At 71.7% G+C, this 56,504-nt stretch carries 53 protein-coding genes and 1 pseudogene (1 of these 54 running past the window's edge); 29 read left to right on the top strand and 25 right to left on the bottom strand.

Annotation, left to right across the window (positions count from 1 at the left end; translation table 11 throughout):
* The 3 genes in view from IE212_RS10140 to IE212_RS10130 are tightly spaced (at most 46 nt apart) and all read left to right on the top strand, a layout consistent with a single transcriptional unit that may run on beyond the window.
* A protein-coding gene (locus IE212_RS10140) for an AlkA N-terminal domain-containing protein (RefSeq protein ID WP_190197689.1) crosses the window boundary here: on the top strand, window positions 1-1,142 show its 3' portion. The gene continues 328 nt to the left of window position 1, outside the view; only the last 1,142 of its 1,470 coding nucleotides appear in the window; its start codon lies beyond the left edge, outside the window; it ends in the stop codon at window positions 1,140-1,142.
* A gap of 10 nt (window positions 1,143-1,152) precedes the next feature.
* On the top strand, window positions 1,153-1,635 hold the full coding sequence (locus IE212_RS10135) for a methylated-DNA--[protein]-cysteine S-methyltransferase (protein ID WP_190197418.1): 483 nt from the start codon (window positions 1,153-1,155) through the stop codon (window positions 1,633-1,635).
* Window positions 1,636-1,681: 46 nt separating this feature from the next.
* Window positions 1,682-2,395 carry a VOC family protein gene (locus IE212_RS10130; protein ID WP_190197417.1) on the top strand — a complete coding sequence of 238 codons (714 nt, stop codon included), beginning with the start codon at window positions 1,682-1,684 and terminating at the stop codon, window positions 2,393-2,395.
* Here IE212_RS10130 and IE212_RS10125 read toward each other — a convergent pair.
* The 3 genes from IE212_RS10125 to IE212_RS10115 form a co-directional block, all read right to left on the bottom strand.
* A complete protein-coding gene (locus IE212_RS10125; RefSeq protein ID WP_190197416.1) occupies window positions 2,355-3,110 on the bottom strand; it encodes an SIR2 family NAD-dependent protein deacylase in 756 nt (251 codons plus the stop codon). The two genes, IE212_RS10130 and IE212_RS10125, sit on opposite strands and share 41 nt — an antisense overlap.
* Before the next feature lie 69 nt (window positions 3,111-3,179).
* Window positions 3,180-3,674 (bottom strand): NUDIX domain-containing protein, encoded by a 495-nt coding sequence (locus IE212_RS10120; protein ID WP_190197415.1) that lies wholly within the window; start codon window positions 3,672-3,674, stop codon window positions 3,180-3,182.
* 95 nt (window positions 3,675-3,769) lie between these two features.
* Window positions 3,770-4,837 (bottom strand): ADP-ribosylglycohydrolase family protein, encoded by a 1,068-nt coding sequence (locus IE212_RS10115; protein WP_190197414.1) that lies wholly within the window; start codon window positions 4,835-4,837, stop codon window positions 3,770-3,772.
* A gap of 249 nt (window positions 4,838-5,086) precedes the next feature.
* Here IE212_RS10115 and IE212_RS10110 point away from each other — a divergent pair, with 249 nt between their 5' ends.
* The gene (locus IE212_RS10110; RefSeq protein ID WP_190197688.1) at window positions 5,087-6,205 is read left to right on the top strand and encodes a glycerate kinase; all 1,119 of its coding nucleotides are present in this window, start codon (window positions 5,087-5,089) and stop codon (window positions 6,203-6,205) included.
* A 176-nt stretch (window positions 6,206-6,381) separates the two neighbouring features.
* Here the strand turns inward: IE212_RS10110 and pssA are convergent, their stop codons facing one another.
* The 9 genes from pssA to IE212_RS10065 form a co-directional block, all read right to left on the bottom strand.
* Window positions 6,382-7,200, bottom strand: a complete 819-nt coding sequence (gene pssA, locus IE212_RS10105) for a CDP-diacylglycerol--serine O-phosphatidyltransferase (protein WP_190197687.1) — start codon at window positions 7,198-7,200, stop codon at window positions 6,382-6,384.
* Window positions 7,201-7,222: 22 nt separating this feature from the next.
* On the bottom strand, window positions 7,223-7,879 hold the full coding sequence (locus tag IE212_RS10100) for a phosphatidylserine decarboxylase (RefSeq protein ID WP_003994082.1): 657 nt from the start codon (window positions 7,877-7,879) through the stop codon (window positions 7,223-7,225).
* Window positions 7,880-8,049: 170 nt separating this feature from the next.
* A complete protein-coding gene (locus tag IE212_RS10095; RefSeq protein WP_058922169.1) occupies window positions 8,050-9,255 on the bottom strand; it encodes an acyl-CoA dehydrogenase family protein in 1,206 nt (401 codons plus the stop codon).
* Window positions 9,256-9,257: 2 nt separating this feature from the next.
* Window positions 9,258-9,770, bottom strand: a complete 513-nt coding sequence (locus IE212_RS10090) for a MaoC family dehydratase (RefSeq protein ID WP_016431745.1) — start codon at window positions 9,768-9,770, stop codon at window positions 9,258-9,260.
* Between the two features lie 5 nt (window positions 9,771-9,775).
* Window positions 9,776-10,735 (bottom strand): HpcH/HpaI aldolase/citrate lyase family protein, encoded by a 960-nt coding sequence (locus IE212_RS10085; protein ID WP_190197413.1) that lies wholly within the window; start codon window positions 10,733-10,735, stop codon window positions 9,776-9,778.
* On the bottom strand, window positions 10,732-12,759 hold the full coding sequence (locus IE212_RS10080) for an ethylmalonyl-CoA mutase (protein WP_190197412.1): 2,028 nt from the start codon (window positions 12,757-12,759) through the stop codon (window positions 10,732-10,734). The genes IE212_RS10085 and IE212_RS10080 overlap by 4 nt, the downstream gene beginning before the upstream one ends.
* Window positions 12,760-12,776: 17 nt before the next feature.
* Window positions 12,777-14,120 carry a crotonyl-CoA carboxylase/reductase gene (ccrA, locus tag IE212_RS10075; protein WP_190197411.1) on the bottom strand — a complete coding sequence of 448 codons (1,344 nt, stop codon included), beginning with the start codon at window positions 14,118-14,120 and terminating at the stop codon, window positions 12,777-12,779.
* 382 nt (window positions 14,121-14,502) lie between these two features.
* Complete coding sequence (locus tag IE212_RS10070) at window positions 14,503-15,312, bottom strand: TetR family transcriptional regulator (RefSeq protein WP_229864185.1); 810 nt, start codon at window positions 15,310-15,312, stop codon at window positions 14,503-14,505.
* Window positions 15,313-15,427: 115 nt separating this feature from the next.
* Complete coding sequence (locus IE212_RS10065; RefSeq protein ID WP_190197409.1) at window positions 15,428-17,233, bottom strand: 3-hydroxyacyl-CoA dehydrogenase family protein; 1,806 nt, start codon at window positions 17,231-17,233, stop codon at window positions 15,428-15,430.
* A 448-nt stretch (window positions 17,234-17,681) separates the two neighbouring features.
* Here IE212_RS10065 and IE212_RS10060 point away from each other — a divergent pair, with 448 nt between their 5' ends.
* Entirely contained in the window at window positions 17,682-18,257 is a 576-nt protein-coding gene (locus IE212_RS10060; protein WP_190197408.1) for an adenylosuccinate lyase, read from the top strand.
* Between the two features lies 1 nt (window position 18,258).
* Here IE212_RS10060 and IE212_RS10055 read toward each other — a convergent pair whose 3' ends face one another.
* From IE212_RS10055 to IE212_RS10040, 4 genes are all read right to left on the bottom strand, one after another.
* A complete protein-coding gene (locus IE212_RS10055; RefSeq protein WP_190197407.1) occupies window positions 18,259-18,597 on the bottom strand; it encodes a hypothetical protein in 339 nt (112 codons plus the stop codon).
* Window positions 18,594-18,992 (bottom strand): RidA family protein, encoded by a 399-nt coding sequence (locus IE212_RS10050; protein ID WP_190197406.1) that lies wholly within the window; start codon window positions 18,990-18,992, stop codon window positions 18,594-18,596. The genes IE212_RS10055 and IE212_RS10050 overlap by 4 nt, the downstream gene beginning before the upstream one ends.
* Before the next feature lie 56 nt (window positions 18,993-19,048).
* On the bottom strand, window positions 19,049-20,626 hold the full coding sequence (locus tag IE212_RS10045; protein WP_190197405.1) for an alpha/beta hydrolase: 1,578 nt from the start codon (window positions 20,624-20,626) through the stop codon (window positions 19,049-19,051).
* A gap of 136 nt (window positions 20,627-20,762) precedes the next feature.
* Entirely contained in the window at window positions 20,763-21,803 is a 1,041-nt protein-coding gene (locus IE212_RS10040; protein ID WP_190197404.1) for an Rv2578c family radical SAM protein, read from the bottom strand.
* Window positions 21,804-21,973: 170 nt separating this feature from the next.
* Between IE212_RS10040 and IE212_RS10035 the strand changes: the two genes are divergently transcribed.
* Together IE212_RS10035 and IE212_RS10030 are read left to right on the top strand one after the other, a co-directional pair.
* On the top strand, window positions 21,974-22,417 hold the full coding sequence (locus IE212_RS10035; RefSeq protein WP_190197403.1) for an SRPBCC family protein: 444 nt from the start codon (window positions 21,974-21,976) through the stop codon (window positions 22,415-22,417).
* 155 nt (window positions 22,418-22,572) lie between these two features.
* On the top strand, window positions 22,573-24,957 hold the full coding sequence (locus IE212_RS10030) for an MFS transporter (RefSeq protein WP_190197402.1): 2,385 nt from the start codon (window positions 22,573-22,575) through the stop codon (window positions 24,955-24,957).
* Window positions 24,958-25,008: 51 nt separating this feature from the next.
* Here the strand turns inward: IE212_RS10030 and IE212_RS10025 are convergent, their stop codons facing one another.
* From IE212_RS10025 to IE212_RS10015, 3 genes are read right to left on the bottom strand one after another with little or no spacing between them, the layout of a single operon-like run.
* A complete protein-coding gene (locus IE212_RS10025; protein ID WP_190197401.1) occupies window positions 25,009-25,563 on the bottom strand; it encodes a hypothetical protein in 555 nt (184 codons plus the stop codon).
* Between the two features lie 54 nt (window positions 25,564-25,617).
* Window positions 25,618-30,999, bottom strand: a complete 5,382-nt coding sequence (locus tag IE212_RS10020; RefSeq protein WP_190197400.1) for a tetratricopeptide repeat protein — start codon at window positions 30,997-30,999, stop codon at window positions 25,618-25,620.
* The gene (locus tag IE212_RS10015; protein ID WP_190197399.1) at window positions 30,980-32,473 is read right to left on the bottom strand and encodes an esterase/lipase family protein; all 1,494 of its coding nucleotides are present in this window, start codon (window positions 32,471-32,473) and stop codon (window positions 30,980-30,982) included. Before IE212_RS10015 ends, IE212_RS10020 begins: the two co-directional genes overlap by 20 nt.
* Before the next feature lie 229 nt (window positions 32,474-32,702).
* Here IE212_RS10015 and IE212_RS10010 point away from each other — a divergent pair, with 229 nt between their 5' ends.
* The 7 genes from IE212_RS10010 to IE212_RS09980 all read left to right on the top strand — a co-directional run bounded on the left by IE212_RS10010 (window position 32,703) and on the right by IE212_RS09980 (window position 41,488).
* Window positions 32,703-33,803, top strand: a complete 1,101-nt coding sequence (locus IE212_RS10010; RefSeq protein WP_190197398.1) for an SGNH/GDSL hydrolase family protein — start codon at window positions 32,703-32,705, stop codon at window positions 33,801-33,803.
* 73 nt (window positions 33,804-33,876) lie between these two features.
* A complete protein-coding gene (locus tag IE212_RS10005) occupies window positions 33,877-34,710 on the top strand; it encodes a M55 family metallopeptidase (protein ID WP_190197397.1) in 834 nt (277 codons plus the stop codon).
* On the top strand, window positions 34,703-36,016 hold the full coding sequence (locus IE212_RS10000) for a M20/M25/M40 family metallo-hydrolase (RefSeq protein ID WP_190197396.1): 1,314 nt from the start codon (window positions 34,703-34,705) through the stop codon (window positions 36,014-36,016). The genes IE212_RS10005 and IE212_RS10000 overlap by 8 nt, the downstream gene beginning before the upstream one ends.
* 4 nt (window positions 36,017-36,020) lie before the next feature.
* The gene (locus tag IE212_RS09995) at window positions 36,021-38,039 is read left to right on the top strand and encodes a prolyl oligopeptidase family serine peptidase (RefSeq protein ID WP_190197395.1); all 2,019 of its coding nucleotides are present in this window, start codon (window positions 36,021-36,023) and stop codon (window positions 38,037-38,039) included.
* Window positions 38,036-38,968: a S66 peptidase family protein gene (locus tag IE212_RS09990; RefSeq protein WP_190197394.1), complete on the top strand. Its 933-nt coding sequence runs from the start codon at window positions 38,036-38,038 to the stop codon at window positions 38,966-38,968. The genes IE212_RS09995 and IE212_RS09990 overlap by 4 nt, the downstream gene beginning before the upstream one ends.
* Before the next feature lie 145 nt (window positions 38,969-39,113).
* Window positions 39,114-40,895: a CocE/NonD family hydrolase gene (locus IE212_RS09985; RefSeq protein ID WP_229864220.1), complete on the top strand. Its 1,782-nt coding sequence runs from the start codon at window positions 39,114-39,116 to the stop codon at window positions 40,893-40,895.
* Between the two features lie 32 nt (window positions 40,896-40,927).
* Window positions 40,928-41,488 (top strand): GNAT family N-acetyltransferase, encoded by a 561-nt coding sequence (locus IE212_RS09980; protein WP_190197393.1) that lies wholly within the window; start codon window positions 40,928-40,930, stop codon window positions 41,486-41,488.
* A gap of 20 nt (window positions 41,489-41,508) precedes the next feature.
* On the opposite strand, the gene IE212_RS09975 is transcribed toward IE212_RS09980, so the two are convergent.
* On the bottom strand, window positions 41,509-41,856 hold the full coding sequence (locus IE212_RS09975; protein ID WP_190197392.1) for a VOC family protein: 348 nt from the start codon (window positions 41,854-41,856) through the stop codon (window positions 41,509-41,511).
* 48 nt (window positions 41,857-41,904) lie between these two features.
* Here IE212_RS09975 and IE212_RS09970 point away from each other — a divergent pair, with 48 nt between their 5' ends.
* Both IE212_RS09970 and IE212_RS09965 read left to right on the top strand, forming a co-directional pair.
* Complete coding sequence (locus tag IE212_RS09970; protein ID WP_190197391.1) at window positions 41,905-42,384, top strand: phage holin family protein; 480 nt, start codon at window positions 41,905-41,907, stop codon at window positions 42,382-42,384.
* Between the two features lie 6 nt (window positions 42,385-42,390).
* Window positions 42,391-43,422 (top strand): SDR family oxidoreductase, encoded by a 1,032-nt coding sequence (locus IE212_RS09965; RefSeq protein ID WP_190197390.1) that lies wholly within the window; start codon window positions 42,391-42,393, stop codon window positions 43,420-43,422.
* On the opposite strand, the gene IE212_RS09960 is transcribed toward IE212_RS09965, so the two are convergent.
* Window positions 43,419-43,760 carry a hypothetical protein gene (locus tag IE212_RS09960; protein ID WP_190197685.1) on the bottom strand — a complete coding sequence of 114 codons (342 nt, stop codon included), beginning with the start codon at window positions 43,758-43,760 and terminating at the stop codon, window positions 43,419-43,421. The two genes, IE212_RS09965 and IE212_RS09960, sit on opposite strands and share 4 nt — an antisense overlap.
* A gap of 177 nt (window positions 43,761-43,937) precedes the next feature.
* Complete coding sequence (locus IE212_RS09955) at window positions 43,938-44,900, bottom strand: LLM class F420-dependent oxidoreductase (RefSeq protein WP_190197389.1); 963 nt, start codon at window positions 44,898-44,900, stop codon at window positions 43,938-43,940.
* Between the two features lie 173 nt (window positions 44,901-45,073).
* On the opposite strand from IE212_RS09955, the gene IE212_RS09950 reads away from it, so the two are divergent.
* The 13 genes from IE212_RS09950 (at window position 45,074) to IE212_RS09890 (ending at window position 55,186) form a co-directional block, all read left to right on the top strand.
* The gene (locus tag IE212_RS09950; RefSeq protein ID WP_190197388.1) at window positions 45,074-47,089 is read left to right on the top strand and encodes an FAD-dependent oxidoreductase; all 2,016 of its coding nucleotides are present in this window, start codon (window positions 45,074-45,076) and stop codon (window positions 47,087-47,089) included.
* Window positions 47,086-48,933 carry a transketolase gene (locus tag IE212_RS09945; RefSeq protein ID WP_190197387.1) on the top strand — a complete coding sequence of 616 codons (1,848 nt, stop codon included), beginning with the start codon at window positions 47,086-47,088 and terminating at the stop codon, window positions 48,931-48,933. Before IE212_RS09950 ends, IE212_RS09945 begins: the two co-directional genes overlap by 4 nt.
* On the top strand, window positions 48,930-49,859 hold the full coding sequence (gene ligD / locus IE212_RS09940; protein ID WP_190197386.1) for a non-homologous end-joining DNA ligase: 930 nt from the start codon (window positions 48,930-48,932) through the stop codon (window positions 49,857-49,859). Before IE212_RS09945 ends, ligD begins: the two co-directional genes overlap by 4 nt.
* Window positions 49,860-49,953: 94 nt before the next feature.
* Window positions 49,954-50,325: a gas vesicle protein GvpO gene (locus IE212_RS09935; protein WP_190197385.1), complete on the top strand. Its 372-nt coding sequence runs from the start codon at window positions 49,954-49,956 to the stop codon at window positions 50,323-50,325.
* A 46-nt stretch (window positions 50,326-50,371) separates the two neighbouring features.
* A complete protein-coding gene (locus IE212_RS09930; protein WP_030242502.1) occupies window positions 50,372-50,806 on the top strand; it encodes a gas vesicle structural protein GvpA in 435 nt (144 codons plus the stop codon).
* On the top strand, window positions 50,803-51,576 hold the full coding sequence (locus tag IE212_RS09925; RefSeq protein ID WP_190197384.1) for a GvpL/GvpF family gas vesicle protein: 774 nt from the start codon (window positions 50,803-50,805) through the stop codon (window positions 51,574-51,576). Before IE212_RS09930 ends, IE212_RS09925 begins: the two co-directional genes overlap by 4 nt.
* Window positions 51,577-51,580: 4 nt before the next feature.
* A complete protein-coding gene (locus IE212_RS09920; RefSeq protein WP_190197383.1) occupies window positions 51,581-51,847 on the top strand; it encodes a gas vesicle protein GvpG in 267 nt (88 codons plus the stop codon).
* Entirely contained in the window at window positions 51,844-52,458 is a 615-nt protein-coding gene (locus IE212_RS09915; RefSeq protein ID WP_190197382.1) for a DNA primase, read from the top strand. The genes IE212_RS09920 and IE212_RS09915 overlap by 4 nt, the downstream gene beginning before the upstream one ends.
* A complete protein-coding gene (locus IE212_RS09910) occupies window positions 52,455-53,579 on the top strand; it encodes an SRPBCC family protein (protein WP_190197381.1) in 1,125 nt (374 codons plus the stop codon). Before IE212_RS09915 ends, IE212_RS09910 begins: the two co-directional genes overlap by 4 nt.
* Window positions 53,576-53,914: a gas vesicle protein gene (locus IE212_RS09905; protein WP_190197380.1), complete on the top strand. Its 339-nt coding sequence runs from the start codon at window positions 53,576-53,578 to the stop codon at window positions 53,912-53,914. Before IE212_RS09910 ends, IE212_RS09905 begins: the two co-directional genes overlap by 4 nt.
* Entirely contained in the window at window positions 53,911-54,687 is a 777-nt protein-coding gene (locus IE212_RS09900) for a GvpL/GvpF family gas vesicle protein (RefSeq protein WP_190197379.1), read from the top strand. Before IE212_RS09905 ends, IE212_RS09900 begins: the two co-directional genes overlap by 4 nt.
* Entirely contained in the window at window positions 54,684-54,872 is a 189-nt protein-coding gene (locus IE212_RS09895) for a gas vesicle protein (RefSeq protein WP_030242533.1), read from the top strand. The genes IE212_RS09900 and IE212_RS09895 overlap by 4 nt, the downstream gene beginning before the upstream one ends.
* 44 nt (window positions 54,873-54,916) lie before the next feature.
* Window positions 54,917-55,186: a gas vesicle protein K gene (locus tag IE212_RS09890; protein ID WP_190197684.1), complete on the top strand. Its 270-nt coding sequence runs from the start codon at window positions 54,917-54,919 to the stop codon at window positions 55,184-55,186.
* Between the two features lie 20 nt (window positions 55,187-55,206).
* Here the strand turns inward: IE212_RS09890 and IE212_RS09885 are convergent, their stop codons facing one another.
* The 3 genes and pseudogenes from IE212_RS09885 to aspA all read right to left on the bottom strand — a co-directional run.
* Window positions 55,207-55,377: a hypothetical protein gene (locus tag IE212_RS09885; protein WP_030242537.1), complete on the bottom strand. Its 171-nt coding sequence runs from the start codon at window positions 55,375-55,377 to the stop codon at window positions 55,207-55,209.
* A 42-nt stretch (window positions 55,378-55,419) separates the two neighbouring features.
* Window positions 55,420-56,241 carry a class I SAM-dependent methyltransferase gene (locus tag IE212_RS09880; protein ID WP_190197683.1) on the bottom strand — a complete coding sequence of 274 codons (822 nt, stop codon included), beginning with the start codon at window positions 56,239-56,241 and terminating at the stop codon, window positions 55,420-55,422.
* 99 nt (window positions 56,242-56,340) lie between these two features.
* Window positions 56,341-56,504 (bottom strand): annotated as a pseudogene (aspA, locus tag IE212_RS09875) (aspartate ammonia-lyase); the annotation flags it as partial.

The following is a 56,504-nucleotide window of genomic DNA, read 5'->3' as shown; positions in this document are numbered from 1 at the left end:
TCGGCTACAGCACCCGGCAGGTCGAGCGTCAGCTCCTGGCCGAAGTGGGCGCCGGCCCGCTCGCGCTCGCCCGGGCCCAGCGGGCCCAGACGGCCCGGCTGCTGATCGAGACGACCCCCCTGCCGATGGCGGAGATCGCCTTCGCCGCCGGCTTCGCCTCGATCCGCACCTTCAACGACACGGTCCGCGAGGTCTACGCCCTCGCCCCGAGCGAACTGCGTGCCCGGGCGCCCCGGCGGCAGGGCGCGAGCACGCCCGGCGCCCTGTCCCTGAGGCTGCCGTTCCGCGCCCCGCTCAACCCCGACAACCTCTTCGGCCACCTCACCGCGACGGCCGTGCCCGGGGTGGAGGAGTGGCGGGGCGGCTCCTACCGGCGCACGCTGCGGCTGCCGTACGGCAACGGCATCGTGTCGCTGACTCCCGGCCCCGACCACATCGCCTGCCGCCTCACCCTCAGCGACCTGCGGGATCTGACCGTCGCCATCAGCCGCTGCCGCCGCCTGCTCGACCTGGACGCCGACCCGGTCGCGATCGACGAGGAGCTGCGCTCGGACCCGGTCCTGGCGCCGCTGGTCGACAAGGCGCCCGGCCGGCGCGTCCCGCGCACCGTGGACGAGGCGGAGTTCGCCGTCCGGGCCGTACTGGGCCAGCAGGTCTCCACCGCCGCCGCCCGCACCCACGCGGCCCGCCTGGTCACCGCGCACGGCGAACCGGTCGACGACCCCGAGGGCGGCCTCACCCACCTCTTCCCGGCCCCCGAGGCCCTCGCGGCGCTCGATGGGGAGACGCTGGCGATGCCCCGCACCCGCCGCGCGACCTTCACCACCCTGGTCCGTCACCTCGCCGACGGCGACCTTCACCTGGGAGTGGAGAGCGACTGGCCGCGGACCCGCGCCCAGCTTCTCGCCCTGCCCGGCTTCGGCCCCTGGACGGTGGACGTCATCGCCATGCGCGCCCTCGGCGACCCGGACGCCTTCCTCCCCACCGACCTGGGCGTCCGCCGCGCCGCCCGGGAGCTCGGCCTGCCCTCCACCCCCTCCGCACTCACCGCCCGCGCGGGGGCCTGGCGCCCGTGGCGGGCGTACGCCGTGCAGTACCTCTGGGCGACCGACAGCCACCCGATCAACTTCCTTCCGGTATAGGGACGTTCACATGAAGCAGCACACCGTGACCGACAGCCCCTACGGCCCGCTGACCCTCGTCGCCGACGACGGTGTCCTGTGCGGCCTCTACATGACCGGCCAGCGCCACCGCCCGTCGCAAAAGGCCTTCGGCACCCGCGACGACACCCTGTTCGGGGCGGCGGAGGAGCAATTGAACGCCTACTTCGCGGGAGAGCTCAAGGAGTTCACCCTCGAGCTCCGCCTGACCGGAACCCCGTTCCAGCGGACGGTCTGGGACCAGCTCCGCCGCATCCCCTACGGCGAGACCCGCACCTACGGCGAGCTCGCCACCGCCCTCGGCACCCCCACCGCCTCCCGCGCGGTCGGCCTCGCAGGCGGCCGCAACCCCATCGGCGTCATCGTCCCCTGCCACCGCGTCATCGGCGCGAACGGCGGCCTCACCGGCTACGGCGGCGGCCTGGACCGCAAGCGGCGCCTGCTGGACTTCGAACGCGGAGCGGCCCTCTTCTGACGAATTCCGCGGGACACGGCTGGTCAAATTTGACTAGAATGCGGCCATGCCGGAGAAGACGATCCCGATCCTGCCGTGCCGGACCCTCCAGCCCGTCCTCGACTTCTACACCGCCATCGGCTTCGACGTGACCTACCAGCAGCGCAGCCCCAACCCGTACGCGGTCGTCGAACGCGGCGGTGTCGAGCTGCAGTTCTTCGCGATGAGGCACTACGAGCCGACCGCGTCGTTCAGCACCTGCTATGTCCTGACCGACGACGTCGACGGCCTGTACGCGGCGTTCCGGGCCGGCCTCAGGTCGGCGTACGGCAGGATCCCGACCCGGGGGCTGCCCCGGATCGGGCCGCTCAAGGACATGTCGTACGGGGTGCGGCAGTTCCTCATGACCGACCCGGGCGGCAACTGCGTGCGCGTCGGGCAGCGCACGGGCGAAAACCGGCACCACGGCCCGGCACCCCGGGAGACGTTCGCACGGGCTCTGCACCACGCGTCCCTGCTGGCGGACTCCAAGGGGGACCCGGCGGGAGCCGCGAAGGTCGTCGACCGGGTGCTGCGCCTGGCCGACGAGACGCCGACGAAACCCCAGCTGTTCCAGCTCCTCGTCCTGCGCGGCGACATCGCGATGCGGCTCGGTGACGAGGAGACGGCGCAGACCGCGCTCACCCGGGCCGCCGCGCTCGACCTCACCGACGCCGAGCGGGAACAGGCCCGGGACGCCCTCACACGCCTGGAGGATCTCCGGCAGGCCGACCGGCCGTGAGGCCGCGCAGCAGCCGGGGCAGGGCCGTGCCGATCGGTTCGCGGACGATCTCGTCGGCCCGGTCGTCGTACGGCGTCGGTTCGGCGTTGACGATGATCAGCCGGGCACCGTGGTCGGCGGCGACACCCGCGAGGCCGGCGGCGGGCTGGACCTGCAGGCTCGTGCCGACGGCGACGAACACCTGGCAGGCCTTGCTGATGGCGACCGCCTCGCCGAGGACGACGGGGTCGAGCCGCTCGCCGAACATCACCGTCGCCGACTTCAGGATGCCGCCGCACTCCAGGCACGGCGGGTCGTCCTCACCGGCCTCCACCCGCGCGAGCGCGTCCTCCATCGGGCCACGGGCGTGGCAGCCGGTGCACACGAAGCTCCGCGCGGTGCCGTGCAGTTCGAGGACCTTGCGCCCGGGCAATCCGCCGAGCTGGTGCAGTCCGTCCACGTTCTGCGTGATCACCCGGACCGGCACCCCCGACCGCTCCAGGTCGGCCACGGCCCGGTGGGCGGCGTTGGGCTCGGCCCGGAGCGTCCGGTTCCGGCGCCGCATCTGCCAGGAGCGGCGGCGGATCTCCGGGTCGGACATGTAGTACCCGTACGTCACCAGCTTCTCGGCCTCGGGGTCCCGCCGCCACAGCCCGTTCGGCCCGCGGTAGTCCGGGATTCCCGAGTCCGTGCTGATACCGGCGCCGCTGAGGATGGCGACGAGGGGCTTGGTCATGTCACCGAGGGTAGGACGGGCCCTGCCGGAGCGGCGAGCGGATATCGCGAGCCCGGCAGCCGTCGTGGTTCAGTGCACCCGGTGCCCGTTCTCCAGCTCGGCCGTGCCCGACCCCTGCGTCAGGACGTCGAGGGCGGTCAGAACACGCTGGCTGTGGGCACCCGACAGGTAGTCGGTCAGCTCGTCGCGCGGGACCAGCCGCCAGGACAGCAGTTCCTCCTCCTGGAGCCGGATCGCCTTCAGGTCCTCCTCGCCGAGCACTCCGCCGTCGTACAGGTACGCCACCAGCGGCGGACGCCCGGCGCCGTGCACCCAGTCCACCGTCAGCAGCCGGCCGAGCTCACGGTCCAGACCGATCTCCTCCGCCGTCTCGCGCCGTGCGCCCTGCCGCGGGGTCTCGCCGTCGTCGGACTCGATCGTGCCGCCGGGCAGCGTCCAGCCCTCCCGGTAGTTGGGCTCGACGAGCAGTACCCGGCCCTCGCCGTCCCGGAACAGCGCGGCGGCGCCGGCCAGGACGCGGGGCAGGGACGCGATGTAGGCGGCGAAGTCAGGAGAGGTGGCCATTGCGGCAGGGTAACCGACCCGGTGGTGGGCCCGGCCGCTGCCGAGGACGCGCCGGAGCAGTGGCCGGTCGCGGAGAAACGGCCGGTTCTGTCCGCTCACGCCTTCCGTTCCACCAGCCGCATTGTCCGCTCCGCCAGCTCGCTGATCCGCACCCCGTCGAAACCGAACACCGCGCTGCGGACCGTGTCCTCCAGCGGCGCCTTCCACTGGTCGGGGATGCCCGCGGCGCCGCAGAGGACACCCGCCACCGACCCCGCCGTCGCCCCGTTGGAGTCGGTGTCCAGGCCGCCGCGGACGGTCAGGGTGATGGTGCGGGTGAAGTCGCCGTCACCGTAGAGCAGGCCGGCGGTGAGGACGGCGGCGTTCGGGACGGTGTGGATCCACCCCATCCCCCTGGTCTCCTCGGCGACCGTGGTGAGCGTGTCCTCCCAGGACATCCGGGTGTCGTGCAGCGACACCACCCGGCGCACCGTACGGGCCAGGCGGCTGCTCGCGGGGATCACGGCCAGGGCCTCGTCGACGGCGTGCCGCACGGTTGGGGCCGTGAACGCCGCCGAGATCAGCGCCGCCGCCCACATCGCCCCGTAGACCCCGTTGCCGGTGTGCGACAGCACCGCGTCCCGCCGGGCCAGCGAGGCGGCCCGGCGCGGCACGCCCGGGCAGGTCCAGCCGTAGACGTCGGCGCGGATGAGGGCGCCGATCCACTCCTGGTACGGGTTGTCGTACGTGGCGGTCAGCGGCGGCTTCAGACCGCGCGCGAGGTTGCGGTACGCGGCCCGCTCCGCCGTGAAGGTCTGCAGGTACGGCAGCCGCAGCAGCCACAGGTCGCCGACCTGCTCGGTGCTGAAGCCGAAGCCGTGGGTCTCCAGCAGGTCGAGACCGAGGATGGCGTAGTCGACGTCGTCGTCACGGCAGCTGCCGTGGATCCGTCCGCGCACGCACTGGCGCCACTCGGGGCGCAGCGCGGTTTCGAGGTCGCCAGGGGGCTCCGGCAGGTAGTCGGTCAGCGGGAGGGCGGCGGTCCGCCTGAGGTAGAGGTCGATGCGGGCGCGAGTCCAGACCTCGCCCTGTTCGACCGGCTTGCCGAGCATGTTGCCCGCGATGCGGCCCGTCCAGCCGCCGAGGATGCGACTGGCCAGCGCTGCTTCGGTGTGGGGGGTCATGGTTGAGGTCTACCCGTTCCGGGGGTGGGCTTGCGGTCTGCTCGGGGCTGCGGGCGCGTCGCGGCCGTTCGCGCAGTTCCCCGCGCCCCCAGGGGGTCGGTCCACGGCATGGGCACATGCTGACGACCGGGGTGTCCTCCGGTTAGGGTCACAGCGGCGCGACTGGCCCTGACGTGCGTGAGGGCCCGTAGAGCAAGGGGAGTGCGAGTGGCGGACGCTGCAGTGGGAGACACCCGGAAGGCACGGCGGGTGCTCGTCGCCGCGGACAAGTTCAAGGGGTCGCTGACGGCCGTGGAGGTCGCCGAGCGGGTGACCGCGGGCCTGCGCCGTGTCGTACCGGGCCTCGAGGTCGAGGCGCTGCCCGTGGCCGACGGCGGCGACGGGACCGTGGCCGCGGCGGTCGCGGCCGGGTTCGAACGCCGGGAGGTACGGGTCGCCGGCCCCCTCGGCGACGAGGTGACGGCGGCGTTCGCGCTGCGCGACGGCACCGCGGTGGTGGAGATGGCCGAGGCCAGCGGACTCCAGCGGCTTCCCGCCGGGGTCCTCGCACCGCTCACGGCGTCCACGTACGGCTCCGGCGAGCTGCTGCGGGCCGCCCTGGACGCGGGTGCCCGCACGATCGTCTTCGGGGTCGGCGGCAGCGCCACCACGGACGGCGGCGCGGGCATGCTGTCCGCGCTCGGCGCCCGCTTCCGGGACGCGGACGGCGAGCCGGTGTCCCCCGGCGGTGGCGGCCTCGCCGGTCTGGCGACGGCCGACCTGTCCGCCCTCGACCCGCGGCTCACCTCGATCGAACTCGTCCTCGCGAGCGACGTCGACAACCCGCTGACCGGCCCGAAGGGCGCGCCCGCGGTGTACGGACCGCAGAAGGGCGCGTCACCGGACGACGTGCGGACCCTGGACGCCGCCCTCGCGCACTTCGCGAAGGTGCTGGAGGGAGTGGTGGGTCCGAAGGCCGCCGAATACGCGGCCTCGCCGGGCGCGGGAGCCGCCGGCGGCATCGGTTACGGGGCTCTGCTGCTGGGCGCCCGTTTCCGGCCCGGCATCGAGGTGATGCTCGATGTCCTGGGCTTCGCCCCCGCCCTGGACCGGGCCGACCTGGTGATCACCGGCGAGGGCTCGCTCGACGACCAGACCCTCCACGGCAAGGCCCCGGCGGGGGTCGCCGCGGCGGCCCGTGCGGCCGGCAAGGACGTCGTCGCCGTCTGCGGCCGCCTCGCTCTGCCCCCGGAGACCTTGAGCCGCGCCGGCTTCCTCCGGGCCTACCCCCTGACGGAGGCGGAGCCGGACGTGTCGACGTGCATCGCCCAGGCCGGCCCGATCCTGGAACGGGTCGCGGAGCGGATCGCTGGGGACTTGCTGACCTGAACCGTCAGGGCCCTCCACCTTGCCGTTCTTGAACCACTGCTCTTGAACCACTGCCTCGACATGCGGTGCACGGGTAGTTGACCCGTCAAGGGCAAGGGGGCGAACGCCCTTGAACCCGAAACGGGTGTGGCCCGGGCCTTCGAGGCCCGGGCCACACCCGTCAGTGGGGAGAGAGGTCACGGCAGCTGCGCCGCCCGCGCCTCCCGCCGGTTGTCGCGGAAGTTGTTCACCCGCCGAGCCGTCGCGAACAGCGGGATCACCGCCCCCATGACCAGCTGCAGCGCGCATCCCGTCTGCAGCAGCAGCTGCCCGCTCGGCGCGTCGAAGGCCCAGGCCGCCATCATGCCCATGCCCACCACGATCCACGACAGCATCGCGACCGCGAGTCGACCCCGGGGTTTGGGGTATTCCACACGGGACACCATCAACCATGCGGTCCCCAGGATCGCCAGCAGCGTCGCCACGAAGGGCAGCTCCAGCAACACGATGGACACGACGGTCAGCGCGCCGAACGGCGACGGCATGCCCTGGAAGGTGCCGTCCTTGACCGTGACGCACGAGAACCGGGCAAGCCGCAGCACCACCGCCAGCAACACGACGATCGCGCCGACCGCCGCCACCCGCTGGTGGGCGTCGTCCGCGACCATGCCGTACACGAGCACGAAGTACGCCGGCGCCAGCCCGAAGCTGATCAGGTCGGACAGGTTGTCCAGCTCGGCGCCCATGGGGGAGGAGCGCAGCTTGCGCGCCACCAGCCCGTCGAAGAGGTCGAAGACCGCCGCGCAGAGCATCAGGATGACCGCCGTGGCCGCGCTGTGACGGGCCATGCCGGTTTCCTGGCTGCCCGTGAGGTGCGGGATCAGGATGCCGGTGGTGGTGAAGTACACCGCCATGAAGCCGCACGTGGCGTTGCCGAGCGTCAGGGTGTCCGCTATCGACAGGCGCAGAGAGAGGGGCATCTCCTCTTCTTCGTCGACCTCGTCGGCCTCCGGCACCCAGCCGGCCTTGGTGTCCGGATCAATCACGGTCAATGCGAGTCACCCCTGCCACGGTCTTCTGTCCCACCTCGACGGCGACCTCCACACCCTCGGGCAGGTAGAGGTCGACCCGCGAACCGAAGCGGATCAGGCCGATCCGCTCGCCCTGCTCGACCTTGGTGCCCTGGGGCACGTAGGGGACGATGCGGCGGGCGACCGCGCCGGCGATCTGGATCATCTCGATGTCGCCGAGCTCGGTGTCGAAGTGCCACACGACGCGCTCGTTGTTCTCGCTCTCCTTGTTGAAGGCGGGAACGAAGCCACCGGGGATGTGCTCGACCGACGTCACGGTGCCGGCCAGCGGGGCGCGGTTCACGTGGACGTTGAGCGGGCTCATGAAGATCGCGACGCGGGTGCGGCCGTCCTTCCACGGCATGATGCTCTGCACCACACCGTCGGCGGGGGAGATGACCCGGCCCTGGGTGATCTCGCGCTCGGGGTCGCGGAAGAACCACAGCATTCCCGCCGCGAGCGCGGTGGCGGGAACAGCGACGGCCTTGGCGGCGCCGGAACGGCGGGCCCGGGCCAGGCTGAGGGCTGCGGTGGCGACGGTCGGAAGGAGCCACGGCGATGCTCCGCGCGCGAGGCGTACGCCGGCCCGGCTGTCGCGAGGTGCAGAGGTTTGGCTGTGGGGCATGGATGACCTTCGTAGCGGATGATGCCGCACTCTGACGGGGGACGGCGGCTTTCCGGCGATCGTAGCGGCTCGGAGCCCTAACTGGGTAAGCCAGGCAGCCGAGTCGGCGGCCGAAGAGTGCTGACGGGGTGTGATCTTCTTCTCCAAGAAAACACCCCGTATCCGGACATCTAGCCCTGGAATCGATACTCTTCGAGCAGCCGCCTGCCGATGATCATTTTCTGGATCTCGGCGGTCCCTTCACCGATGAGCAGCATCGGCGCCTCGCGGTAGAGGCGCTCGATCTCGTACTCCTTGGAGAAGCCGTAGCCGCCGTGGATCCGGAAGGCGTCTTCGACGACCTCCTTGCAGTACTCGGAGGCGAGGTACTTCGCCATCCCGGCCTCGAGGTCGTTTCGCTCCCCGGAGTCCTTTTTGCGCGCTGCGTTCACCATCATCGCATGCGCGGCCTCGACCTTGGTAGCCATCTCGGCCAGCTTGAACTGGATCGCCTGGTGCTGGGCGATCGGTTTGCCGAAGGTGTGGCGCTGCTGGGCGTACTGCACACCCAGTTCGAAAGCACGCTGAGCGACGCCGCAGCCACGCGCCGCGACGTTGACCCGGCCGACCTCGACGCCGTCCATCATCTGGTAGAAACCGCGGCCGGTGACCCCGCCGAGCACGCGATCCGCGGGAATCCGCAGGCCATCCATGATGAGCTCGGTGGTGTCGACCCCCTTGTAGCCCATCTTGTCGATCTTCCCGGGGATCGTGAGGCCCGGGCGGACCTCCCCGAAGCCGGGCTCCTTCTCGACGAGGAAGGTCGTCATCGACTTGTGCGGCGCGGTGCCCTCGGGGTGACCTTCGTCACTTCGGACCAGAACGGCCACCAGAGACGACGTTCCGCCGTTCGTCAGCCACATCTTCTGGCCGTTCAGGACGTACTCGTCGCCGTCCTTCACCGCCTTCGACGTGATCGCCGACACGTCCGAGCCCAGACCCGGCTCCGACATCGAGAACGCGCCCCGGATGTCGCCCGCCGCCATCCTCGGCAGGAAATGGTCCTTCTGTTCCTGCGTGCCGTGCTGCTTGAGCATGTACGCCACGATGAAGTGCGTGTTGATGATGCCGGACACCGACATCCACCCACGGGCGATCTCCTCCACGCACAGCGCGTACGTCAGGAGCGACTCGCCCAGGCCCCCGTACTCCTCGGGGATCATCAGGCCGAACAGGCCCAACTCCTTCAGCCCGTCGACGATCGCTTGCGGGTACTCGTCGCGGTGCTCCAGCTCGGTGGCGACCGGGATGATCTCCTTGTCCACGAAGTCCCGGACGGTGGAGAGGATCTCCTGCTGGATGTCCGTCAGACCGGCGGTCTGGGCGAGTCGCGCCATGGCTACTTCTCCTGCTCCTTGAGCTCCGGGCGGCCGGGCTGCTCGCCGCCGCGCTCCTTGATGTAGGTCTCGGTCGGCACCATCACCTTGCGGCGGAACACGCACACCAGCGTGCCGTCCTGCTTGTAGCCCTTGGTCTCGACGTGCACGATCCCGCGGTCGTTCTTCGACTTCGACGGCCACTTGTCGAGCACGGTCGTCTGTCCGTAGATCGTGTCGCCGTGGAAGGTCGGCGCCACGTGCTTGAGCGACTCGATCTCCAGGTTGGCGATGGCCTTGCCGGAGATGTCCGGCACGGACATGCCGAGCAGCAGCGAGTAGATGTAGTTGCCCACGACGACGTTCTTGCCGAAGTCGGTCGTCTTCTCCGCGTAGTTCGTGTCCATGTGGAGCGGGTGGTGGTTCATGGTGAGGAGACAGAACAGGTGGTCGTCGTACTCCGTGACCGTCTTGCCCGGCCAGTGCTTGTACGTCGCCCCGACCTCGAACTCCTCGTAGGTGCGTCCGAACTGCATCGCCGTCACGCCTCCGGGATCTCGAACTTGCTGGTGCGCTGCATGCCGGCGGCACGTCCCTTGCCGGAGATGACGAGCGCCATCTTGCGGCTGGCCTCGTCGATCATCTCGTCCCCGAGCATCGCCGAGCCCTTCTTGCCGCCCGCCTCGGACGTGTAGTAGTCGTACGCGTCCAGGATCAGCTCGGCGTGGTCGTAGTCCTCCTGGGACGGCGAGAAGATCTCGTTGGACGCCTCGACCTGACCCGGGTGCAGCACCCACTTGCCGTCGAAGCCGAGCGCGGCGGCGCGCTGGGCGACCTCGCGGTAGCCGTCGATGTTGCGGATCTGCAGGTAGGGGCCGTCGATCGCCTGGAGGTTGTTGGCGCGCGCGGCCATCAGGATCTTCATCAGGATGTAGTGGTAGGCGTCCGCCGGGTAGCCGGGCGGCTGCTCGCCCACGACCAGCGACTTCATGTTGATGGAGGCCATGAAGTCGGCCGGGCCGAAGATGATGGTCTCGACGCGCGGGGAGGCCTGCGCGATCTCGTTGACGTTGTTCAGGCCCTGTGCGTTCTCGATCTGCGCCTCGATGCCGATCCGGCCGACCTCGAAGCCCATCGTCTTCTCGATCTGGGTCAGGAGGAGGTCGAGCGCCACGACCTGCTGGGCGTCCTGGACCTTCGGCAGCATGATGCAGTCGAGGTTCGGGCCCGCGCCCTCGACGACCGTCACGACGTCGCGGTACGTCCACTCGGTCGTCCAGTCGTTGACGCGCACGACCCGCGTCTTGCCCGTCCAGTCGCCCTCGTTGAGGAACTTCACGATGGTGTGCCGCGCCTCTGGCTTGGCCAGCGGGGCGCACGCGTCCTCCAGGTCCAGGAAGACCTGGTCCGCCGGGAGGCCCTGCGCCTTCTCCAGGAAGCGGGGGTTGCTGCCCGGTACGGCCAGGCAGGAACGCCGCGGGCGGAGACGGTTGACGGTCATGCGGGGACCTCCAGGGGGTCGAGCTTGTTCGCTTTCCGGATCTCGTCGACGATGCGGCCGATGATTCCGGTGATGTCGAAGTCCTTCGGGGTGAAGACGGCGGCCACTCCGGCGGCCCTGAGCTGCTCGGCGTCACCATTCGGGATGATGCCACCGGCGATCACCGGTATATCTGTGGCACCGGCCACACGGAGCCGTTCGAGGACGTCCGGCACCAGCTGGGCGTGCGAGCCGGAGAGGATCGACAGGCCGACGGCGTGCACGTCCTCGGCCAGGGCGGCGTCCACGATCTGTTCCGGCGTCAGCCGGATGCCCTGGTAGACCACCTCGAAGCCGGCGTCGCGGGCGCGGACGGCGATCTGCTCGGCGCCGTTGGAGTGTCCGTCCAGGCCGGGCTTGCCGACCAGGAAGCGCAGCTTGCCGACGCCCAGGTCCTTGGCCGTCAGATCCACCTTGCGGCGGACCAGGGCCAGGGTGCTGCCCTCCTCGACGGGGACGGCCACCGGCGCCGACGACACGCCGGTCGGGGCGCGGAACTCCCCGAACACCTCGCGCAGGGCCCCGGCCCACTCGCCGGTCGTCGCCCCGGCGCGGGCGCACTCCAGGGTGGCCTCCATGAGGTTCTCGGTGCCGCGGGCGGCCTCCTTCAGCCGCTCCAGGGCCTTGCAGGGCCGGGGATGGTTGAACGGCGGCTGGTAGCGGCTGTCGCGCCACTGCTGGAGCGCGGCGATGACCCGGGCCTCGACCTCCGGGTCCACCGTCTGGATCGCGGTGTCCAGATCGGCGGTCAGCGGGCTCGGCTCGGTGCCCTCGAAGGCGTTGACACCGATGATCTTCTCCTGGCCGGACTCGATCCGGCCCCGGCGTTCCGCGTGCGAGGCGACGAGCTGCGACTTGAGGTAGCCGGACTCGACGGCAGCCATGGCGCCGCCCATCTCCTGGATGCGGTCGATCTCGGCGAGCGCCTCCTCGACCAGCTCGCCCACCTTGGCCTCGATGACCTTCGAGCCCTCGAAGATGTCCTCGTACTCCAGCAGGTCGCTCTCGTAGGCGAGCACCTGCTGGATGCGCAGCGACCACTGCTGGTCCCAGGGGCGGGGCAGGCCGAGCGCCTCGTTCCAGGCCGGCAGCTGCACGGCACGCGCGCGTGCGTCCTTGGAGAGCGTCACGGCCAGCATCTCCAGGACGATCCGCTGGACGTTGTTCTCCGGCTGGGCCTCGGTCAGGCCCAGGGAGTTGACCTGGACGCCGTAGCGGAAGCGGCGGTGCTTGGGGTCCTCGATGCCGTACCGCTCACGTGTGATCTTGTCCCAGATGCGGCCGAACGCCCGCATCTTGCACATCTCCTCGATGAAGCGGACGCCCGCGTTCACGAAGAAGGAGATGCGGCCGACGACGTCGCCCATGCGCTCCTGGGGCACCTGCCCGGAGTCGCGCACGGCGTCGAGGACGGCTATCGCGGTGGACATCGCGTACGCGATCTCCTGGACCGGCGTGGCGCCCGCCTCCTGCAGGTGGTAGCTGCAGATGTTGATCGGGTTCCACTTCGGGATGTGGGAGACCGTGTACGCGATCATGTCCGTCGTCAGCCGGAGCGACGGCCCCGGCGGGAACACGTGCGTGCCGCGGGACAGGTACTCCTTGACGATGTCGTTCTGGGTCGTGCCCTGGAGCTTGGTGATGTCCGCGCCCTGCTCCTCGGCGACGACCTGGTAGAGCGCCAGCAGCCACATGGCCGTGGCGTTGATGGTCATCGAGGTGTTCATCTGCTCCAGGGGGATGTCCTGGAACAGCCGGCGCATGTCACCGACGTGCGCGATCGGCACGCCGACCCGGCCGACCTCGCCGCGGGCGAGGATGTGGTCGGAGTCGTAGCCGGTCTGCGTCGGCAGGTCGAACGCCACCGACAGACCTGTCTGGCCCTTGGCGAGGTTGCGCCGGTACAGCTCGTTGGACGCCTCGGCCGTGGAGTGACCGGCGTACGTGCGCATGAGCCACGGCCGGTCCTTCTGACGCTCAGTCATCTTGGCCTCCGCTGCCTTCAGATGTTCCGGAAGCGGTTGATCGCGTCGATGTGCTGCGCGCGCTTGGCCTCGTCGCGCACGCCCAGGCCTTCTTCGGGGGCCATGCACAGCACGCCGACCTTGCCCTGGTGGAGGTTGCGGTGGACGTCGTAGGCGGCCTGACCGGTGTCCTGGAGCGAGTACACCTTCGACAGCGTCGGGTGGATCTTGCCCTTCGCGATGAGCCGGTTGGCCTCCCAGGCCTCGCGGTAGTTGGCGAAGTGCGAGCCGATGATCCGCTTCAGGGACATCCACAGGTAGCGGTTGTCGTACTCGTGCATGTAGCCCGAGGTCGACGCGCAGGTGGTGATGGTGCCGCCCTTGCGGGTGACGAAGACGCTCGCGCCGAAGGTCTCACGGCCGGGGTGCTCGAAGACGATGTCGATGTCCTCGCCGCCGGTGAGCTCGCGGATGCGCTTGCCGAAGCGCTTCCACTCCTTGGGGTCCTGGGTGTTCTCGTCCTTCCAGAACTTGTAGCCCTCGGCGTTGCGGTCGATGATCGCCTCGGCGCCCATCGACCGGCAGATCTCCGCCTTCTGCGGGGAGGAGACCACGCAGATCGGGTTGGCGCCGCCGGCCAGGGCGAACTGGGTGGCGTAACTGCCGAGACCGCCGCTCGCGCCCCAGATCAGGACGTTGTCGCCCTGCTTCATGCCGGCGCCGTTGCGGGAGACCAGCTGACGGTAGGCGGTGGAGTTGACCAGACCGGGGGCGGCGGCCTCCTCCCAGCTCAGGTGGTCGGGCTTCGGCATCAGCTGGTTGGACTTCACCAGCGCGATCTCGGCCAGGCCGCCGAAGTTGGTCTCGAAGCCCCAGATGCGCTGCTCCGGGTCGAGCATCGTGTCGTTGTGGCCGTCGGACGACTCCAGCTCGACGGAGAGGCAGTGCGCGACGACCTCGTCACCGGGGTGCCAGGCGTTGACGCCCGGGCCGGTGCGCAGGACGACGCCCGCGAGGTCGGACCCGATGATGTGGTACGGCAGGTCGTGGCGCTTGGCCAGCTCGCTGGTGCGGCCGTAGCGCTCCAGGAAGCCGAAGGTCGACAGCGGCTCGAAGATCGACGTCCACACCGAGTTGTAGTTGACCGAGGAGGCCATGACGGCCACCAGGGCCTCGCCGGGGCCGAGCTCGGGCAGCGGCACCTCGTCCAGGTGGATCGACTTGCGGGGGTCCTTGTCGCGCGTGGCGAGCCCGGCGAACATCTCCGTCTCGTCCTTGTGCACGGTGATCGCGCGGTACGACTCGGGGAGCGGGAGGGCGGCGAAGTCCTCCGACGTGGAGTCGGGCGACTGGATCGCGGCCAGGATGTCCTTCACGGTCACGGTGTTGCCTCCGGCGGTGAGCGCCCTGAGGGAGGGGCGCCGATGGTTACGTCGGTGCTGCTGAGGGATGAGGGTGTGCCGTCGGTTCGGCGGTGGTGCTGTTCGGCAGCGCTTGGTGGGCGGGAGGTTGCCTGTGACGCAGGCGTCCGGACGGGCAGGCCGGGTGGGCCCGCCGGGACATCGCCCGGACCTCTTCAACGTATGACACCGCGTGTCACCCCGCAAGGCACTGAGTGCCAGAACTTGCTCTCAGATGAAATCTTTACGTAACAAATGAGCGATGATCGATCGAATCGCTCTGCCGGGGCAGGTCAAAACCTTCTCTGACATGGCAAAACGGCCACCCCGTGGGGTGGCCGTCATCACAGGGGTGAAGGGGGACTCAGCGTTCCTTGAGTGCCTGCTCGATCGTCCGCATGACCTCGTCCAGCGGGGCGTCGGTGCGGGCGACGGTCACCAGCACCTCGCCCTGCGCCGAGGCCGCCGCCACGGCCGGCTGCGGGCTCGTGGAGCGCCCGGCGCCGATCCCCGTGCCGAAGGTCTTGCGCACGATGGCGAAGGCGTGGTCCAGCTGCGCCTCCACGTCCCCCTGGCCGCCGGCCCGCAGCCAGCGCCGCAGCACGTGGTTGTGGGCGGTGACCACGGCGGAGGCGGCGACCTCCGCCAGCAGCGGGTCGTCGTTGGCGTCGTCGGCGTGCGCCCGCTCGTCGAAGTGGCCGAGGAGATAGCGCGTGAACAGGCGCTCGTAGCGGGCCACCGAAGCGATCTCCGCCTCGCGCAGCGTCGGCACCTCACGGGTCAGCTTGTAGCGGGCGACCGAGATCTCCGGCCGGGCCGCGTACATCCTCATGACTTCCTTGATGCCGCGGCACACCGTGTCGAGCGGATGCTCGTGCGCCGGGGCGGCGTTGAGCACCGCCTCGGCGCGGATCAGGGTGTCGTCGTGGTCGGGGAAGATCGCCTCTTCCTTGGAGCGGAAGTGGCGGAAGAACGTGCGGCGGGCGACCCCGGCCTGAGCCGCGATCTCGTCGACGGTGGTCGCCTCGTACCCCTTGGTCGCGAACAGCTCCATCGCGGCGGCCGCCAGTTCCCGGCGCATCTTGAGCCGCTGGGCGGCGGCGCGCGAGCCTGCGGCGCTCTCCGGCGCGTCGGCCGTGGCTGGTGTACGTGAGGACTTGGCGGGCTGGGACATGCCCCGAACGTACTGCATGTGCGCAGCTCGCCGCGCAGGGCCTGGTTCGTGGAACCGGTCCGGGCCGAGCAGGCCGCCCCACTCCGCGCCGGACCGGAACCAGTCGCCGGGACCCTCAGCGCTTGGCATATTCGCGGAAGCCCCGGCCGGTCTTGCGGCCGAGGCAGCCCGCGGCCACCAGGTGCTCCAGGAGCGGTGCCGGGGCGAGCCCGGGGTCACGGAACTCGCGGTGCAGGACCTTCTCGATGGCGAGCGAGACATCGAGCCCGACGACGTCCAGCAGCTCGAACGGGCCCATCGGGTACCCGCCGCCCAGCTTCATCGCCGCGTCGATGTCGTCGAGGGAGGCGTAGTGCTCCTGCACCATCTTGATCGCGTTGTTGAGGTACGGGAACAGCAGCGCGTTCACGATGAAGCCCGCACGGTCACCGCAGTCGACCGCGTGCTTCCTGATCCGTCCGCAGACCTCGCGCACCGTCGCGTGGACGTCGTCGGCGGTCAGCACCGTCCGGACGACCTCGACCAGCTTCATGGCCGGCGCCGGGTTGAAGAAGTGCATGCCGATCACGTCCTGCGGCCGCGAGGTGGCGCGGGCGCAGGCGACCACGGGCAGGGACGAGGTGGTGGTGGCCAGGACCGCGCCCGGCTTGCAGACCTTGTCCAGCGCGGCGAACAGCTGCCGCTTGACCTCCAGGTCCTCGGCGACCGCCTCCACGGCGAGGTCGACATCGGCGAAGTCGTCGTACGTGCCCGTGGCCGTGATGCGCTCCAGGGTCTGAGCGGCGGCCTCGTCGGTCATCCGGCCCTTGTCGACCGAGCGGGCCAGCGACTTGCCGATCCGGGCCTTCGCGGCCTGGGCCTTCTCCTCGCTGCGGGCGGCGAGAACCACCTCGTACCCGGCCTTGGCGAAGACCTCGGCGATACCGGAGGCCATGGTGCCCGAGCCCGCCACGCCGACCGAGCGGACCTCCCGGCCCGCGGCCGGGCTGCCGTCCTCCAGCGGGGTCAGCGCGTCCGGCACGACCGTGCCGCTGCCCGGCGCCTCGTACGTGTAGAAACCGCGCCCCGCCTTGCGGCCCGTCAGGCCCGCCTCGCTCAGCTGCTTGAGGATCGGCGCCGGGGCGTGCAGCCGGTCGCGGGACGCGGCGTACATCGCCTCCAGGACGGTGCGGGCGGTGTCCACGCCGATCAGGTCGAGCAGCGCCAGCGGGCCCATGGGCAGCCCGCAGCCCAGCCGCATCGCGGCGTCGATGTCCTCGCGGGAGGCGTACTTCGCCTCGTACATCGCGGCGGCCTGGTTCAGGTAGCCGAACAGCAGGCCGTCGGCGACGAAGCCGGGCCGGTCGCCGACCGCGACGGGCTCCTTGCCCAGGTCGAGCGCCAGGTCGGTGACGGCCGTGACGGCCGCCGGCGCGGTCAGCACCGAGGAGACGACCTCGACCAGCCGCATCGCCGGGGCCGGGTTGAAGAAGTGCAGGCCCAGCACCCGCTCGGGACGCGCCGAGTCGGCGGCCAGCCGCGTGACGGACAGGGCGTTGGTGCCCGTCGCCAGGATCGTCTCCGGACGCACGATCCCGTCCAGCTCCCGGAAGATCTGCTGCTTGACCTCGTACGACTCCGGCGCCACCTCGATGACCAGGTCGGCGTCGGCCGCGGCCCGCAGGTCGGCGGAGGTGCGGAAGCGGGCCAGGATCTCCGCGCGGTCCTGCTCGGTCAGCCGCCCGCGTTCGACGCCGCGGGCGGTGGAGGACTCCAGGGCGGCGACGCACTTCGCGGCCTGCGTCTCGCTGATGTCGATGCCGACGACCTCGCGGCCGGCCTTGGCGAGGACCTCGGCGATGCCGGTGCCCATCGTGCCGAGGCCGACGACGGCGACGGTCCGGAGAGGGGACGGGGACGGGTCGGAAAGGGGAGTGGCCATCGCGGGACTCCAGGGATGAGGGTGACGACGGGGAACACGACCGGGTGCGCCGGGTACGGCCCGGCGGGAGCCGGACCACGGGCGCACCGGGTGCGTGAGAAGTGCGGGTGTTGCCGGGCTGCGAGCGCACACGCCCGGTGAAAGGGAGGAGGACCGGCCCTGTCCCGGGGCCGAGTCGCACCGCGGTACCTGAGTACCGAACCGACTGCTCTCGCGACAGCCGCGTCACCAGACCGCCGCGAGGAAACGCGAGTGGATAACCCGCTCGTCTGAGCTTAACCGGCGGGTAACGAGCACGCCAGCCCCCTGTGTTTGTGATGTACGTCCCGCGAGGCTCGTGACGCCCGCAGGGCCCGTCGTTCGGATCACGCCGCGGACGCGGGGCCTGGCACGCACATCTGCCGCGTTGTCGTCGGTCGCCGAAACGACAGGCCGTAATCTCTCAGTCATGGACGAAGAGTTGCGATCACTCACGGAGCGCTTACGGCAGGAGTCGGGGGCCTCGCCCGCCTTCGAGCGGCTCGTGGCGACCGACGACCTCGACGCCCTGGCCGGGGTGCTCACCGAACCCGGACAGCCGCTCTGGGCGAGAGAACTCGCCGCGTTCCGGCTGGGGCTCGCCCGGGACCGGCGGGCCTTCGAGTCCCTGGTCCTGCTGCTCAACCACCGAGATCCACCGCGCTGTGCCTCCGCCGCCCACGCCCTGGCGCGCCTCGGCGACCCGCGCACCGCTCGCGCGGCCGCGGCCCTCGCCACCAACGAACTGCGCGTCGCCTACGCCCTGCACCCGGTGCGGCTACTGGTCGAGTTGCGCGCCCCGGAGGCGGTGCCGGCGCTGATCACCACGCTCCAGAGGCGGCTGCGCCCGCAGGATCCGTACCGCCGTGTGGCTCTCGCCTGTGTGGACGGGCTCGGTGCGCTGGGCGACGCCCGGGCCAGGCCCGTGCTGAACGAGGCCCTCGCGCACCCGTCGCTGGCCGAAGCGGCGGTCCGGGCGCTGGGCCGCATCCCGAAACCGAGGTGACTCAGCGGCGGAGCGCGCGCGTGTACCGCACCTCGGGGACCGTCGCCCCCTCCACCTCGAACAGCTCCTCGGCGCCGTCCGCGCGCAGGCCGGCCCGTTCGTAGAAGCGGCGGGCCCGGCTGTTCTCCTGGACGACCCACCGCAGGAGCCGGTCGTGCACACCGCCGTCGGACCGCGTGAGGTGCGTACGACGCCGCTCGGCGTCCTCGACGACGCTGAGCCGGTCGAGGTAGGGCTGCGGTACCAGGCCCCGGTACGCGCTCTGCCGGCTGCGGACCCGGATCTCCGCGACGCGGCCGCAGTCGGTGAGTGTCGTCTCCCGTACGCGACGGCCCGTCACGTGGCCAGCACCGCGAAGGCCTCGATCTCCATCAGGAACTCGGGTCGGACCAGCGCGGCGACCTGCACTGCCGACGCCGCCGGCAGCCGGTCGTCGGGTATGTGCTCGGCGCGGGCCGCGCGGATGGCGGGCAGGTGGGCCATGTCCGTGACGAAGTAGGTGAGTTTGACGACGTCGTCGAAGGCCGCTCCGGCGGCGGTCAGGCAGCGCCGGAGGTTCTCGAAGACCTGGCGGGCCTGGGCCGCCGGATCGCCTTCGCCGACCAGCCGCCCGGACTCGTCGAGCGCGAGCTGACCGGAGACCGCCACGAAGCGGCCGGTGCCCATGACGACGTGACTGTACTGGACGGCGGGGGCGATTCCCTCGGGGGCGGGGATCCTGGTCAGTTCGCTCATGGCTCCATGGTGGACCAGGGCACTGACAGTGCCCGCCCCGACGGCCCGTCAGCAGGTCAGCCGCGGAAACCCAGCAGGCTGTGCAGCATCGAGCCGTTCGCCGAGGCCGGTGCCGCTTTGGTGGCGGCCGGCTTCGGCTCGGGCAGGGCCGGGCACACCGCGTCGGCCACACCCTGCGCGCGGGGCACGGTGCCGTCGGACAGGTACCGGGCCAGGTGCCCGTCCAGGCAGGCGTTCCCGCTCAGGGTGATGCCGTGGTTGCCGCTGCCCTCCTCGACCACCAGGCTGGAGCGCGCCAGCAGATGGTGGACCGAGACGCCGCCCACGTACGGGGTGGCCGCGTCACCCGTCGCCTGGAACAGCAGCGCGGGCGGCAGCTCGCCGTTGGCGATGCTCACCCGGCGCGGCGCAGCCGTCGGCCAGAACACGCACGGCGCGTTGTACCAGGCGTTGTTCCATGTGATGAACGGCGCCTTCTCGTAGGCCGCCCAGTTGTCCTGCTGCCACTGCGGCCAGTCCCGCGGCCAGGCGGCGTCCCCGCACTCCACCGCCGTGTAGATGCTGTAGCCGTTGTCCCCGGAGGCGTCGACCGCGCCGAAGTTCTCGTACGCCTTGACGACGGGGGTGGCGTTCTTGTCGATCACGAACGCCGCGAACGCCTCCGCCAGGACCGGCCAGTAGCCGTTGTAGTAGCCGCCGGGGAGGTAGGTGTCCTCCAGCTCCGCGGGCCCCACCACGCCGCCGGCCGGCTTCTTGGCCAGAGCCGCCCGCATCGCGTACCACTTGACTTCGACCCGCTCCGGATCGGTGCCGAGGCCGTACGTCTCGTCATGCCGGGCGACCCAGGCCATGAAGGCGCGATGGCGGTCGTTGAAGGCGAGGTTCTGGTACTGGTTGGCGTCGTACCAGACGTCGGTGGGGTCGACCACGGAGTCCAGGACCAGGCGCCTGACCCGCTCCGGGAACAGCCTGGCGTAGACCGCGCCCAGGTAGGTGCCGTAGGAGTAGCCGAAGTAGTTGAGCCGGCTGGCGCCCAGGGCCTGCCGGATCGCGTCCATGTCGCGCGCGGCGCTGATCGTGTCGATGTACGGCAGGAGGTGCGCGTACTTCTTGCGGCAGGAGTCGGCGAAGGACCTGGCGCGGGCGAGGTTGGCCTTCTCGACGTCGGGTGTGGCCGGCACGGAGTCCGGTCGCACCGGGGCGAAGTGGCCGGGCGCGCAGTCCAGCACCGGACGGCTCGCTCCCACCCCGCGCGGGTCGAAGCCGATGACGTCGTACTGGGCGGCGACCTCCTTGGGCAGCGAGGACGCGACGAACCCGGCGAGCGCCAGACCGCTGCCGCCCGGGCCGCCGGGGTTGACCAGCAGCGGGCCCTGGTAGGTACTGGCGGTGTGGGGCACGCGGGACAGGGCGAGGGTGATCTGCCGCCCCTGCGGCCTGCTGTGATCGAGCGGCACCTCGAGGGTCGCGCACTCGAGCACCGGGTAGTCCTTGGTGGCGCAGTTCTGCCAGGCGAGTCTCGTGGCGTGCAGGGCGTCCGCGGCGCGCGGAGCGCTCGCCTCGGCCGAGACGGCCGTGCAGGTCCCGGCCATGACGACGGCGGCACCGCACAGCGCGACTGCGCGTTTTCTCATGGAGTCCTCCCAGGACGGCGTGATGACGGACCGCGAGGAACACCGTCCTCGCCGCATCGTCCCGGCAAGCCGTCCTAAAAGAACTCAATATGTCAATTCATAACCCAATTGGATCTTCGGAAGCGCCCGAACGCTCCTATAGGAGCGAGAGTTGAGTCGGCCCGGGTTCCGCGGGCCGCGCCGGGGCGTCCGGGGGCCGGATCCGCCGCGGCGTCCCCGCGCGCGTGGGCCCGACGCCGTACTCCTCGGCCAGCTCGTGCACCTGACGGGTGACCCGGCGCTGGTACCACTTCGGGGCGTAGGAGCCCTCCGCGTACAGACGCCGGTAACGAGGCACCAGGTGCGGGTGGTGCTGTTCCAGCCAGCTCATGAACCACTCGCGGGCGCCCGGGCGAAGGTGCAGCACCAGCGGGGTGACGGAGGTGGCGCCGGAGGCCGCGATCGCCCGTACCGTGGCCCGCAGTTGGTCCGGGCGGTCGCTCAGGAACGGGATCACCGGCGCCATCAGCACCCCGCAGCCGATGCCGTGCTCGCCGAAGGCCCGCACGACCTCCAGGCGTCGCTCCGGGGCGGGCGTGCCCGGCTCGACGGTCCGCCACAGCTCCGGCTCGGTGAAACCGACCGAGACGGATATGCCGACGTCGGCCACCTCCGCCGCCTGCCTGATCAGGTCCAGGTCGCGCAGGATCAGGGTGCCCTTGGTCAGGATCGAGAAGGGGTTCGCGTGGTCGCGCAGGGCCGAGATGATGCCCGGCATCAGGCGGTAGCGGCCCTCGGCGCGCTGGTAGCAGTCGACGTTGGTGCCCATCGCGATGTGCTCGCCCTGCCAGCGGCGTGAGCCCAGCTGCTGACGCAGCAGCTCGGGCGCGTTGGTCTTGACCACGATCTGGGAGTCGAAGCCGAGGCCCGTGTCGAGGTCGAGATAGCTGTGCGTCTTGCGCGCGAAGCAGTACACGCACGCGTGGGAACACCCCCGGTAGGGGTTCACCGTCCATTCGAAGGGCATGCGCGAGGCCCCCGGCACCCGGTTGATGATCGACCGGGCCCGGACCTCGTGGAAGGTGATCCCGCGGAACTCCGGCGTGTCGAACGTGCGGGTCGTCACCGCGTCCGCGCCGAACAGCGCCGCGTCGGCCCGGCCGTGTTCGGAGTCCCGTGTGAGGTTCTCCCAGCGCATGACGCCTCCTCGGTAGCACTGCCCCCAGAATAGAACACATGTTCCCTTGATCGTGCGAGGGTGTTTTCCGAGCGCCTTCGACCGGTTCGGCCACCCCGATTTGGGGGGCCGGGCGGCGGGGTGGTTGGCTTGCTCCGACCCCCGAGCAACCCAGGTCCTGGAGGAGAGCGATGGCGCAGGTCGAGGCCACTACGGAGCGGATCGTCGCGGCGGACGCGGAGACGGTGTTCGACGCCCTCGCCGACTACAGTGGCACGCGCGCGAAGCTGCTGCCCGAGCAGTTCAGCGAGTACGAGGTCCGGGAGGGCGGTGACGGCGAGGGCACCCTCGTCCACTGGAAGCTCCAGGCCACCAGCAAGCGCGTACGCGACTGCCTCCTGGAGGTCAGCGAGCCCACCGACGGCGAACTGGTGGAGAAGGACCGCAACTCCTCCATGGTCACCACCTGGCGGGTGACCCCGGCCGGCGAGGGCAGGTCCCGGGTCGTCGTGACCACCACCTGGGCGGGGGCCGGCGGCATCGGCGGCTTCTTCGAGAGGACCTTCGCGCCCAAGGGGCTCGGCCGCATCTACGACGCGATGCTCACCAAGCTCGCCGCCGAGGTCGAGAAGTAGCCTCCCCAAGACACCGGCTTCCAGGGGCTGTTGCGTCCCTCACCGGTTCGGGTGATCTCCGTTCTGCTCGGCTTTGTGCCGTAACTCGTCGCGTCTGCTCGTAGTTGTCGCGTTTGCGCGGAAATCGTGCGGCAGCGCGACGAGGGGAGCGGTTGGTGGGCGGGATCACTCTGGCGCAGGACGAACCGGCAGTGGTGCATGCCCACGCCCCCGCCCCACGGCCCGCCCCGGACGCCGGACCGAGCCCCCGCCGGGTGCGGTGGGTCTTCCTCGCCCTCCTGCCGGTCCTGCTCCTGGCCGCCCTCGAGCAGATGATCGTCGCCACCGCGCTTCCGAGGATCGTCGGCGAGCTGCACGGCCTGGACCGCATGTCCTGGGCGATCACCGCCTACCTGCTCACCGCCACCGTCGGGCTGCCGGTCTACGGCAAGCTCGGTGACCTGCTCGGCCGCAAGGGCGTCTTCCAGTTCGCGATCGTCGTCTTCGTCGCCGGCTCCGCGCTCGCGGGCCGGGCACAGACCATGGACCAGCTGATCGCCTTCCGTGCCCTGCAGGGCGCCGGCGCGGGCGGCCTCATGACCGGTGTGCAGGCGATCATCGCGGACACCGTGCCGCCCCGGCGGCGGGGCCGTCACATGGGTCTGATCGGTGCCGCCTTCGGTCTCGCCTCCGTGGCCGGCCCGCTGCTCGGCGGCTACTTCACCGACCACCTCTCCTGGCGCTGGTGCTTCTACGTCAACGTTCCCTTCGGACTGCTCACGCTCGTCGTCGTCACCGTCGCGCTGAAGCTGCCGAAGCCGCCCGGCAAGGCCCGGCTGGACCTCCTCGGCGCGCTGCTGCTGACCGCCGCCTCCACCTGTCTGGTCCTGCTGACCAGCTGGGGCGGCACCGAGTACGCCTGGGACTCCCGCGTGATCCTCGGCCTCGCGGCCGGAGCGGCGGCAGCGACCGTCCTGTTCCTCGTCGCCGAGCGCTTCGCCGCCGAACCCCTCATCCCGCTGCGGCTGTTCCGGGACTCCGTCTTCAACGTCACCGGGCTCATCGGCCTGGTCGTCGGCGTCGGGCTGTTCGGCGCCGCCGGCTATCTGCCGACGTATTTGCAGATGGCCGACGGGGCCACCGCCACCGAGTCCGGCCTGCTCATGCTGCCGATGACGGCCGGCATCGTCGGCGCCTCGGTCATCGCCGGGCAGCTCATCAGCCACACCGGCCGCTACAAGGCCTACCCGATCCTCGGCGGGGCCCTCTCCGCCGTCGGGATGTGGCTGCTGTCCCGCCTCGGCACGGACACGCCCCGGCTGCACTACGGCATCTGGACGGCCGTCCTCGGGGCCGGCATCGGCATGGTGATGCCGGTCCTCGTCCTCGCCGTGCAGAACTCGGCGCGCCCCGCCGACCTCGGCACGGCCACCAGCGCCGGCAACTACTTCCGGCAGATCGGCGGCTGCGTCGGAACCGCCCTCTTCGGGACCCTCCTCACCCACCGGCTCGCCGATGCCCTGACCCGGCACCTCCCCGCACAGGCGGGCACCCGGATCCCCGCCCCGGAGTCCGTCACCCCGCAGCTCGTGCACACCCTGCCCCCGGCCCTGCGTGACGGCTACGTCCGGGCGTACGCCGACGCCATGCCGCGGATCTTCCTCTACCTGGTGCCGGTGCTGGTCCTCGGACTGGTCATCGCCCTCTTCCTGAAGGAGAAACCACTGGTGTCCCACCACGCCCCCGTCACAGACCCGGACACGGGGAACGCCTCGATCCCGCAGGCCCGGGCTCCCCACGCCGGCGGCGTCCCCGTCTGCGGCTCGGTGCAGCACCACGACGGGACCGTCGTACCCCGTGCGGCGCTGACCCTCATCGACATCACCGGACAGCAGACCGGCCGCGGCGCGAGCGGCGAGGACGGCCGCTACGCCCTGTCCACCCCGGGCCCCGGCGCCTATGTGCTGATCGCCGCCGCGGGCGGCCACCAGCCGCAGGCGGTCTCCGTGACCGTCGGCGAACGCCCCGTCGAACTGGACATCGTCCTGGGCGGCGCAGGCAACCTCGTGGGCAGCGTGGTCACCGCCGACGGCACACCCGTACGGGACGCCACCGTGACGCTCACCAACGTGCACGGCGAGGTCGTGGCCACCACCCGCAGCGGCCGGGAGGGCGGCTACGTCATCACCGATCTGGTGGCCGGCGAGTACACCCTCGCCGCCGGCGCGCCCGCCTTCCGCCCGGCCGCGCTCCCCGTCACCGTCCAGGCCGCCCGTGAGACCCGCCGGGACATCGAGCTGGCCGGCGGCGCCGTCCTGCGCGGCACCGTCCGGGCCGGTGGCGGCCGGCCCGTGGAGGACGCGCGCGTGACCCTGCTGGACGTGGCGGGCAACGTCGTCGACACCCTCACCACCGGCCCCGACGGCGTCTTCCGGTTCGTCGACCTGTCCTCCGGCGAGTACACCGTCATCGCCGCCGGATACCCGCCCGTCGCGACCGTCCTGCAGGTGGCCGGAGGCGGACGCACGGAGCGGGACCTCCAGCTGGGGCACGAGGACTGAACCGCGGTCCTCGGTCAGGCCTCGTGTCGAGCCCGGCCGGCGGACGCGGGTTCAGAAGTCGAGGCTCCTGATGCAGTCACGCCAGGCCGCCACGACGAACACCAGCATCACGGCGTAGCAGACGGAGGGGACGGCGATCCAGGCGGCCATGTGGTCGGCGGCCTTGGCGAGGAGCAGGGCCGTGCAGGCCGGGTAGATGAGGCAGACGCCTCCGTAGGACAGCAGGATCACGGCCCGCTGGGGTGCCGGGGCGGTGTGGAGATTGGAAGCTCGTTCACTGGCTGTGACACCGATCGTGTCACGGTCCAGTGTGCTGCCGACCGGCTCGACCGCGTCGAGAAGCGCCTTTTCGAGCGTGAGGATGGACCGGGCACGGACGGCGGCGAGGTTGAGCAGGTGGGCCTGGAAGGCGGCGACGGAGAAGAGGGGGAGAGGCAGCAGACTCACGGTCCAGCCCAGGAGGTCGAGCTTGTCGTAGAACGCGATGATGCCGATGAGGTAGGTGACGGCGGCCGCCATGGTGGCGAGGCTCACCGTGAGAGCGGTGGAGCGGTCGGATCGGTCCGACTGGTATATGGCGGTGAGAACGTGCAGGCGGTCGGACAACTCCACTCCTCTTGCGGATGGCCCGTCAGGGCACCGTGGTGGCCGTGCGTGAGCTCATTCCCGGTCGGCCGGGTCGTTCAGTGCGGCGGCAAGAGCCTCGATGGCTGCCAGGTCGTCCGGTTCCGCGTGCCTCGCCCAGCGGCCCAGGTTCACGGCCCGGGCCCGACGCTGCATCACGGTGGCCGTGGCAGCCCCGGACCGCATCACTCGCAGGGCCTGTTCGGCGTTCCCTCGTTCCAGGTCCAGAACTGCCCTCAGCACGAAGCCGGCACCTGGTTCGTCCAAGGCGGCCGGGTTGGCTTCGGTGAGCGTCCTCATCCGCCCCGGGTCCGCTTGCTCCAGCGCCTCCAGAGCGTGGTCCGCGGCTGTCGCCGCATGGGTGACGACGTCGGCCACCGCCTCCAGGGGCATCGTCTCGAGCAACGTGAGTACCGCCGCGTGTTCCCGTGCGGACGGATCGTCGGAAGCGGCGAGCAGTTCGGCCGCCTCGTCGGTGCACAGTTGCTCCCGGTGCGCTGTGAGGTGGGCCAGCCACCCCGTCCGGGTGGGCTGGGTCATCCAGGCGCGCACGAGTTGCCCGATCTCGTACCTCCGGCGCTCTTCCGCGAGTACGGCTTCGAGGCCCCGGTCCCCGATGGACGCCACCAGCTGCCGCAGCTGCCGCAGGCTCTCGTCGTCCGGGCGCAGCACAAGGTGAAGATCCACGCTCGCGGCGAGGGTGGGACCCGAGAGCACATCGGCCCGGGCGCGCAGCACGGCCTCGGCACCCGGCCAGTCCCGGGTGGTCGTCCATGAGCGGACGAGGTCCAGATCGGCCTCGGGCACTGTCACCACCGCCCATCCGGGCAGTGTGGGCGGCGGGGGATCGAACGACAGCGCGACAGCCCGGATCTGCTCGCGGACCCGGCGGGTCAGGTACCCGGGTGAGCGGACGTCGTCCACGTGGGCCAGCTCCGCGGCACGGCCCAGGATCTCGGCCGCTGCGCGCTGCTCGCCCTGGCCGATGTACCAGTCGGCGGTGCCCGCCAGGACTTCCGCTCGCCCATGGCCCTCGGGCACGGCCAGCGCCGAGGCGTCCCAGGACGCGGTCGCCTCGGCCGGCGACCGGATCATGAGCAGGTCTGCCAAGGCCCAGGTGGCGACGGCCAGTTCCGAAGCGAACGAAGCCGGATCGTCACCCGCGAGGCCCTGGAGGAGCTCCACCCCCTCCCGTCCGGCCGCCAGGGCTCCTTCGAAGTCCCGCGTGGCGTACAGCGCGGAGGCGTGGGTGTTCAGGGTGCGGGCCAGATCGAAGGTGAACGCGGGCTCCGTACGGACCAGTGCGCGCAGCAGCTCCGCCGCCTCCCCGACCGCTTCCAGCGCCCCGCCGGGGTCCCGCAGGGCCAGCCGGGCGGAGGCGGCGTTGTTCAGCGCCTTGCTCAGGTCCAGGACGACGGACGTCGGATGCGCTGCCATGATCGTCCGGTACAGCCGCACGGCTTCCTCAGCCGCGTCCAGCGCCGCTCGGTGGTCCGCCGTGTCCGACAGGACCGCCGAGAGGTTGTTCAACGCCCTGGCGAGGTCGGCGGTGAACGCGCCTCCCTTCTCCGCCACGGCCTCCCGGTACAGGCCGACCGCCTCCCGCGCCGCGGAGACCGCCGCCGTGAGGTCGTCCGACTCGTATCGGCAGCGGGAGAGGTTGTTCACGGCCATCGCGAGGTCGGGCAGGAACGTCGCACGGTTGGCTCCGGCCAGTTCGCGGTAGAGGGCGACACTCGCTTCGGCGGCTTCCGATGCCGCGTCGTGGTCGCCGGCTTCGGTCAGCTTCACGGACTGGTTGTTGAGCGCGCCGGCGAGACCTGGATTCCAGGCGTCCCCGCTGATCGCGGCCAGCTCACCGAAGAGGCCGATCGCCTCCTCACCGAGGACCAGGGCACGCTCGCGATCGCCCACGTCGTCCGCGAGCACCGAGAGGTTGTTCACCGCGGCGGCCAGATCCGGAAGCATGGCCGCCCTGTTGGCCGACGCCAGGCGGCGGTACAGCGCGAGGGCCTCCTCTCCGGCCTCCGCGGCTTCCGTCCGGTCTCCCACCAGCCAGAGGCGATGGGACAGGTTGTTCAGGGAGATGGCCAGCTCGCGGGTGAAAGCGCCGGGTTCGGCGGACGCCAGCTGCCGGCGTACGGCCACCGCTTCCCGGGCGACGGTGAGCGCACCGGCCTGATCGCCGGCATCCGAGCGCCGGAGTGACAGCGTGTTCAGTGCCCGTGCCACTTCGGGGGCGTACGCGCCGCCTTTGGTGTCCGAGGCGTACCGGCTCAGCCGGGCGGCTTCCTCCGCCGCCTCCAGCGCCCCTTGGACGTCTCCGCCCGCCGCTCTGCCGGCGGACAGGTTGCCGAGGGCCGCCGCGAGATCGAGGGCGAACACGTCCTGGTCCTCGTCGAACAGCCTCCGGTACAGGTCCACCGCTTCAGTGGCCGCCGCCACGGATCCCTCGCGGTCGCCGGTCTCGGCGCGCCGGTTCCCCAGGGTGTTCAGCGACATCGCGAGGTCGGCGGCGAACACATCCTCGTCGTCCGCGGCCAGGCCGCGGTACAGCGCCGTGGCCTCCTCGGCCTCGGCCAGGGCGGCCTCGAAGTCGCCGGTGCGCGAGCGGCACACCGACAGGTTGTTCAGTGACGCCGCCAGATCAGGGGTGAAGAACGCGGGGTTGACGTCCACGAGCCGACGGTAGGAACTGGTCGCCTCGTCGGCCGCCGACAGGGCGGCGGCGTCGTCACCGGCGTTCGACCGATGCCCGCTCACGTTGCTCAGTGCGTGTGCCAGGTCGGCGACGGTGTCGTCGGTCTGTCCCGACAGCAACCGGCGCCGTAGTTCCACCGCCTCCTCTCCCGCGGCGAGGGCTCCCTGACGGTCCTCCATCGACGCGCGGCAGTGGGCGAGGTTGCTCAAGGACGCGGCGAGGTCGGACTCGTACGCGTCACGCAGGTGAGTGGAGGAGGCTGTCCGTGCGAGGCTCCGGTAGAGCCGCACCGCCTCGTCGGCGGCGGACAGCGCGCCGGCCCGGTCGTCGGTCGCGGCCCTGCACGTCGCCAGCGTGTTCAGCGACCTCGCCAGGGCCTCCTCGTGTTCCCGTCCGAGTTCGTCCACCAGCTTCCGCTGCAGCCGTGCGGCGCTCTCCGCCGCGTCCACGGCACCGTACCGGTCGCCCGTTGCACCCCGGTGGGTGGCCAGGTCGTTGAACGCTGCCGCCAGGTTGGGCAGGTGTCCTTCCGGGTCGGCGAGAGCGAGGTCGCTGTAGAGGGGGACGGCTTCCTCGATCGCCGCCAGTGCGCCGGAACGGTCCCCGGCGTCGTCACGGCGTCTGCTGACCAGGAACAGCAGTTCCCCGAGTTCATCCGGCTCCGCGTCGCCGGCCCGGATGTCCTCCAGCCTGCGTTCGTCGACGATCAGCGCCAGCTTCCACAGGCTGGCGGCCCCGAACGGAAGGGTCGCGGAGATGTCGTCCAGCGGGAGCGGGGTGTCAGGGGCTGCGGCGAGTTCCTCGAGCACGTTTCGCGCGGCGCCTCCCATGGCCGCGGCCACGGCGGCGGCCAGCGGCCAGCGCCCCGGCTCGGACCGCAGGAGCGCTTCGATGTGGGCGGCGGCAGCCGGTTCGTCGTCGCGTCCGGCACGGGTCAGCACAGTGAGTGCGCTGCCCAGCCCCTCGCCGAGGTCGTCCTCGTCCATCAGCGAGCCGGCACGCAGGCAGCGCTCCAGCAGCTCGGGATGGCGTTCCAGGGTGGTGAGCAGGTGATGGTCGCCCACGGGATCGGGCCGGATGGCGACGTGTTCGCCAGGCCCGGGGTCCAGGCAGGTGACGAGGGTGTCCGCGATTCTCTGCCGGAGGTCGTGAGCCTCGGCCAGCCCGGCCACCGCGGTCAGGGCCTCGACGACCCGGTGCGGGGCGGGCGTGAGCAGGGTCAGGCACGCCGCGGCCTCGGCGAAGAGACCGGTGTACCGCACGGGCGTGCCGGTGCGGTGCTCGAAGGTGGTGTTCCAGTAGCGGCGTTCGTGGCGCAGTACCTCGTCGTACAGTTCGGACGGGGTGATCGGCAGCGGGTCCCGGCCGCGTGCGGCGAGCCAGCCGAGCAGCACCAGGTCCAGAGTGGTCCACCGCGTCCCCTTGTCCGCACGGGGCAGGCGGGGCGGGCTGTCCCAGGGGCGTGGCCGGACCGCCGTGCAGGTGCGCAGGAAGAGGTCGTCGGGCCGGGGATGAGCATCCGGCAGTTCGATGCTCTCCAGCCGGTGGGGATGGGCGTCGGACTCCAGTGCGTCGGTGATCCGGGTGAGCCATTCTCCCTCGCGTTCTCGTGCGGTGAGCACGACGACGGCCGGGCGTGGGCGGCGCGCCACCACGCGCAGCAGGTCGATCGTGGAGGCGGCCCGGGCATCGGCGTAGTCGACGAGTACGAGCAGCGGTGCGGTGACCTCGGCCAGCCACTCCCACGATCGGTCGGCACGCTCTCGCAGGACGCCGGTGTACCAGCCGGCTCGGGCCATGCGGTCGACCAGTTCCAGCCCGAGCCGGGTCTTCCCGGAGCCGCCGCGACCGGTGATGACAGCGATCGTGGTGCGCGATCCGAGGACGGTCTCCTCGCACAACCCCGACAGTACGGTCATCTCGTCCCGGCTCTGGAACGGCGTGACCTGGTATTCGGCTCTCAGCAGTCGCAGTGCCGACTCGGCCGTGCCCGGTTCACGGTAGGGGTCTCTCAGGGGCAGCACCGCCGGCATGGCCGCGGGCGTGTAGGGCTCCACGCCCGGGTCGGCGGGCACTGCGACACGCCATCGGTACATGTCGGAGGTGAGCTGGGCGTAGCCCGCCGCGACGGCTGTGGCGAGGTCGGTGTCGGTGTCGGCGTCCGCTGGGCCCAGGGGGTGGGATATTCCGTTCGGGTTCAGGAACAGCAGGCTGCGCGGCGGGCCGTCCAGCCCGGCCTGCACATGGTCCGGCAGCCGCGGTGGCGGGGCGGACCATACGCCGTCGCCGGGCAGACCTTCGGGCCAGGTGCGGGTCAGCGCGACCGCGACCAGGGCATGTCCGGGCCGCCCGGGTTCGACCGAGTCGAGGAGCACGACCGCGGCGAGCAGTCCCGTGTGCCGGAAGGCGCCGGCGAGCAGGACGGCGAGGTCGAGGCACGTGCCGTTGCGGGGAGCCCTGAGCACCTCGGCCGGGGGCCTGATCCATTGACCGCCCGGCCCGCTGTCGAGCGGCTCGTGCGCGTACCCGATGCCGGCCTGCCTCAGCCGGTCCCAGACCACGCGCACGCGCCGCAGGGCGGGAGCGTCCGAAGGGCCCGGGATCTGCGCATGCATGCGTACGGCGTGGGGCACGACGTAACGGGCCAGGTCGGCGGGTGCCGCGTCGGCCGACCACGGCGGCCACGCGGTCCGGAGGTCATTCGAGGCCGGTGTCATCGAGCACCTGCACCGTCTGAACGGCGGCCGAGTCGGTCAGGTCAGGTGCGACGGCACTCACCTTCATCAGGCCGGGCGGCAGTCCTGGCAACCGGCCGTGGAAGGCACGCTGTCCGGCGTCCCACTCCAGCCGGACGTCGATCCGGGGCCAAGGCCTCTGCGGGTTGTCCGGTGCCGGCTCCGCACTGGCCCATACCGTCGCGTGAGCGGCGTCGACGCGCTCTCCGGCACGGGTGCAAGGGGTGACGGCGATGTCCACCGGCCGGTCGCGCAGCTGCAGTTCGTCCAGGTCCATGCCGAGGACGACCGGGCTCTCCTGCCGGTCCCGGTACGCCGAAAGAGCGGCGAAGCCGCGGAAGGCGTCGAGCAGTTCGGCGGTTTCCCGCAGTTCCGCGATCGGCCCGTGACGTCGGTGTACGTGCAGGTGGGTTCGCGGATAGTTGTCCATCTCCACGGGCAGACCGCAGAACGCGGGGACGGTGCCGTCGCCGAGTCCGTCGGCCCAGCCTCTGAGATCGGGTCCCGTGGGGACCGCCTTGGTGACGGTGACCTCGCGGCCGTCAAAGGAGCAGGCTCGCAGGGTGGCGTGGCCGAACCCGATGCGGGGCATGACCGCCGGCGCTACGGGCAGTCTCCGCCAGCCCTGTTCGATCTCCTGGTGCATCCGGTGAGCGCGTTCGGCCGGTCCCCGCAGCCAGGGCAGGGGCAGTTCGTGCGGCCGGAGCAGGCGAGCGTGGTCCGGTGCGGGGCCGCCTTCGGGCGGGTGCACCCCTTCAGCGGCGCTTGTGTCGTGGACGGCCGGGTACCGCGGCAGCAGGTCCGCCATTCCCTGCCAGTCGCGCACCACCTTCAGGGGGCGCGTGATGTGGAAGGGCCCGACGGGCAGCCCCCGCGTCAGCACCGCGAGGGCTTTCGGCGCCCCGCGGTGGGGTGTGCCGAGCGTGATGATGCCGCGGCACCAGCGAGCACCGCCGAGTACGGCGGCCCAGTAACGGGCCACCAGGCCGCCCATCGAGTGGGCGACGATGACGACGCGGGCCTCGCGGTCCTCTTCGTCGGGCCAGAGGTGCTCCAGCCGTGGCCGCAGCTGGGCGTCCAGAGTCCGCGCGGCGTCCGCGACGCCCAGGCGGAAGTCGTACCCGACGGCGACGATGCCGGCGTCGAGGTCGGGCTCCGGTGCCGACCCGTCGTCGACGACGGCTCCGGTCCGCTTGCCCAGCCTGGCGAGGAGGCGGTCATAGCCGGGGACCACCGTCCACAGACCGAACGCCCTGGTGGTCGCCACGAGTCCCGCGGGGGCCAGCCGCGGGTGCCTTCCCGTGCTCAGCCTCTCGGGCTCCCTCAGCAGGTCGAGATCTTCGGCGACCGTGCCCCAGACCACCTCCCCACCAGGACGCCCGCGCCGATCGGGGACGGCGAGAACCGTCCCCCCGAGCCCCGGCAGGACCACGACCAAGTGATCGAGAACCCCCAACTCACACTCCCCCCTGGCCTGGCCCGGCACCCCCTCCAGGCCGCACCAATGGTAACCAGTTCGTCGCCCACCGTGCTGCTCCCGATCGCCGGTCGGCCGCACGCCGCGCAGCGGCGGCGCGATGAAGGCCTCCGCAGCTGACCTGACGCGGTCTGGTAGGTGCGATTTTGTCGGTGTACGTTCATTCTCCCCGGTCTGTGCACCCGCCTCGCCCCCCCGGAGGCCACTCATGCCGTTGCCCTGGTCACGGACGCTGCTCGCGTCGGCGGTGGCGCTGGCGCTGGCCGGCACGTCAGCCGTCGCCACCGCCGCCACCTCAGGCGAGGACGGGGTGCGGACGAGCGTGCACACCGCGGGACGGGTCAAGGACGGCGGAGACGTCCTCCGGTACAGCTGGCCCGGTGTGTACTTCGAGGGCCGGATCCGGGGCACCGGCGTGGGTGTCGTGCTCGACGATCCGGCCGCCGACTACGACGACGTCCAGGTCGACGGAGCCACCGTCGCCACCCTCGTCACGCCGGGAAAGACCACCCACTGGGTCGAGGGCCTGCGCGACGGCGTGCACACCGTCCGGCTCGTCAAGCGCAACGACACCCCCTGGAGCACCAGTGCGTTCGGCGGCTTCGTCGCCGCGCCGGGCGGCGCCGTGCTGGCCCGGCCGGCCGCCCGCGGCCGTCAGATCGAGTTCATCGGCGACTCCCTCACCGCCGGCTACGGCAACCTCTCGACGTCCCGCGACTGCGACGGTGAGCAGGTCAAACGCACCACCGACGCCGACGCCGGCTACGGCGCCCTCACCGCCCGGCGGTTGCGCGCCGACTACCAGATCAACGCCTACTCGGGCCTGGGCATGGTGCGCAACTACAACGGCGGCACACCCGAGGTCACCTACCGCGCCTTCTACGACCGTGCGCTGCTCAACGTCCCCGGCGACGTCTGGCGCAACCCGGGCACCTGGCGGCCGGGGCTCGTGGTGGTCCACCTCGGCACCAACGACTTCTCGACCCCCCTGAACCCGGGCGAGCCCTGGACGGACGAGACCCTCGCCGCCGCCTACCGCGGCGCCTACGGCGCCTTCGTCCAGAAGCTGCGCACCCGGTACGGGCCCCGGACCACCATCCTGGCCGTCGGCGCCGGCCCGTTCGCCGGACATGTCGCGCAGGTCGTCCAGGAGCGCACCGACGCCGGTGACCGCCGGGTCCGCTACTGGCGCCTCGACGACACCGGTATGGACTACACCGGCTGCCACTGGCACTACTCGGCCCGCGACCACCGTCTCCTCGCCGACCGGCTCACCTCGTTCGTCGCCGACCTGCCGATCCGCTGGTGACCTCTCGTAGCCGGTTCCGCGCGCACCGCGTAACGTGACGAACCATGAAGATCTCCACCCTGGACGGCTCGTCATGAGAATCCTCATCAGCGCCGACATGGAGGGCGCCACCGGCGTCACCTGGACCGAAGACGTGCTGCCGGGCGCCTCGCAGTGGGAGCGCTGCCGCTCGCTGTTCACCTCGGACGTCAACGCCGCCGTACTCGGCTTCCACGACGGCGGCGCCGACGAGGTCGTCATCAACGAGGCGCACTGGACGATGCGCAACCTGCTGCTGGAGCAGCTCGACGACCGGGCGCAGCTGCTCACCGGCCGGCACAAGGCGCTGTCCATGGTGGAGGGCGTGCAGCACGGTGACGTCGACGGCATCGCGTTCGTCGGCTACCACGCGGGCGCCGGCATGGAGGGCGTCCTCGCCCACACCTACCTCGCCAACTCCATCACGGGCGTGTGGCTGAACGACGTACGGGCCAGCGAGGGGCTGCTCAACGCCCATGTGGCCGCCGAGTTCGGGGTGCCGGTGGTGCTGGTCACCGGGGACGACGTCGCCTGCGAGGACGCGCTCGGATACGCGCCCGAGGCACTGAAGGTCGCGGTGAAGGACCATGTCTCGCGGTACGCGGCCGTGTGCCGCACCCCCGCCCGGACCGCCGCCGACATCCGGGCCGCGGCCAAGGAAGCCGCCTCACTGGCGGTGCGTCACGAACCCGTGCGCGGTGGTCCGTTCACCGTCGCCGTGGAGTTCGACGCCGAGCACCTGGCCATGGCCGCCACCGTGGTGCCGGGCGTGGACCGGATCGGGGAGCGGAAGGTGGCGTACACGAGCGGGACCATGTACGAGGGCATCCGCGCGTTCAAGGCGGTCACCACGATCGTCGCGGCCGCGGTGGAGGAGCAGTATGGCTGAGCAGGTGGACGAGCAGGCGCTGGAGGAGGTCGTGACGTTCACGTCCGACCTCATCCGCATCGACACCACCAACCGCGGCGGCGGTGACTGCCGGGAGCGGCCCGCGGCCGAGTACGCCGCCGCGCGGCTCGCCGAGGCAGGATTCGAGCCGACGCTCCTGGAACGCAGCCGGGGCCGCACCAACGTCGTCGCCCGCGTCGAGGGCACCGACCCGTCGGCGGACGCGCTGCTGCTGCACGGCCACCTGGACGTCGTACCGGCCGAGGCCGCCGACTGGAGCGTGCACCCGTTCTCCGGGGAGGTCCGCGACGGGGTCGTCTGGGGGCGCGGCGCCGTCGACATGAAGAACATGGACGCGATGATCCTCTCCGTCGTGCGCGGCTGGACCCGCCAGGACGTCCGGCCCCGGCGGGACATCGTCATCGCGTTCACCGCCGACGAGGAGGCCAGCGCCGAGGACGGCTCGGGGTTCCTCGCCGACGAGCACGCCGGGCTGTTCGAGGGCTGCACCGAGGGCATCGGCGAGTCGGGCGCCTTCACCTTCCACGACGGCACCGGGCGGGAGATCTACCCCCTGTCGGCCGGTGAACGGGGCACCGCCTGGCTGAAGCTCACCGCACGCGGCCGGGCCGGGCACGGCTCCAAGGTGAACCGCGACAACGCGGTGACCCGGCTCGCGGCCGCGATCGCGCGGATCGGCGAGCACGAGTGGCCGCTGCGGCTGACCCCGACCGTGCGCGCCGCGCTCACCGAACTCGCGGCGGTGTACGGCGTCGAGCCCGACCTGACCGACGTCGACGCGCTGCTCGACAAGCTGGGCCCGGCCGCGCAGCTCGTGGAGGCGACCGTCCGCGGCAGCGCCAACCCCACCATGCTCGACGCCGGCTACAAGATCAACGTGATTCCCGGGGAGGCCGTGGCGTACGTGGACGGCCGGTGTCTCCCCGGCGGCGAGGACGAGTTCCGCGAGACCCTCGACCTGCTCACCGGACCCGACGTGGAGTGGGAGTTCCAGCACCGGACGGTGGCTCTCCAGGCGCCGGTGGGCTCGGCGACGTTCGCCCGGATGCGGGCCGCCGTCCAGGAGTTCGCCCCCGAGGGGCACGTGGTGCCGTACTGCATGTCCGGCGGCACCGACGCCAAGCAGTTCTCGCGTCTCGGCGTCACCGGCTACGGCTTCACACCACTGAAGCTGCCGGAGGGCTACGACTACGGGGCCATGTTCCACGGTGTCGACGAGCGGGTCCCCGTCGAGGCGCTGCACTTCGGGGTCCGGGTGCTCGACCGGTTCCTGCGGTCGGTCTAGGCGAGTGGGGCAGACGGTGCGGACGCTGGCGTACGGGGCGTGGCCGTCGCCCATCGACGCGGCCCTGGCCGCCGCGCACGACGGGCACCCGGAGTGGGTCGGCCTCGTCGGCGACGAGGTGTGGTGGACCGAGCCACGCCCCGAAGAGGGCGGCCGGCGCACCCTGGTGCGGCGGCACCATCAGGAGGTGGGGCGCCAAGCGCCTCGTTGGAGGGGTGGCGGCGGGCGACGGCCGGGCGGGACGGAGGAGTCGCTGCTGCCCGCACCGTGGGACGTGCGCAGCCGGGTCATCGAGTACGGCGGACGCCCCTGGGCAGCCCTCGCCCGCGAGGACGGCCCGCTGGTGGTGTTCGTGAACTTCGCCGACCAGCGGCTCTACCGCTACCGGCCCGGCGGGACGCCACGCCCGCTCACGCCCGTGTCCCCGGTGGGCGCGGGCCTGCGCTGGGCGGAGCCGCTGCTGCGGCCCGAACGCGACGAAGTGTGGTGCGTGCTGGAGGAGTTCACCGGCGACGGACCCAGCGACGTGCGCCGGGTCCTGGCCGCCGTGCCGCTGGACGGCTCAGCGGCCCGGGATCGCGGCGCCGTGCGCGAACTGACCGACGGCCGGCACCGGTTCCTGACGGGTGCGAAGCTCTCTCCCGACGGGCGGCGGGCCGCCTGGCTCGCCTGGGACCATCCGCGCATGCCCTGGGACGGCACCGAACTGATCCTCGCCGACGCCGGCTCCGACGGCACCCTGCGCGACCCCCGCACCGTGGCCGGCGGGCCCGGCGAGTCCGTCGCCCAGGCCGACTGGACCCACGACGGCCGCCTGCTGCACTCGAGCGACCGCAGCGGCTGGTGGAACCTCTACCTCGACGGTGAGCCGGTGTGCCCACGCGAGGAGGAGTTCGGCGGGGCCCTGTGGAAGCTCGGCATGCGATGGTTCACGCCGCTCGACAGCGGTCTGATCGCCGTCGTGCACGGCCGGGGCGCCACCGCCCTCGGGGTGCTCGACCCCGAGACCGGCGAGGTCGTCGACGCGGCCGGACCCTGGACCGAGTTCGCCCCCGACCTCGCGGCCCACGGTGAGCGGGTCGTCGCCGTCGCAGCCAGCCCCCGCAGCGCCTACGAGGTCGTCGAGCTGGATGCCGGCACCGGCCACGCCCGCGTCGTGGGCGCCGGACACGACGACGCCGTGGACCCCGCGTACTACCCCGAGCCGCAGATCCGCGTCTTCACCGGCCCGGACGGCCGCGACATCCACGCCCACGTCTACCCGCCGCACCACCCCGGCTGCGTCGCGCCCGGCGACGAACTGCCGCCGTACGTCGTCTGGGCGCACGGCGGCCCGACCGCCCGTGCCCCGCTCGTGCTCGACCTGGAGATCGCCTATTTCACCTCGCGCGGCATCGGCGTCGCCGAGGTCAACTACGGCGGTTCCACCGGCTACGGCCGTTCGTACCGCGAGCGGCTGCGGGAACAGTGGGGTGTGGTGGACGTCGAGGACTGCGCCGCCGTCGCGCGGGCCCTCGCCGACGAGGGGACGGCCGACCGCGACCGGCTCGCCGTCCGGGGCGGCAGCGCGGGCGGCTGGACCGCCGCCGCCTCGCTCACCACGACCGACGTCTTCTCCTGCGGCACGATCAAGTACCCGATCCTGGACCTCGAAGGCTGGGGTGCGGGGGAGACCCACGACTTCGAGTCGCGGTATCTGGACAGCCTGATCGGGCCGCTCGACGAGGTGCCCGCCCGGTACGCGGAGCGCTCGCCCGCCGCCCACGCCGACCGCCTCGCCGTGCCGTTCCTGCTGCTGCAGGGGCTGGACGACGTCATCTGCCCGCCCGTGCAGTGCGAGCGGTTCCTGGCCCGGCTGGGCGAACGGCCGGTGCCGCACGCCTACCTCGCCTTCGAGGGGGAGGGGCACGGTTTCCGGCGGGCGGAGACCATGGTGCGCGCCCTGGAAGCCGAACTCTCCCTGTACGCCCGGGTGTTCGGCCTGAACCCGCCTGATGTCCCGACCCTGGAGCTCACCCGGTGAGACAGTGCACGCGACCGCCCCGACTCACCCCCGGCGCCCGGGTGGCCGTGGTCGCGCCCAGCGGGCCCGTGCCCGAGGAGCGCCTCCAGGCCGGACTCGACCTCCTGCGCGGCTGGGACCTCGATCCCGTGGTGATGCCTCATGTACTCGGCCGTCACCGCGAGTTCGGTTACCTGTCCGGCACGGACGCCCAGCGGGCCGCCGACCTCCAGCGCGCCTGGTGCGACCCGGCCGTCGCCGCGGTGCTGTGCGCCCGGGGCGGGTACGGGGCGCAGCGCATGGTCGATCTGCTCGACTGGGACGCGATGCGGGCGGCGGGCCCCAAGGTGTTCGCCGGGTTCAGCGACATCACCGTCCTGCACCAGGCGTTCGCCACCCGCCTGGGCCTGGTCACCCTGTACGGCCCGGCGGTGGCCGGCGTCGACTTCCTCAAGAGCGTCCGGGCCCAGCGGCACTTCCGGGCCACCCTGTTCGAGCCCGAGTCGGCGCAAACCGTCACAGCCGCGTCCCCGGGCGGCGGTGTCCTGGTGCCTGGCCGGGCCCGGGGCGTCACGCTGGGCGGCTGTCTGAGCCTGCTCGCGAGCGACCTCGGCACACCGCACGCGCACACCGGGGCCCGGGGCGGGCTGCTGCTGCTCGAGGACGTGGGGGAGAGCCCGTACCGCCTGGACCGGTACCTGACCCAACTCCTGCGCACCGGCTGGCTGGACGGGGTCGGCGGGATCGTGCTCGGATCGTGGGAGTCGTGCGGGCCGTACGAGGAAGTGCGGGGGGTGCTCGCCGACCGGCTCGGCGGCCTCGGCGTCCCGGTCCTGGAGCAGTTCGGGTTCGGGCACTGCGACGGCGCGCTGACCATGGCGTTCGGTGCCCTGGCGGAGCTGGACACCGCGGCGGCCTCGGTGACCTTCGACGAACCGGTCCTGAGCTGACGGCGCCCCGCCGGAAACCCCGTCAAAACGCTCGTTTCGGTGATTGACGTCTCATGGCACATATCACACCATGACTTCCGGCCAGTACCTACTGGTCGGTATCCGGGTGGTCCGGGTTGCCGTCGTCCTCGTCCTGGAGGTCCGTGTGTCCCGAGGTGTGCCCAGATCCCGCGCACGGCTCGCTCTCGTTCTGGGTGCCGCCCTGGCCGCGCCCCTCACGCTCACCCCACCGACGGCGGCGGGGGCCGCGTACACCGTCACCCCGGTGAAACTCACCGTCCGGGCCGGGGGCCGCCCCTGCACGGTCGACGCCGACCTCTACCGGCCGGCCGGCGTGGACCGCGCCCACCCGGCGCCCGCCGTGCTCGGCACGAACGGCTTCGGCGGCAGCAAGACGGACGGTTCGACGGAGGCCGTCGGCAAGGCCTTCGCCCAGCGCGGTTACGTCTCCCTGATCTACTCCGGGCTCGGCTTCGGCCGCAGCGGCTGCCTCATCTCCCTGAACGACCCGGACATCGACGGCGCCGCCGCCTCGCAGCTGGTCGACTTCCTGGGCGGCAAACGCGCCGCGGACGACGGCACCGGCGTCGACTTCGTCACTCTCGACGCCCCCGGAGACCCACGCGTCGGCATGATCGGCGGCTCCTACGGCGGCGCGGTCCAGCTGGCGGCGGCCGCCGTCGACCACCGGCTCGACGCCATCGTTCCCATGATCACCTGGCACGACCTGGCCCACTCGCTGAACCCCAACAGCGCCGTCGGCGGAAAGGACGTGCCCGGCGTCTTCAAGTGGCAGTGGGCCAACGGCTTCTACCTCGTCGGCGAGGGCCGGCCACTGACCCGGCCCGGCCTCGACCCGTCCAGCATCAACTCCATGACGTGCCTGCACTTCGTCGGCGAAGCCTGCCGGACCTTCCGCACACTCAACTCCGGGAGCTACCCCGCCGGCCGGATGGCGGAGCTGCTGGCCTTCACCCGGAGCGTCTCCCCGGTGTCGTACCTGAACCGCGTCAAGACTCCCACCCTGCTGATCCAGGGGCAGTCCGACACCCTCTTCGGCCTCAACGAGGCGACGGCGACGTACCGCGCCCTCTCGGCACAGGGCACCCCCGTGAAGATGATCTGGCAGTCCTCGGGCCACAGCACCGGCCCCACCGCCCCGGCCGCCGGCGAACTGGACCTCGCGAAGGGCAACCTGGAGACCAGCTACGTCGGCCGGCGGGTCCTCGCCTGGTTCGACCGCCATCTGCGGAGGCGGACGCACGTCGACACGGGACCGGCCTTCGCCTATCACCGGGACTGGGCCGCCGACCCGGGCCGCGCCTACGCCACCGCCGGCCGGCTCCCCGCGCGGGGCCGCACCTTCTACCTCTCCGGGGACGGCAAGCTCGTCGACAACCGCGGCAAGGTGACCGGCGGCAGCCGCACCTACACCAACCGGCTCACCCCCACGAGCCATTCGGACAGCTCACTGAACACCCTCACCGGGCGGCCCGCCGCCCCACCGCGCGACGCCGAAGGCACTTACCTCGACTGGACCAGCGCACCCCTGACACGACCTCTCGACGTGGTGGGCGCGCCCCGGGCCACGCTCAGGGTGCACTCCCCGAGAGCCGAGCGCACCCAGGACTCCGGCGACGCGGCGGACAAGCTCGTCCTGTTCGCCAAGCTCTACGACGTCGCCCCCGACGGCACCCGCACACTGGTCCGCCGTCTGGTCGCGCCGGTCCGTGTACCGGACGTGACCAGGAGCTTCACCGTCACGCTGCCGGGCATCGTGCACCGGTACGCGCAGGGGCACCGGCTGCGCTTCGTCATCGCCGCGAGCGACGACGCCTACTTCGGCAACCGGGGCGTCAAGCCGGTGACCGTCACCAGCGGTCCCCGCGACCCCGGCGTGCTCCGGCTGCCTGTCGCAGGCTCCTGAACGGACACGGGCGGCGCGGTTACCGTGGCGGGGTGCCGCACAACGCATCCCGCTACCTCGCCGAAGGCCCCCGGGTGGGCATACGCCACTTCACCTACGAGGACGGCGCCGAGTTCACCGCCCGCACCCGGGAGAGCAGGGACCTGCACCGCCCGTGGCTCTTCCCGCCGGACACCGTCCAGGCCTACACCGCCTACGCCGGCCGGCTGATCGAGGACCCCTCCAAGGCCGGCTTCCTGGTGTGCGAGAAGGGCGACGGGGCCATCGCCGGGTTCATCAACATCAACAACATCGTCCAGGGCGGCTTCCAGTCCGGGACGCTGGGCTACGGCGCCTTCGCGCACGCTGCCGGGCGCGGGCTGATGCGCGAAGGGCTGGACCTCGTCGTGCGGTACGCCTTCGGCCCGATGCGGCTGCACCGGCTGGAGATCAACGTCCAGCCCCGGAACGCCGCGTCGATCGCCCTGGCCCGCGGCTGCGGGTTCCGCCTGGAGGGTTTCTCGCCGAAGATGCTCTTCGTCGACGGGGCCTGGCGCGACCACGAACGCTGGGCGCTCACGGTCGAGATGATCACCCCGGCGCGGCGGCACTGAGTCCCGGCGGCGGCGCTCGCCTACGCGTGGCGGTCCACGTACTCGTAGACCGATCCGTCCGGATGCAGGGCGATCAGGTTGCGGCCCGCCGGTGAGGCGATGGGACCGGCGACGATGTGGGCGCCCAGCTCGGTCAGCACCTTGTGGGTCTCCTCGACGTCCGTCACGGCGATCGTCGCCGCGACCTTGCGCAGCAGCTCCAGTTCGGCCGGGGGACCGCTCATCAGCAGGAAGCAGCCGATCGCCGCCACCTGGACGCCACCTCGCTCGAAGCGCTGGGCTCTGCCGCCCGCCAGCCGCTCGTAGAAGGGGATCGAGGTCTCAAGGTCGTCGACGCAGACGCGCAGCGTGGCACCCAGAATCTCCATGCCCACGAGCCTAGTTACCCAGTAGAGGGTGAGGGTACCCGGCCGGGCATGAAGCCGTTGGATCACCTGGAGCATCTGGACAAGCACCTGGTCGACGAGCTGGCGCAGGTGGCGCGCGAGACCGTACGGGACGAACTGCGTGAGCAGACGCGCAAGCAGCGCCGCACGGCGGCACTGTACGCCGCGTCCGGTGCCCTCGCCCTGTACGCGGGTGCGGCCCTGGCGCTCGCCGTGGGGCTGGCACTCGCCCTCGGCCTGCCGGACTGGGCCGCCGCGCTCGTCACCGCCGTGATCCTGGGTGTCGCGGCGTACGCGCTGCGCGGCATGGCCCGGCCGTCCCGCCCGGGTCCCGGGCACGCGGCCGGTACGGCACCGGGGCACGAGGGCGCGGGCCAGGTCGCCGCGGCGGCGGGTGGTCTGCCCTACCCGCCCGTACCGCCGGCCCCGCCCGGCGGGGCCGCGTCCGCCCCGGGGGCCGTGCCCCCGCGGCCGGCCGACGCCCCTGACGTACCCCGCCGCGGGGCGTGATGCCGGGTGCGCGGGACAGACACGTCGCACCAGGGCGGCCGCGTGGTCGTGGTGACCGGGGCCAGCGGCGGCGTCGGACGGGCCACGGCCCGGGCCTTCGCCGCCCGGGGCGACAAGGTCGCCCTGCTCGCACGCGGGCGTGAAGGACTCGCCGCCGCGGCCGAGGAGGTGCGGCGGGCCGGAGGCGAAGCGCTCGTGGTGGGCGTGGACGTCTCCGACGCCCAGGCGGTGGACGACGCCGCCCAGCAGGTCGTCGACGCCTTCGGGCACATCGACGTCTGGGTCAACAACGCCTTCACCGGGGTCTTCGCGCCGTTCACCGAAATCGGGCCGGACGAGTTCCGCCGCGTCACCGAAGTGACGTACCTGGGCTTCGTGTTCGGTACCCGGGCCGCCCTGCGCCACATGCTGCCGCGCGACCGCGGCACGATCGTGCAGGTCGGTTCCGCGCTGGCCTACCGGGGCATTCCGCTGCAGTCGGCGTACTGCGGGGCCAAGCACGCCATCCAGGGGTTCAACGAGTCGCTGCGCTGCGAACTGCTGCACGCGCGCAGCGGGGTGCGGACCACGATGGTGCAACTGCCGGGCCTCAACACCCCCCAGTTCGACTGGGTGCTGAACCGCATGGAGGGACGCGCCCGGCCGGTGGCGCCCGTGTACCAGCCGGAGGTCGCGGCCAAGGCGATCGTGCACGCGGCGTCGCACGCGCGGCGCCGGGAGTACTGGGTGGGTGGCTCCACGGCCGCCACACTCCTCGCCAACGCCGTCGCCCCAGGGCTGCTGGACCGCTACCTGGCGCGCACGAACGTCGACGCGCAGCAGCAGACGGGCCGGCACGACGGGCCGGCGAACCTGTGGGAGCCCGCGGACGGCCCGCACGGCCAGGACTTCGGCGCACACGGGCGCTTCGACGACGAGGCCGTCGGCAACAGCCCGCAGCAGTGGGTGTCGCGGAACCGCGGGTGGATGGGCGCGGCCGTCACCGTGGGGGCGGGCATCCTGGCCGCACGGAAACTGGCCGGGCAGGTCCGCCGCTAGGACCTGTCGTTCTCCGTACCCGCGTCGCTTTCGCCGTCGAGGAACCGGAGCAGTACGGCCGCCTCCGCGCGGAGCCGACCGGCCCGGTCGGCGTGCGCGGGGGCGCTCAACTCCGCTGCCGCCGCGAGCCGTTCGGCGGCCTCGGCTCGCACGATCTGCACGACATCACACTCGCTGAGCTCACGTCGCACCGCCTCGGTGGCCCCGGCCCCGGCGGGCGACGCCTCCAGTGCCGCGGCGCGGTGCACCGCTTCGTCCACGGGCACCGCCTCGGCGTTGTCCAGCGCGGCCAGCGTGCCGCGCAGGGCGCTCACCGCGGCCTTGTCGCGGGCACGCATCGCTTCCGGCAGGGCGTCACGCATGCGCAGGCGTACAGACATGCCCGTGACACTAGGCGCCCCGGTACTCCCGCGCCTCCTGTTTTCCCGGGTCGGCCACATGCACGCGGCGACCACGCGGGAACTCCCAGAGCCGCACGAGCGGCGTCGCAGACTGGTTGAGACGGTCTGCCTGATTCAGACGGTCTGCTGGAGCTGCGGCAGCACCTTCGTGCGGTAGAAGTCGAAGAAGCCGCGCATGTCGGGGCCGATCTGGTTGACGTAGACCCGGTCGAAGCCCGCGTCGGCGAACTGCTTCAGCTCCGCCACGTGTTCGTCCACGTCGTCGCCGCACACCCGGTTCTCACGCACCATGTCCTCGGTGACGAGCTGCTGCGCCTGCTCGAAGTGGGCCGGGGAAGGCAGGACCTGGCCCAGCTCGCCGGGCAGCTGCTCGTTGGCCCACAGCCGGTGGACGGTCCTCACGGCCGCGTCCTTGTCGGTGTCGTAGCAGACCTTGGTGCCACCGCTGACCAGCTTTCCGCCGCCTCCGCCCTTGCGGTACTGCTCCACCATCGCCGCGTCCGGCATGACCGAGATGTAGCCGTCGCCGACGCGGGACGCGAGCTGGGTCGCCGCCGGGCCAAAACCGGAGATGTCGATCGGGATCGGCTCGTCCGGGACCGTGTACAGGCGGGCGTTCTCCACCGTGTAGTGCGGCCCGTGGTGATTGACCTCCTCGCCGGAGAACAGCCGGCGCATCACCTGGATGGCCTCCTCCAGCATGTCCAGACGGACATGGGCCGGCGGCCAGTGGTCGCCCAGAATGTGCTCGTTGAGCGCTTCGCCGGAGCCCACGCCGAGCCGGAAGCGGTTGTTCGTCATCACCGCGCTGGTCGCCGCGGCCTGCGCCACCACCGCCGGGTGCATGCGCACGGTCGGGCAGGTCACCGCCGTCTCGATCGGCAGCGACACCGCCTCGGAGAGGGCGCCGATCACCGACCACACGAACGGGCTCTGGCCCTGCTCGTCGTTCCACGGGTGGTAGTGGTCCGAGATCCACAGTGCCTGGAAACCGGCCTGCTCGGCCATCCGGGCCTGCTCGATCAGCTCGGCCGGTCCGTACTGCTCGCACGAGAGGAAGTAACCGTACTCGGGCATGGGGGAGTGCCTCCGCGACGTCGGCGGTCCGTAACCCGCACCGAGTACCCGGGCGCGGGTCCGGAAACCGGTGCGGTCCGGGCCGACGGGGGCACCCGTGGACGTTTGGGTGCCCTGGCCAGGGGGACGCGGAAGTCTCCCGAGGTACGCGACAGCGCCGGAGGCGAGCGACCGTGAGTCGACCCCGCATCGTGATCGTCGGTGCCGGTTTCGCCGGATACCGCACGGCCCGCACCTTGTCCCGGATCACCCGGGGCCGGGCCCACATCACCCTGCTGAACCCGACCGACTACTTCCTGTATCTGCCCCTCTTGCCCCAGGTCGCCGCCGGTGTCCTCGAGCCGCGCCGGGTGACGGTCTCCCTCTCGGACTCGCTGCCGAACGTACGGCTGGTACTGGGTGAGGCCGACCGCATCGATCTCGACGAGCGCACCCTGCACCACACCGGCCCGGAGGGCGCGGGCGGCACACTCGCCTACGACCGGCTGGTGATCGCCGCCGGCAGCGTCAACAAGCTGCTGCCGATCCCCGGCGTCGCCGAGCACGCGCACGGCTTCCGGGGGCTGCCGGAGGCGCTCTACCTGCGCGACCACGTGACCCGGCAGGTGGAGCTGGCGGCCGCCGCCGACGACCCCGGGACGTGCGCCGCCCGGTGCACCTTCGTCGTGGTCGGCGCGGGATACACCGGCACCGAGGTCGCCGCGCACGGGCAGATGTTCACCGACGCGCAGGTCCGCAGGCATCCGCTGCGGCAGGGCATGCGGCCGCGGTGGATGCTGCTGGACGTGGCGCCGCGGGTGCTGCCCGAGATGGACGAGAAGCTGTCCGCCACCGCCGACCGGGTGCTGCGGGAGCGGGGCGTGGACGTGCGGATGGGGACCTCCGTGCAGGAGGCCACGCACGAGGGGGTCGTGCTGACCGACGGCGAGTTCGTCGAGACCCGGACCCTGGTGTGGTGCGTGGGCGTGCGGCCCGACCCGCTGGTCGAGTCGCTCGGGCTGCCGATGGAGAAGGGGCGGCTGCTCGTCGACCCGCACCTGCAGGTGCCGGGCCGGCCCGAGCTGTTCGCGTGCGGTGACGTGGCCGCGGTACCCGATCTCGAGAAGCCGGGGAGCTACACGCCGATGACCGCGCAGCACGCCTGGCGGCACGGCAAGGTCGCGGCCGAGAACGTCGCCGCCTCGCTCGGCCTCGGCGGCTCGCGCAAGCCCTACCGCCACCGCGACCTGGGTTTCGTCGTCGATCTGGGCGGTGCGAAGGCTGCCGCGAACCCGCTCGGCGTGGCCCTGTCCGGGGTACCCGCCGGTGCGGTGACGCGGGGCTACCACCTGGCCGCGATGCCCGGCAACCGCGTCCGGGTCGCCGCCGACTGGCTGCTCGACGCGGTACTGCCGCGGCAGGCCGTGCAGTTGGGGCTGGTCCGGTCGTGGTCCGTCCCCCTGGACACGTCGTCGCCGGAGCTGGCACGGGTCCCGGGCGGGCCGGGCCGGCGGCAGGAGGCCGACGCCCGGTCAGGGCCGGGAGCCGCGCTCGAGGCCGACACCCATGACGGGGTGAGCGGCGGCGGGGAGCCCGACCAGGGCCTGACCGCAGAAGAGCCCGCGAAGGGGCAGCCCGGGCCCGGGCCGACGCAGGTACGACCCGGACCCGGGCCCGCGCAGCGGCGTTCGGAGGCCGAGACGGCGAAGGGGCGGCCCGCGGTTGATCCGGGCGCGGCCGAGGCCGGTTCGCGGTTCGTGGAGCGGCGTTCGGAGGTCGAGACGGCGAAGGGGCAGCCCGTCGGTGAGCCGGCCAAGAACAAGCCGGGCGGCGAGCCCGCCAGGAGCCAGCCCGGTGGCGAACCTGCGAGGAGCCAGCCGGGCGGCGAGCCCGCCAGGAACCAGCCGGGCGGCGAACCTGCGAGGAGCCAGCCGGGCGGCGAGCCCGCCAGGAGCCAGCCGGGCGGCGAACCTGCGAGGAGCCAGCCGGGCGGCGAGCCCGCCAGGAACCAGCCCGGTGGTGAGCCCGCCAGGAGCCAGCCCGGTGGCGAACCTGCGAGGAGCCAGCCGGGCGGGGAGCCCGCCAGGAGCCGGCCCCCGTCGGCCAGCCCCGAACCGCCGCCGGGCCAACCGCCCCCGGGGCCCGGCACCGCCCCCGGTCCCGTCAAGCGTTCCGACGTCCCGGACGACTCCGCGAAAGGAGACTCATGAACACCGGTGAACTCACCGACCTCGGCAGGCAGCTGCGCGTGGACAGTGTCCGCGCCGCCGCCGCCGCGGGCTCCGGGCATCCGACGTCCTCGATGTCCGCGGCCGACCTGATGGCCGTGCTGCTCGCCCACCACTTCCGCTACGACTTCGAGCGCCCCGCCCACCCCGGCAACGACCGCTTCGTCCTCTCCAAGGGACACGCCTCCCCACTGCTGTACTCCGCGTACAAGGCGGCCGGTGCCATCGACGACGAGGAACTGCTCACCTTCCGCAAGCTGGGCAGCCGCCTCGAAGGGCACCCCACCCCGCAGCGCCTGCCCTGGGTCGAGACGGCCACCGGCTCGCTCGGGCAGGGCCTGCCGGTCGGCGTCGGCATCGCGCTCGCCGGCAAGCGGCTCGACCGCACCGGCAACCGCGTGTGGGTGCTGTGCGGCGACAGCGAACTGGCCGAGGGTTCCGTGTGGGAGGCCGCCGAGCACGCCGGGTACGAGCACCTGGACAACCTCACCGTGATCGTCGACGTCAACCGGCTCGGCCAGCGCGGACCGACCCGGCACGGACACGACCTGGACGCCTACGCCCGCCGCTTCCAGGCCTTCGACTGGCACACCATCGAGGTCGACGGGCACGACGTGGACGCCATCGACCGCGCCTACGGAGAGGCCGCGTCCACCAAGGGCCAGCCCACCGCGATCCTGGCCCGCACCCTCAAGGGCAAGGGCGTCGAGGGCGTTCAGGACCGGGAGGGCCTGCACGGCAAGCCGCTGCCGGAGGCCGAGGACGCGATCGCCGAGCTCGGCGGCTCCCGTGACATCCGCGTGGCGGTGCAGGAGCCGCCCGCCGCCCGCATGCTGCACTCGGTGCACACCGGTGACTTCGAGCTCCCCAGGTGGGACAAGGGCGAAGAGGTCGCCACCCGCAACGCCTTCGGACAGGCACTGGCCGCGCTCGGCACCGGCCGCGGCGACATCGTCGCCCTGGACGGCGAGGTCGGCGACTCCACGCGCGCCGAGTTCTTCGCCAAGGAGCACCCCGACCGCTACTTCGAGTGCTACATCGCCGAACAGCAACTGGTCGCCTCCGCGGTCGGACTGGCGTCCCGCGGCTGGGTGCCGTACGCCGCCACCTTCGCGGCGTTCCTGACCCGGGCCTACGACTTCATCCGGATGGCCTCCATCAGCGGCTCCGGCATCAACCTCGTCGGCTCGCACGCCGGTGTCGCCATCGGCCAGGACGGGCCGAGCCAGATGGGCCTGGAGGACCTGGCGATGATGCGGGCGGTGCACGGCTCGACCGTGCTGTACCCCTGCGACGCCAACCAGACCGCGCGGCTCGTCGGCGCGATGGCGGGCCTGGAGGGCGTGCGCTACCTGCGCACCTCGCGCGGCGAGAGCGAGGTGATCTACGGCCCGGACGAGGAGTTCCCGGTCGGCGGCAGCAAGGTGCTGCGCTCCTCCGAGCGGGACCGGCTGACCCTCGTCGCGGCGGGCGTCACCGTGCACGAGGCGCTGGCCGCCGCCGACGCCCTGGAGCAGGAGGGCATCAACGCGCGGGTGATCGACCTGTACTCCGTGAAGCCCGTCGACCGGGACACCCTGCGCCGGGCCGCCGAGGAGACCGGCTGCCTGGTGACCGTGGAGGACCACCACCCGGAGGGCGGCATCGGCGACGCGGTCCTCGACGCCTTCACCGACGGCCGGCCCGTGCCGCGGCTGGTGCGGCTGGGGGTGCGGACCATGCCGGGATCGGCGTCCCCGGAGGAACAGCTGCACGCCGCGGGCATCGACGCCGAGTCGATCGCGGCGGCGGGGCGGCTGCTGGTGGAGGAGGCGGTCGTGCGGTGAGCGGCACCGACGGCACGCGCACGGTGCGGGCGGGCCGCCGCACCGTGGAGGTCCACCGGCCGGACAAGGTGCTCTTCCCCGGCGGCCCGGACGCCAAGGAGTACACCAAGGGAGACCTGGTGGAGTACCACCGGGCCGTGGCGCCCTTCATGCTGCCGCACCTGCGCGGCCGTCCGCTGATGCTTCAGCGGCACCCGGACGGCATCGACGGCCCCCGCTTCATGCAGAAGAACACCCCGGACCACTACCCGGAGTGGATCAACCGCGTCGAGCTGTCCAAGGAGGGCGGCACCGTCTGCCACACCGTGTGCGACGACACCGCCACCCTCCTCTACCTGGCCGACCAGGCGAGCATCACCCTGCATCGCTGGCTGTCCCGCGCCGATGACGCCGACCGCCCCGACCGGCTGGTCTTCGACCTCGACCCGACGGGGGACGACTTCGAGGCCGTCCGTGAGGCCGCCCGGCTGCTGAAGGAGCTCCTGGACGAGCTGGAGCTGCCCGCGGCGCTGATGACCACCGGCTCGCGTGGCCTGCACGTGATCGTGCCGCTGAACGGCCGGCACCACTTCGACGAGGTACGCGCCTTCGCCCAGGACGTCGCCGGCACCCTCGCCGAAGCCCACCCCGACCGCCTCACCACCGCCGCCCGCAAGAAGGACCGCGGTGCGCGGCTCTACCTGGACGTGCAGCGCAACGCCTACGCCCAGACTGCCGTCGCCCCCTTCACCGTCCGGTCCCGCCCGGGCGCGCCGGTGGCGACCCCCGTCGGCTGGGAGCAACTGGACGACCCCGAGCTGCACGCCCGTCGCTGGACCATCGCCGACGCCGTCGAGCAGGCCCGCACCGACCCCTGGTCGGGCCTGCTGAACCGCGGCCGGGCGCTGGGCCCTGCCCAGCGGCGGCTGAAGGCACTGGGCGGCTGAGGCAGCCACCGCCGCCGGCTCGGTGGGTGGCAGATGCATGCGCCCGTAGAGGTTTGGCGAACACTCTTGCGGCCACACGGAGGGGGAGGTGGCCATGTCGAACACAAAGAACACGCAAGAGTCGCAAGATTCACAGAAGGCACAGGAGTCACAGAAATCGCGCACATCGACCGACCGTCAGGCGGCTGACAACCGGCCGAGCCCGATGGAGGTGCTGCGCCAGGCGCGCGGTCAGCTCGCGGAGCTCACCGGCATGGAAGCCGAGTCCGTGTCGTCCTTCGAGAAGACGGAGGACGGGTGGGCGCTGGAGGTCGAGGTCCTCGAACTCGAGCGCGTACCCGACACGATGAGCCTGATGGCGAGCTACCAGGTGGAGCTCGACTCCGAGGGGCAGCTCACCGGTTACCGGCGCGTCCGTCGCTACGAGCGCGGGCGGTCCGACGCGCGCAGGCCCGGCGGCCGCTAGGCCGCCCGGACGGAATCACCATCACACACGAGGAGGAACAGCCGGAATGACTGTTGTACCGGCACAGCAAACCGGCGGCGGGGGCGGCAGCAGCGGTCTCTACGACGTGCTTGAACTCGTTCTGGACAGGGGGCTCGTGATTGACGCCTTCGTACGGGTCTCCCTGGTCGGCATCGAGATCCTCAAGATCGACGTACGTGTGGTCGTCGCCAGCGTCGACACCTACCTGCGCTTCGCCGAGGCGTGCAACCGGCTCGACCTCGAGGCCGGGCCGCGCAAGGACCCGGGCCTGCCCGACCTGGTCGGTGAGATGACCGAGTCCGGGGCGCGCGGCAAGTCCAAGGGTGCGCTGTCCGGCGCCGCCGAGACCATCTCCGACGCCTTCAAGCAGGCCCGCGACGAAGGCTCCGAGCGTCAGGGCGAGTCCCGCCCGCGCGCCCGTAAGAGCACGTCGTCCCGCCGGAAGGAGGAGCAGGAGTGAGCACCTACGTCTACGGGATCGCGGCGAGTTCGCACCCCGCCCTGCCCGAGGGCATGGGCGGTGTCGGTGATCCGCCCCGCCCGGTGCGCATCCTGCGTGAGGGTGACCTGGCGGCCGTCGTCAGCGAGGCGCCCGAGGGGCTGCGGCCCAAGCGCAGGGACCTCCTCGCCCACCAGAACGTGCTCAGCGAGGCGGGGGCGGCCGGCTGTGTGCTGCCCATGCGTTTCGGCAGCGTCGCCCCGGACGACAACGCCATCACCAGCGTGCTCGCCGAGCGTGCCGAGCACTACAAGGAGCGCCTGCGGGCCCTGGACGGCCGGGTCGAGTACAACATCAAGGCCAACCACGTGGAAGAGGCCGTCCTGCACCAGGTGATGGCCGAGAGCCCGGACATCCGCAGCCTCGCGGAGGCCAACCGTCAGGCGGGCGGCGGCACTTACGACGACAAGGTCCGGCTCGGCGAGATGGTCGCCGCCGCGGTCAAGGCCAAGGAGGGCGACGACGCCGCCGCACTGCAGCGCGCCCTGGAACCGGCCGCCGACGACGTGAGCGTGGGGCCTGAGTCCACCGGCTGGCTGGCCAACGTCTCGTTCCTCGTCGACCGCGAGTCGGCCGAGACCTTCCTGGCCGCTGTGGAGCAGGCCCGCAAGGACATGCCGCACCTGGAGGTGCGGATCAACGGCCCGCTGCCGCCGTACAGCTTCGTCGAGCCCGGCCCGGCCGAGCCGGCGGGCACCGCGGCCGGGGGCACGGAGACCGGAGCGGGGTGACGACATGGGTCTGATCTCCGAGGTGCTGCTGCTGCCGTTCGCACCGGTGCGCGGCAGCGCCTGGGCCATCAATCAGGTGCTCCAGGAGGCCGAGCGGATCTACTACGACCCCGCTACGGTCCGGGCCGAACTGTCCCGTCTTGAGGAGCAGTTGGAGGCCGGGGAGATCACGGAGGAGGAGTTCGACCGCCTTGAGGACGAACTCCTCGACCGGCTGGAGACCGCTACGCGCACGAGCGCGGGAACAGGCCAACAAGGGACGACACAATGAACCGAACGGGACTGGGCCTCGCAGTGGGGGCCGGATACCTCCTGGGGCGTACCAAGAAGCTGAAGATGGCGATGGCCGTCGGCGGGCTGGTGGCCGGCAAGAAGCTGAACCTGAGTCCGCGCATGGTCGCGGAGCTGGTTCAGCAGCAGCTGCGGAACAACCCGCAGTTCAAGGAGATCGGGGACCAGTTGCGCGAGGACCTGCGCGGCGTGGGCAAGGCGGCCTCCGGCGCCATGGTCGAGCGGCAGCTCGACTCGATCGCCGACCGGCTGCACGGCCGCACGGCCCAGATGCGCGACCAGCTCACCGGTGCTGTGCCCGGTGGGCGCGGCGACGCCGAGTACGACGAGGAAGACGAGGACGAGGCGCCCGAGGACTCGGGTCCGGAGACGGACGAGGAGACGGGCGACCGCGAGCAGGAGCCCGCGGCGGAGAAGACCTCCGCCAAGAAGGCCCCCGCGAAGAAGGCCGCCAAGAAGGCTCCTGCCGGGAAGAAGGCCCCGGCCAAGAAGGCGGCGGCGAAGAAGACCACGGCGGCGAAGAAAGCGACCGCCGGCAGGCGGGGCGGCAGCGCCCGGTCCCGGCTGTCGAAGGGAGGCGGTGAGGGATGAGCGACGCCCTCGGATCGGCGAAGTCCGCCGCGAACGGAGCGACGAAGAACCCGCTTGCCGACGTGGCCCACAGCGAGGCCGCCGACCGGCTCAAGGCAGAGCTGCAGGAGTATCTCGCCGCTCAGGCCACGCGCATGCTGACCGGTGTGGGCCGCAAGCTCGGCGAGACCACCGGCAAACTGAACGACATCGCCGAGGGCAAAAGCCCCGGCTTCGCGAAGCTCGCCCTCGACGGCGGCCGTAAGCTCGCCGAGGGCAAGGGACCGGTGCGTGCCGCCCTGGAGACCGGTGGCTCTCGCGTCAAGGACAAGGTGACGGGGGCCCTGAAGAACCTGGGGGGCGGCGGCAAGGGGAAGGGCAAGGGCCGTTCCGGGAACAAGCCCACCGTCATCATCGAGCACATCGATGTCGGCGTACCTCTGCGCACCGCGTACGACCAGTGGACGCAGTACCAGGACTTCAGCACCTTCGCGAAGGGCGTCAAGGCCGCGAGCAAAGCCGACGACGTCACCTCGGACTGGCAGCTGAAGGTCTGGTGGTCCAACCGCAGCTGGAAGGCGACCACGACCGAGCAGATCCCCGACGACCGCATCGCCTGGAAGTCCGAGGGGGCCAAGGGCACCACGCGGGGCGTCGTCTCCTTCCACCGGCTCACCGACAACCTGACCCGTGTCCTGTTGGTCATCGAGTACTACCCCTCCGGCTTCTTCGAGAAGACCGGCAACATCTGGCGCGCCCAGGGCAGGCGCGCCCGGCTCGACCTGAAGAACTTCGTCCGCTTCATCACGATCAAGGGCGAGGTGGAGGAGGCCTGGCGCGGCGAGATCCGCGACGGCGAGGTCGTGCGCAGCCATGAGGACGCACTCGCCGAGGAGGAGTCCGAGGAGGAGCGCCCCGAGGGCGAGGAGCCGGAGGACGAGTACGACGAAGAGGACGAGGAGCCGGAAGAGGAGGACGAGGAGGAACCCGAGGGCGAGTACGAGGACGAGGAGGAATCCGAGGACGAGCCTGAGGGCGAGTACGACGAGGAGCCCGAGGAAGAGTCCGAGGACGAGCCGGAAGCGGAGTACGAGGACGAGGAGTACGAGGACGAGTACGCCGAGGGCGGGAGCCGTCGATGACAACGCCCAGCAGGATGCCCGAGCCCTACGGCCAGCAGAGCGGCGCCAACCTCGCCGACATCCTGGAACGGGTCCTGGACAAGGGCATCGTGATCGCGGGCGACATCCGCATCAACCTGCTCGACATCGAACTCCTCACCATCAAGCTGCGTTTGATCGTCGCCTCGGTGGACAAGGCGAAGGAGATGGGAATCGACTGGTGGGAAAGCGACCCGAACCTGAGCTCGCGGGCCAGGCGGGACGAACTGGCCCGTGAGAACGCCGAGTTGCGCGAGAGGCTGGCCCGGCTGGAGGAACTGGAGCCCGGCCGGGCGGAGCAGAAGGAGGCACCGTGACCGGACTGCGGTACGTCTATGCCGTCTGCCGCCCCTTCGGCACTCCGCTCCAGTCCCAGCTGACGGGGGTGGCGGGTGACCCGCCCAGAGGGCTCACCCACCACGGCCTCGTCGCCGTCGTCAGCCATGTGCCGGAGCGGGACTTCGCGGAGGAGCCGCTCCGGGCCCATCTGGAGGACCTGGACTGGCTCACCGAGACCGCCCGGGCCCACCAGGGCGTGATCGACGCGCTGACGACCGTCACGACGCCGCTGCCCCTGAGGCTCGGCACCGTCTTCCGGGACGACAGCGGCGTGCGGACGATGCTGGAGGCCCGCGAAGAGGACTTCCGGCGCACCCTCGACCGGCTGGAGGGCCGGGTCGAGTGGGGCGTCAAGGTGTACGCCGAGTCCGAACCGCAGGAGACCGCCCAGCCCGCGCCGAAGGCCGCGTCGGGCCGGGACTACCTGCGCCAGCGGCGCGCCCAGACCAGATCGCACGAGGAGATGTGGCAGAAGGCCGAGACCTTCTCGGTCACGCTGCACGAAAAGCTTTCCGCTTTCGCAGAGGACTCTCGGCTGCATCCGCCGCAGAATCCCGCGCTTTCCAAAGCGAGCGGCCGGAACATTCTGAATGCCGCATATCTTGTGCCGCGTGCGCATTCCGAGGAATTCGTGGAAATGGTGGACCGTGCCAAGGGTGAAAGCACAGGAATGCGCGTGGTGCTCACCGGCCCCTGGGCGGCGTACTCGTTCGCCGGCGAGGAACAGCTGACCGGCGGGGAGAAGCAGTGACCGTAGTGGAAGGCCGTGAGGTCGCCCTCGTGGACCTGCTCGACCGGTTGCTCGCCGGCGGTGTGGTGATCACGGGTGACATCACCTTGCGCATCGCCGACGTCGACCTCGTCCGTATCGACCTCAACGCGCTCATCAGCTCGGTGAACGCCCAGGTGCCGTCCCCGTTCGAGGAGTTGCCGTGACGTCCGACAGCCCCCGGCAAGACCCCCGGCCGCGCCGCAACAAAATGGACCTGGACCCCGACACCGTCGAGCGTGACCTGGTCAAACTCGTGCTGACGGTGGTGGAGCTGCTGCGTCAGCTCATGGAGCGCCAGGCGCTGCGCCGGTTCGACGTGGGAGACCTGAGCGAGGAGCAGGAGGAGCGGATAGGGCTCACTCTGATGCTGCTCGAGGAGCGGATGACGGAACTGCGCGAGCGCTACGGACTGCGGCCCGAGGACCTCAATCTGGACCTCGGGCCGCTCGGACCGCTGCTTCCCCGGGACGGGAGCTGACCCCCGATCCCGGGGCCCGTTCACCACCTGTACCAGCGGCCCCTGCCCCCGGATGCCGACGTGCCCCGCACGACAAATCCCAGCAGCCACAGAACGAGAACCGCCAACGCGACGTACCAGAGTACCTTTACTGCAAATCCGGCACCGAAAAGAATCAAAGCCAGAAGCAGCACCAGCAGAATGGGAACCATGATTCGAACCTCCTGCTCTACTGGTTTCCCGGAAAACGAGATTCAGGCTTCCTTTCGGCAGAGAATTTCTCCGTGCAGTACACAGAACCAGCCGTCCTCCCGTCGGCCCCACTCGCGCCAGGCCCGGGCCACGGCCTCCAGTTCCGCGGTGTCGGCATGCCCGCCCTGGCGGGCCCGGTCGGCGTACGCCGACGTCAGTGTCCGGTCGGCCCACAGCCCGCTCCACCAGGCCCGCTCCTGAGGAGTCGCGAAGGTCCATGTGCCGGAACTCGCCGTGACGTCGGTGAACCCGGCGCGCAGCGCCCAGGCCTTCAGCCGGCGTCCGGCGTCCGGTTCACCGCCGCCTGCGCGGGCGACCCGGCGGTACAGGTCCAGCCACGCGTCGAGTCCCTCGGACGCCGGGAACCACGTCATGGCCGCGTAGTCCGAGTCGCGTACGGCGACGAGACCGCCGGGTGCCGCCACGCGCCTCATCTCGCGCAGTGCCCGCACGGGGTCGCCCACGTGCTGGAGCACCTGGTGGGCGTGCACGACGTCGAAGGTGCCGTCCGGGTGGTCCAGGGCGTGCACGTCGGCGACCGCGAAGCCGACGTTGTCCAGCCCGCGTCCGGCGGCCGTGGCGCGCGCCTGCTCCAGGATCCCCGGCGCCCGGTCGACGCCGGTGACGTGCCCGCCGGGCACGAGTTCCGCCAGGTCGGCGGTGATGGTCCCCGGCCCGCACCCGACGTCCAGGATCCTCATGCCGGGCCGGAGCCGGGGCAGCAGGTACGCGGCGGAGTTCGCGGCGGTGCGCCAGGTGTGCGAGCGCAGCACCGACTCGTGGTGCCCGTGCGTGTAGACGGCGGTCTCCCGTGGTCCCGGCATGGCGGATCCCATCCCTTCCGTTCGGGTCGGCATGGGATCACCGTACGCATTCCGACCGAATGATGAGACCCGCGTTCTGCGATGTGGGCTGACGGTGCGTCAGGCCACCGGGGCCGGGCCGCTGCCGGCCAGAATTTCGGGGCGGAGCAGGTCCGCGAGCCGGTCGGCGGGCAGCAGGCCCTTGTCCAGGACGAGTTCGGCCACGCCGCGGCCGGTGGCGAGGGCTTCCTTGGCGATCTCGGTGGCGGCGGTGTAGCCGATGT

It is taken from the genome of Streptomyces djakartensis (assembly GCF_014651075.1).
GTDB lineage: Bacteria > Actinomycetota > Actinomycetes > Streptomycetales > Streptomycetaceae > Streptomyces > Streptomyces djakartensis.
Note: the sequence above shows the minus strand (reverse complement) of the source record. Positions and strands in the feature narration are given on the sequence as shown.

Excerpts from the sequence above, each read along its gene's own strand:
- IE212_RS10135 (WP_190197418.1), top strand. The coding sequence starts at position 1,153 with ATGAAGCAGCACACCGTGACCGACAGCCCCTACGGCCCGCTGACCCTC.
- IE212_RS10130 (WP_190197417.1), top strand. The coding sequence starts at position 1,682 with ATGCCGGAGAAGACGATCCCGATCCTGCCGTGCCGGACCCTCCAGCCC.
- IE212_RS10125 (WP_190197416.1), bottom strand. The coding sequence starts at position 3,110 with ATGACCAAGCCCCTCGTCGCCATCCTCAGCGGCGCCGGTATCAGCACG.
- IE212_RS10120 (WP_190197415.1), bottom strand. The coding sequence starts at position 3,674 with ATGGCCACCTCTCCTGACTTCGCCGCCTACATCGCGTCCCTGCCCCGC.
- IE212_RS10115 (WP_190197414.1), bottom strand. The coding sequence starts at position 4,837 with ATGACCCCCCACACCGAAGCAGCGCTGGCCAGTCGCATCCTCGGCGGC.
- IE212_RS10100 (WP_003994082.1), bottom strand. The coding sequence starts at position 7,879 with ATGCCCCACAGCCAAACCTCTGCACCTCGCGACAGCCGGGCCGGCGTA.
- IE212_RS10095 (WP_058922169.1), bottom strand. The coding sequence starts at position 9,255 with ATGGCGCGACTCGCCCAGACCGCCGGTCTGACGGACATCCAGCAGGAG.
- IE212_RS10090 (WP_016431745.1), bottom strand. The coding sequence starts at position 9,770 with ATGCAGTTCGGACGCACCTACGAGGAGTTCGAGGTCGGGGCGACGTAC.
- IE212_RS10085 (WP_190197413.1), bottom strand. The coding sequence starts at position 10,735 with ATGACCGTCAACCGTCTCCGCCCGCGGCGTTCCTGCCTGGCCGTACCG.
- IE212_RS10080 (WP_190197412.1), bottom strand. The coding sequence starts at position 12,759 with ATGACTGAGCGTCAGAAGGACCGGCCGTGGCTCATGCGCACGTACGCC.
- IE212_RS10070 (WP_229864185.1), bottom strand. The coding sequence starts at position 15,312 with ATGTCCCAGCCCGCCAAGTCCTCACGTACACCAGCCACGGCCGACGCG.
- IE212_RS10065 (WP_190197409.1), bottom strand. The coding sequence starts at position 17,233 with ATGGCCACTCCCCTTTCCGACCCGTCCCCGTCCCCTCTCCGGACCGTC.
- IE212_RS10060 (WP_190197408.1), top strand. The coding sequence starts at position 17,682 with ATGGACGAAGAGTTGCGATCACTCACGGAGCGCTTACGGCAGGAGTCG.
- IE212_RS10050 (WP_190197406.1), bottom strand. The coding sequence starts at position 18,992 with ATGAGCGAACTGACCAGGATCCCCGCCCCCGAGGGAATCGCCCCCGCC.
- IE212_RS10045 (WP_190197405.1), bottom strand. The coding sequence starts at position 20,626 with ATGAGAAAACGCGCAGTCGCGCTGTGCGGTGCCGCCGTCGTCATGGCC.
- IE212_RS10040 (WP_190197404.1), bottom strand. The coding sequence starts at position 21,803 with ATGCGCTGGGAGAACCTCACACGGGACTCCGAACACGGCCGGGCCGAC.
- IE212_RS10035 (WP_190197403.1), top strand. The coding sequence starts at position 21,974 with ATGGCGCAGGTCGAGGCCACTACGGAGCGGATCGTCGCGGCGGACGCG.
- IE212_RS10020 (WP_190197400.1), bottom strand. The coding sequence starts at position 30,999 with ATGACACCGGCCTCGAATGACCTCCGGACCGCGTGGCCGCCGTGGTCG.
- IE212_RS10010 (WP_190197398.1), top strand. The coding sequence starts at position 32,703 with ATGCCGTTGCCCTGGTCACGGACGCTGCTCGCGTCGGCGGTGGCGCTG.
- IE212_RS10005 (WP_190197397.1), top strand. The coding sequence starts at position 33,877 with ATGAGAATCCTCATCAGCGCCGACATGGAGGGCGCCACCGGCGTCACC.
- IE212_RS10000 (WP_190197396.1), top strand. The coding sequence starts at position 34,703 with ATGGCTGAGCAGGTGGACGAGCAGGCGCTGGAGGAGGTCGTGACGTTC.
- IE212_RS09975 (WP_190197392.1), bottom strand. The coding sequence starts at position 41,856 with ATGGAGATTCTGGGTGCCACGCTGCGCGTCTGCGTCGACGACCTTGAG.
- IE212_RS09970 (WP_190197391.1), top strand. The coding sequence starts at position 41,905 with ATGAAGCCGTTGGATCACCTGGAGCATCTGGACAAGCACCTGGTCGAC.
- IE212_RS09960 (WP_190197685.1), bottom strand. The coding sequence starts at position 43,760 with ATGCGTGCCCGCGACAAGGCCGCGGTGAGCGCCCTGCGCGGCACGCTG.
- IE212_RS09955 (WP_190197389.1), bottom strand. The coding sequence starts at position 44,900 with ATGCCCGAGTACGGTTACTTCCTCTCGTGCGAGCAGTACGGACCGGCC.
- IE212_RS09945 (WP_190197387.1), top strand. The coding sequence starts at position 47,086 with ATGAACACCGGTGAACTCACCGACCTCGGCAGGCAGCTGCGCGTGGAC.
- IE212_RS09935 (WP_190197385.1), top strand. The coding sequence starts at position 49,954 with ATGTCGAACACAAAGAACACGCAAGAGTCGCAAGATTCACAGAAGGCA.
- IE212_RS09930 (WP_030242502.1), top strand. The coding sequence starts at position 50,372 with ATGACTGTTGTACCGGCACAGCAAACCGGCGGCGGGGGCGGCAGCAGC.
- IE212_RS09920 (WP_190197383.1), top strand. The coding sequence starts at position 51,581 with ATGGGTCTGATCTCCGAGGTGCTGCTGCTGCCGTTCGCACCGGTGCGC.
- IE212_RS09915 (WP_190197382.1), top strand. The coding sequence starts at position 51,844 with ATGAACCGAACGGGACTGGGCCTCGCAGTGGGGGCCGGATACCTCCTG.
- IE212_RS09910 (WP_190197381.1), top strand. The coding sequence starts at position 52,455 with ATGAGCGACGCCCTCGGATCGGCGAAGTCCGCCGCGAACGGAGCGACG.
- IE212_RS09905 (WP_190197380.1), top strand. The coding sequence starts at position 53,576 with ATGACAACGCCCAGCAGGATGCCCGAGCCCTACGGCCAGCAGAGCGGC.
- IE212_RS09890 (WP_190197684.1), top strand. The coding sequence starts at position 54,917 with ATGGACCTGGACCCCGACACCGTCGAGCGTGACCTGGTCAAACTCGTG.
- IE212_RS09885 (WP_030242537.1), bottom strand. The coding sequence starts at position 55,377 with ATGGTTCCCATTCTGCTGGTGCTGCTTCTGGCTTTGATTCTTTTCGGT.
- IE212_RS09880 (WP_190197683.1), bottom strand. The coding sequence starts at position 56,241 with ATGCCGGGACCACGGGAGACCGCCGTCTACACGCACGGGCACCACGAG.